Raw genomic sequence first — 56,706 nt, 5'->3', positions numbered from 1 at the left:
TTCCCAGCCCGCGGCTATCCGGCCGCGCGGTCCTTCGGCTTTCTCGTTTGCTTGATCCTTCCGCGTCTGTTGTTCGCCGTCTGACTCGCTGCTCGTTCACCCAGGCCTTGCACACCAGGAACCTGTAGCCGGCCGGCGAGTCCACCGGAGACATGGATGCCAGGAGACAAGGGATGAGCCAGACGATTCTGATGGTAGTAACCAGTCACGGCGAGATCGCTCCAGGCCAGGCGACGGGCGTATGGTTCGACGAGTTCGCCGAGCCTTATGATCGCTTCCGCAAGGCGGGATTCGAGGTCAAGGTGGCCAGTCCGAAGGGCGGCCCCGTGCCGCTTGATCCGAAAAGCCTGGAGGCCAGTCATGCGGGCTCCGCGGCGGTGGCCGCTCAGGAGGCCCTGGATGACACCATCGCGCTGAATGAGCACACGAACCACGGCGCCTATGCCGCGATCTTTTTCCCCGGCGGCCACGGCACCATGTTCGACCTGCCGGACAATCCGCATGTCCAGCGCCTGGTCGCGGAATTCATGGACAACGACAAGGTGGTTGGCGCCGTCTGTCACGGGCCGGCCTGTCTGGTCGGTGCGATGCTGGCGGATGGCAGTTCCGCGGTGAAGGGGCGCAAGGTGGCGGCCTTCACCAACAGCGAGGAGAAGGCGGTCCAGCTGGACACCGCGATGCCGTTCCTGCTGCAGGACAAGCTGCAGGAGCTCGGCGGCGAGGTGGATACCGCCGACGACTGGGCCGATCACGTGGTGGTGGACGGCAAGCTGGTGACCGGGCAAAACCCGCAGTCCAGCAAGAGTGTCGCCGACGCGATCGTGCGGCTGTTGCGCGAGACGGACTGAATACGCGAACCGGGGGCCGGGGCATGCTGCCCCGGCCTTTTTTGGAATCTGTTTTGAACCGGGTTCAAAAATCGTCGTGGGTTCGATATGCTGAGCGCCATGACTACCGGGGATCGCAAACGCCGCGAGCGCGAGACGCGCGAGGCGCTGTTCATCGAGCGGGCGCACGAGCGCATCCGCGAGGACGGCCTGCTGGCTCTGCAAATGTCGAAGCTGGCGGCGGACTGCGAGTACGCGACCGGTACGCTGTACCAGCACTTCGAGTCGAAAGAGGACCTGCTGGCGGCGGTGGCGGCACGCACGACGCTGCAACGGGCGGCGCTTTTCCGGGCCATCCCCGAGCTCTCCCTGGGTACGCGCTCGCGCATGCTGGCGATCGTGCTGACCGACATCGATTTCGCCGCGCAGAACCCCGACTACTACCGCCTGACCCAGTACCTGGTGACCGAGGTGGTCTGGGCGAATGTGTCGGTTCCGCGCCGCATGGCATTGCTGGAGGCCGGGAAGCCGATCAGCGAGGCGGTGCATGCGGTGGTGGCCGAGGCGCGCGAACGCAGTGATCTGCCCCCGGCGCGCGAGATCTCCGAAGACGAGATGGGACTGGGGCCGTGGGCGCTGAACGTGGGGATGCAGAGCCTTGCCAGTGCGCGGGGCCTGCTGGATGCCTACGACATCCACCGCCCTTATGATCATCTGATTCGGCATTTCCACGCTCTGATGACCGGCTGGCGCTGGGAACCGCGTCTGGACCCGGACGAGCCCACGGTGGTGCGCGCGGAGACCGAGCGCGTGCGTGCGGCGCTGCACGATGCGGGCATCGGTGCGGGCGACGCACCACCCGCCGGCTAGCACTTCGACTACAACTCAAGATGCAGGCGGCATTGAATCCGCCGGATCCGGGAGATCCTGAATGAAGCGTTTCATCCTTATGCTGGTGGCGGTGGCCATCGTGCTCGGCGGTATTTTCGGCTTCAAGGCCTTCGTCGATCAGGAGATTGCGGAGTACTTCGAAGATATGCCGGAGCCGGTGGTGACCATCAACGCCGCCGAGGTCACGACGGACTCCTGGACTCCGCAGGTGCGTGCGATCGGTAGCCTGGAGGCCGTGCAGGGCGCGACCCTGAGCTTCGAGGCGCAGGGAATCGTCAAGACCATCCACTTCGAGAACGGTGCACGGGTCGAGGCCGGCGATCCGCTGGTCGACCTGGATACCACCCTGGACGAGGCCGAGCTCGACAACCTGCGGGCCGGCGAGCGCCTGGCGCGCCGCGAGCTGGAGCGTGCCAGGGGCCTGATCGAGCGCAACGACATCTCGGATTCGGAATTTCAGCGCCGGGTCGCCGAGGCCGAGCAGGCCCAGGCCTCGGTGAAGGCGCAGGAGGCGCGCATCCAGCAGAAGAGCCTGCGCGCGCCGTTTGCGGGCGAACTGGGTATCCGCGAGGTGAGCGTCGGGCAGTTCGTCGGGCCCGGGGATCCGATCGTGGTGCTGGAGGCGTTGCAGCCGCTGTATGTGAATTTCACCCTGCCGGAGCGCCGCCTGGGCGAGATCGCCCTGGGTCAGGACATCCGTGTCGAGGTGGATGCCTTTGGTGAAGAGTTCACCGGCGAGGTCACGGCCATCGAGCCGCGCGTCCGCGCGGCCTCGCGCATGTTCCGCGTGCAGGCCCTGCTGGAAAACGAACAGGGCCGCCTGCGTGCGGGGCAGTTCGCCCGGGTGACGCTGGATCGCGGGGAGTCCGAGGAGGCGGTGGTCGCGCCGCAGACCGCGATCCGGTTTGCGCCCTGGGGGCAATCGGTATTCGTGATCGCGGAGGACGACGAAGGCCAGCTGCGGGTGGAACAGCGCCTGATCGAGACCGGCGCGCGCCGCGGTGATCTGGTGCAGGTCCTTGACGGGCTGGAGCCGGGTGAGCGTATCGCGGCCAGTGGCCTGCTCAAGCTGCAAAACGACTCCCCGGTCGAGATCACCGAGGATGCCCAGCCCGATGCCGAGCGCGACCCGCGCCCGGCGAACCGCTAGAGCGGGGTCGCCGGCATGCGCTTTACCGATATCTTCATCCAGAAGCCGGTGCTCGCCACGGTGGTGAGTCTGTTCATCCTGTTGTTCGGGGTGCGCGCGGTATTTGACCTGAACGTGCGCCAGTTCCCCGAGGTGCAGAACGCGGTGGTGACCGTCAGCACCGCGTATATCGGCGCGGATGCCGATCTGGTGCAGGGCTTCATCACCACGCCGATGGAGCGCGAGGTGGCCGAGGCCGAGGGGATCGATTACCTCGTCTCCACCAGCCGCGCGGGGATCAGCATCGTCGAGGCCCATCTGGAGCTGGACTACGATCCCAACGTGGCCCTGACGCAGATCGCGGCCCAGGTGGACAAGATTCGCAGCGACCTGCCGGCGGAGGCCGAGGACTCGGTCGTGGATCTGTCCGTGGGGCAGGACGTGGCCGCAATGTACATGTCGTTCTACTCCGAACGGCTGTCCAACAACCAGACCACCGATTACCTGATCCGCGAGGTGCAGCCGGAACTGGCGACCATCAATGGCGTGCAGCGAGCCGAGATCCTGGGTGCCCAGAGCTTTGCGATGCGCGCCTGGCTGGATGCCGATCGCATGGCCGCCTTCGGTGTGACCGGGCGCGACGTACGCGAGGCCCTGGAGCGCAACAATGTGCTGTCCGCCGTGGGCCAGACGCGGGGTTCCATGGTTGGGCTGGACCTGACGGCGGATACCGATCTGAGTCGTCCGGAGGAATTCGAGCAGTTGATCCTGTTCGAGACCGACGGCGACCTGGTGCGCCTGGGCGACGTGGCCGAGGTGGAGCTGGGCTCGGAGAATTACGACACCTCGGTGCGCTTCAATGGCGAGGCGGCCACCTTCGTCGGTATCGAGATGGCGCCGGATGCCAATGCCCTGGACGTGATCGCCGAGGTCCGCGACGTATTCGACGAGCGCATCCTGCCGCGCCTGCCCTCGGGGCTGGAAGGCGAGATCGTCTACGACTCCACGGACTACATCCAGAGTGCGATCGACGAGGTGCTGGTGACCATCGGCCTGGCGCTGGGGATCGTGCTGGTGGTGATCTACCTGTTCCTCGGCTCGTTGCGCAGCGTGATCATCCCGGCCGTGGCGGTGCCGCTGTCGCTGGTGGGCACCTTCATGCTGATGCTGCTGATGGGGTTCTCGCTGAACCTGCTGACCCTGCTGGCGATGGTGCTAGCGATCGGCATCGTGGTGGATGACGCCATCATCATGCTGGAGAACATCTCCCGTCACATTGAGGAGGGGATGTCGCGCATGGACGCGGCGATCCAGGGGGCGCGCGAACTCGCCTGGCCGATCGTGGCGATGTCGACCACGCTGGTGGCGGTGTTCCTGCCGCTGGGCTTCATCGGCGGGCTGACCGGGACGCTGTTCATCGAATTCGCGTTCACCCTGGCGGCGACCGTCGTGATCTCGGGGATTGTAGCGATCACGTTGTCGCCGATGATGTGCTCGAAGATCCTGCGCGATGGCGCCACCGAGAAGCGCGGACGGATCGAAGGCTGGCTGGATGCACGCTTCGACTCCCTCCAGCAACGCTATCGTCGGCGCCTGCATGGGGCGCTGAATGACCGCTTCACCATCGCGGTGTTCGGTGCCATCGTGCTGGTGTCCTGCTACTTCCTGTTCGTCACCTCGCAGAGCGAGCTGGAGCCGCCGGAGGACCAGGGCTTCGCGTTCTCCATCATGGAGGGCGATGCCTACATGGGCCTGGACTGGCTGGAACGCAACACCGAGTTGACCGACCGCTTCTTCGACGAAATCCCGGAGCTCGATAACATCTTTATCGTGAACGGTTTTGGCGGCGGCCCGGGCATCGCCGGTGCCGGCAACCAGGCCCTGGGCGGTTTCGTCCTCGCACCCTGGGATCAGCGTGATCGGGATACCGAGACCATCCTGCAGGAGGAGCTGCAGCCACGCCTGGACCGCATCCCGGCGCTGGAGGTGTTCGCGATCCAGCCGCCCCAGCTGCCCACCCCGGGCGACGGTGCACCGGTGAGTGTGGTCCTTGGCTCCACCGGTTCGTTCGAGGAGCTGGAGCAGTTCGCCAGCGAGATCATGCAGCGGGCGATGGCGACCGGGCGCTTCATCTTCATGGACTCCGATCTCGACTTCGATCAGCCGCAGGTGGATCTCAAGATCGACCGCGAACGCGCCGCCCAGCTCGGGATCGACATGGCCACGCTCAATGCCGATCTGGCGACCATGCTGTCTGGCGGGTTTGCCGGGCGCTTCGCGATGGAGAACCGCAGCTATCGCGTGATTCCTCAGGTGCAGCGCAGCGAGCGCCTGAATCCGGAGCAGCTGGAAGAGTTGTTCACGCGTACCCGTGACGGCGAGCCGATCCCGTTATCCAGCATCGTGACACTGGAAGAAACGGTGACCCCGCGCTCGCTCAAGCGCTTCCAGCAGCTCAATGCCGTGACCCTGTCGGGCGTGCCGCGGCCGGGGGTGACCCTGGGCGAGGCGCTGGACATCGTCGACGAGATTGCCGCCGACGTGCTCCCCCCGGATGTCAGTGTCGACTATGCCGGACAGTCGCGTCAGCTGAAGGCCGAGGGCAGTGAGCTGGTGGTCACCTTCTTCTTTGCCCTGTTGGTGATCTTCCTGGTCCTGGCTGCTCAGTTCGAGTCCTTCCGCGACCCGTTGATCATTCTGACCACGGTGCCGATGTCGATCGCCGGGGCACTGATCTTCATCAGCCTTGGGCTGACTTCGCTGAATATCTATACCCAGGTGGGGCTGCTGACCCTGATCGGCCTGATCGCCAAGCACGGCATCCTGATCGTGGAGTTCGCCAACCAGCTGCAGCGCCAGGGGCGGACGCTGCGCGAGGCGATCGAGGAGGCGTCGGCCCTGCGCCTGCGGCCGATCCTGATGACCACCACCGCGACCGTGGTGGCGATGGTGCCCTTGCTGATGGCCGCCGGGGCCGGCGCCGGCTCGCGTTTCGCGATGGGCCTGGTGATCGCGAGCGGCATGGCGATCGGGACCCTGTTCACCCTGTTCGTGGTGCCCGCCATCTACCTCTACCTAGCGCGGGATCACCATGCCGCCGGTGACGGAGCGCCCGCCACTGCCGCCACGTCCTGATACCCGGGGTCGTGGGCTGTGTGACGGGGCGTTCCCAGCGGCCCGTCACAGGCCCTGTGCGGCGGGTCGCGCCAAAGGCATGCACAGGCTACGGTCTTCGACTACAATCGACCTCCGCAATCCGTCGCGGTCGGTGTTTCGATGCCTGGCTGCACCATTGCGAACCCGAACCCCTGCCGGTCAGTGGCCCTCCCGCTGTCCGGCTTTTATATAAACGATTGTCTATCGGTCGCATCTAGATTATTTATTTGTTATTAGTGATTGCCCTCCCTAATCTAGGCGACCATCACGATTAACCAACGCGTAGGAGAAGGCCACATGTCTGCCGCCAAGAAGTACTCCGCGGGCGTCAAGGATTACCGCGAAACATACTGGATGCCCGAATACACGCCGCTGGATACTGACCTGCTGGCGTGTTTCAAGATTACCCCGCAGCCCGGTATCGACCGCGAAGAAGCTGCCGCCGCTGTGGCAGCCGAGTCCTCCACCGGTACCTGGACCACGGTGTGGACCGACCTCCTGACCGACATGGATTACTACAAGGGTCGGGCGTACATGATCGAGGACGTCCCGGGTGACGACGAGTCCTTCTACGCGTTCATCGCCTACCCGATCGACCTGTTCGAAGAAGGCTCCATGGTGAACGTGTTCACCTCCCTGGTCGGTAACGTGTTCGGCTTCAAGGCCATACGCATGCTGCGCCTGGAAGACGTGCGCTTCCCGATCGCCTACGTGAAGACCTGTGGTGGTCCGCCCATGGGTATCCAGGTCGAGCGTGATCGCCTGAACAAGTACGGCCGCCCGATGCTGGGTTGCACCATCAAGCCGAAGCTGGGTCTGTCCGCGAAGAACTACGGCCGTGCCGTGTACGAGTGCCTGCGTGGCGGTCTCGACTTCACCAAGGACGACGAGAACATCAACTCCCAGCCGTTCATGCGCTGGCGTGACCGCTTCGATTTCGTCCAGGAAGCGACCGAAAAGGCCGAAGCAGAAACCGGCGAGCGCAAGGGTCACTACCTGAACGTCACCGCGCCGACCCCGGAAGAGATGTACAAGCGTGCCGAGTACGCCAAGGAAATTGGCGCGCCGATCATCATGCACGACTACATCACCGGCGGTTTCTGTGCCAACACGGGCCTGGCCAACTGGTGCCGCGACAACGGCATGCTGCTGCACATCCACCGTGCCATGCATGCGGTCATCGACCGTCATCCGAAGCACGGTATCCACTTCCGTGTGCTCGCCAAGATCCTGCGCCTGTCCGGTGGCGACCACCTCCACACCGGCACCGTGGTCGGCAAGCTGGAAGGCGACCGCGCGGCGACGCTCGGCTGGATTGACCTGCTGCGTGAATCCTTCATCCCGGAAGACCGCTCGCGCGGCATCTTCTTCGATCAGGACTGGGGTTCCATGCCGGGTGTGTTCGCCGTGGCCTCCGGTGGTATCCACGTCTGGCACATGCCGGCCCTGGTCGCGATCTTCGGTGACGACTCCGTGCTGCAGTTCGGTGGCGGCACCCTGGGCCACCCGTGGGGCAATGCTCCGGGCGCGACCGCCAACCGCGTGGCCGTCGAGGCCTGCGTCCAGGCGCGCAACGAGGGTCGCGAGATCGAGAAGGAAGGCAAGGAGATCCTGACCCAGGCCGCCCAGCACAGTCCCGAACTGAAGATCGCCATGGAAACGTGGAAGGAAATCAAGTTCGAGTTCGACACCACCGACAAGCTGGACGTCCAACACAAGTGATCGTCCGTGTGCGGGCGGCCTGAGTGGCTGCCCGCACCTTCAGAGAACAAGCGCATAGGATTAACGACATGTCCGATATTCAGAACTTCAAGCCGGTGCAGAAGTACGAGACCTTCTCTTACCTGCCCGAGATGAACGCCGATCAGGTTCGCCGTCAGATCGAGTACACGATTGCCCAGGGCTGGAACCCGGCGGTCGAGTACAGCGAAAAAGAACACGCCATGTCCAACTACTGGTACATGTGGAAGCTCCCGATGTTCGGCGAGCAGTCTGTCGAGGCCGTGCTGAGCGAGATCGAGCAGTGCCGCCGTGCCAACCCCGGCATGATGGTTCGCTTCCTCGCCTACGATAACTATGCCCAGAGCCAGGGCACGGCCTTCGTGGTCGATCGCGGTCGCTAATTAGGGCCCGTACCTGCCGGGTCCGCCTTCGGGCCCGGCAGTTCAGTAAAGCGTTATTTACCGTTGCTGCCGCCAACTGTAAGGAAGTGCCATGAGTAATCCGACATCTGCGTCTGAAGGTCTCTCGGGGCGTGAACGTGCCCTGGAACGGCGCAAAGCCATGTCTCGCAATGGCAAGGCTGCCGTGAAGTCGACCGACCAAACCAAAGGGAGCAGCCGCTCCGCTGGGGCTGCGCGAGATGCGCGCCAGGCGAAGGCGGACCCTGCCCCGGCACCCCAGGCGCGGGAGCCGGAGATGCACTCCAGTGAATCCTCGTCGCCGGTCTCCGTCGAGACCCGCGACACCACGCCCGAGCGCCGCCCGGAACCGGGCGCGCACACGGGTGTCTCGAAAGGGCGCCAGGCCGCCCTTGAGCGGCGCCAGAAGATGGCGCGCCAGGGCAAGAAGGCTGTGGGCCGAACCAATACGCGTGCCCAGGCCGCGGGTGGCATGGCCCCCGCCGGCGCCGAGCGTTCGCGCCAGCTGGAAGCCCTGGCCCAGTCGCAGAACGTCGAGGTCGATTGCTCGAACATGAGCGGTCGCGAGATCTGCCGCCTGCGGCGTCAGGCGCTCTCCACGGAAGGCAAGAAGGCCGTTGCGCCGGAACCGCGCCGTGGGGATCGCATCAAGGGATCGGAGCCGGTGGCTGCGCCCGCCCAGGAATCCAAGAAGGACTGTGGTTGCGGCTGCAAGGGCGAGAAGGCAGAGCGCGATGCGTCGGTCAACACCGCCCCGAGCCGCGACGCCGCGATGGTCGAAAGCGGCCTGGACCAGCTGTGCGACAAGGTCGAATCCGGGGGTGAGGCCGCTGGCCCGCATCCGATGATCTCGGAGGTTCGCGCGATCTGCATGGCGCGCCGGGATGCCATGGCGCAGACCGGCAAGAAGGCCCAGCGTCGGCGTTTTAACGGCGGTCAGGCTCGCGGCACCATGCCGCAGGAAGGCGCCTGGAAGGCCGCCAAGCGCCAAGGGATGTCCGCCCGCGAAGTCGCTCGGCAGCGCCGTGAAGAACTGTGCAAGCTGGGCCGTGGCTCGGCCGAGCCGGGGCGTCCCTGTGGCCGGCCGCGGCCCGTCGAGGGCGATGCGCCGCCGAAGGTTGAAGAGGGCACTACGCTGGCTGGCAGCCATGTAAGTGGCACGCAGGTCGAGCGTACCTCGGGCGTCACCGGCACGGAGGCAGGCAGCTGCTCTTCGATCACCGGCACCGAGTACCTCGGGGTGGAGCACTACGAGCGTTACTGTGGTGCGCGCCCGGCCGGCAATCCGCCGAAGGTTGGCACGTCGCACACCGCGCACGGTCAGTCGGTCAGTGGCACCGAAGTTGGGCGGTCGAACCGTGTGACCGGCGACGAGCGTGGGTCCTGCGAGACGATCACCGGCACCGAATATCTCAGTACCGAACAATACGAAGGCTTCTGCGGCACGCGTCCGCAGGCCGGTCCGGCCCGTACGAGCGTTATGGTCACCCGTCACGGTGAAGGCGTGTCGGGCACTTCGGTCGGGCGCAGCCCGAGCGTGACCGGCGACGAAGCCGGCGCCTGCCGCGATGTGACCGGTACCGAATACCTGAACACCGCGAACAGCGAGGTTCCCTGCAACACGGGAAAGTCGAACGGGGCGCCGGCCAAGGTTGGCGTAATGCACACGCTTCGCGGTCGTGAACTGACCGGGTCCGAAGTCGGACGCTCCGTGAACGTAACCGGCAACGAATATGGCAGCTGCAAACCGGTGACCGGAACCGAATATCTCGGCACCGAGCAGTTCCAGGGCTTTTGCGGCACCCGCCCGGAACCCGCTGCGGCCAAGGTTCAGGAGTCGCACACCATGGAAGACCAGAGCGTGACCGGTGTGGCCGTGGGGCGTAGCCGGCATGTAACCGGTGACGAGCGCGGGTCCTGTGCCTCCCTGACCGGTACGCCGTATTACAACAAGTCCGACTTCGGCGATCTGTGCGAGCGGCCGGATGCCGGGGGCGTCCCCAAGGTGGGCGTAATGCACACGCTGCGGGGCCGCGAGGTTTCCGGTACCCAGGTGGATCATTCGATCCACGTTACGGGTGACGAATATGGTGGTTGCAAGCCGATCACCGGCACGGAATATGCCGGCTCCGAGCACTATGACGCCTTTTGTGGCGGTCATCGCCCGGAAGCCAGCCCGGAGAAAGTGACTGTGGGCCGTACCTGGAATCAGCAAATTGTGTCCGGCTCGGCGATCGGGCGTTCCTCGCGCGTCACCGGTGACGAATATGGTGCCTGCAAGCCGGTTAGCGGCACGGCCTATATCGGTCCGGATCAGTACGACCAGTTCTGCGACACGCAGGATTCGAGCGCGGCCGGTACGCGGGTGGCCGAACGTCATTCCACGCCGGGGCATTCGGTGTCCGGCAGCCAGCCGGGTTACGACAAGCGCGTCACCGGTACCGAACGGGGCGCCTGTCAGGACGTGTCCGGTTCCCCGTATGTGGGCGGTAACGAATTTGCCAAGAGCTGCGCCAGTGCCGCGAGCAGTCTCCATCCGCGTCTGCGCCCGGAAGGGATGGGCATGCAGGCCGCGCCGGCCCAGCCAGTGGCGCAAGCCGCTTCTCGGCCGATGCCCAACGCCGGCTTCAGCGTGGAGACCCCGGCGCGGGTCGCCGCAGAGCGTCGGGAGCGCGTGACGGGGACCGCCTACGGTAGTAGCGGGAGCGTGACCGGTTCCATCAACAAGGCGATGGGTCTGGTGTCCGGCACCGAAGAGTTCCGGTATGGCGCCAGCAAGCAAGCAGCGGCCGTCGAGCCGGTGGAAGAAGGCGAGAAGGTCGGCGCCAACCGGGTGACCGTGAATGGCAGCAGCAATGGCGTCTCCATTACCGGCGACGACTGGGGGCGCGGTGACCACGTGACCGGGACCGAGGGCCTCTCGACGCGCCGCAACCAGACGCAGAAGGGCAATCCGCGTGGTGAAGGCCGCAGCGCGTATATCAATCGGGAACTCGAGCGCAAGGAAGTGCCCCCGAGCAGGATCACGGGTTCCTCCGGGAACAGCGACGCCGGTTCTCTGGTGACGCTGTCCGGCGGGGCGCGCGGTTAAGGACAGGCGAGGACTCTGAAGAACGTCATGGTGCGTGGTCGCCGCAAAAATAGCTCCATGGGCTCGCGCTTCGCGAAGTCCCGGATTGCGGCTGCGCGCGCAGCGGCGCCGAGCACTGCGGGCCCGGTGTCCGCGGTGCCGGCCTGCGGCTCGTCGTCTCCGGACATGACGCGTGAACTGACCGCGGGGCATGCGTTGGCGGATGTCCCGATGAACGAACGGCTGCACGCCTTCGAGCAGGGGTTCCGCGAGCGCTTTGCGCAGCTGGTTCCGGTGCTCAAGGAAGTGCATGCGCTGCAGCACGAGCGCGACTTCGAGGCGCGGGCGCAGGCGATCGTCGAGGAGCGCCTGGGGTACCAGCTGCCGCAGAAGGCGCTGGAGGATGCCTGGATCAACGATCTGGATACGCGCGAACTGTATCTGCACGGGACGTTCGAGCTGTTCGATCAGGTGGTCAACGAATACTGGGCGGGACGGGATGACCTGGTGGCCGAAGCGGATAGCGCGATTGCGTATTTCCTCGACTGCGACTTCCACGAAGTGGACATCTCGCCCTGCTCGGACGGGCGCCTGCTGGGCCTGCGGCGCTTCATCCTGCGCCTGCCCGATCTCGCGGTACGGGTGAAGAGCTACGCCGGGGCGCAGTTCGACATCGAGGAAGATGTGCGTCACTGGACCAAGCGCGAACTGCTGCGCTTTCGTGAGGGCCGGCCGACCACGGCCGATGTCCCCAGTCGCTATCTGAAGATTGCGGCTTACCACTACAGTGGCGCGGATCCGTTGCACCAGGGCTGCGCGGCGCACGGCAACAGCGAGCGCGATGCGGCGGACGGTGCCTTGCACCAGCTGCGCGCGTTTCGTCAGGCCATCGAGAACACCTACTGCTGTGGGGCCTCGGTCGACACGCTGCTGATCGGGGTGGATACCGATACGGATGCGATCAAGATTCACATCCCGGACGCGGACACACGGATGAGCCTGTATCGCTTCGTGGAAAGCGCGGAGTTGTACCGGGCGACGCAGGGGCTGGACGAACAGACCGCATCGCTGCGGGTGTATCAGGCGATCCAGGATGCGATTCACCAGCAGGGCTGGGGACGCGGTAACGGCGCGCCGCATGAAGGGATGCTGCGACTGATCTCGCGGCTGCTGTTGAGCAACATTTCGCAGCTGGATTATGTGGCGCGCTATCACGGCGGCCACTACGCCGATGTCGGCCACCGCGAGCGCGTGATCATCGTGGGCCAGGAGATCGAGGAGATGCAGGTTCGCAACTTCGCGTACTTCGCCCACCTGGAGACGATGGAAGAGGGCGCCGAGGGGATGGATGTCGGCGTGAACAAGATTTTTCGGAAGCTGAATGTCGAGCGCGGCCTGCCGGTTCCGGTCGTGGTGCATTATCGCTACGACCGCAAGGTGCCGGGATCGCGGGAGCGGGTCGAGGCGCGTTGTCGCCGGATTCGCAACACGATCATGGATCGCTATCGCGACCTGGCTGAAAAGGGCCTGATCGGCTGCCACATGGTGATCCGCGACAAACGCAGCGGTAGCCGTCTGGAACCACTGGCCGCCTGACGCACACGGGAACGGGAATGAAGATCTGCAAGGTTGAGAAGACGCTGGTTTCGACCAACCGCATCCGCGATCTGGGGCACCGGCCGTTGCTGGTGGTTCAGGAAAAGGCGGGCGGGCCGCGCACCGTGGCGGTCGATGCGGTCGGCTGCGTGCCCGGGGACTGGGTCATCGTGGTGGGCAGCTCGGCGGCGCGTGAAGCGGCCGGTGACAAGTCCTACCCCAGTGACGCGACGATCGTCGGGATCATCGATTACTGGGAGGAGCAGTAGCTCCATGGAAATCATGCAGGTGCAGGATGAACTGGTGGTGACCCGTCGCGTCGACGGGCTGAGCACCATTTCGCTGCGCGTGCTGGTCGACCAGAAGGGCGCGCTGAGTGTGGCCGTGGATCCGGTCGGGGCGCATCCGGGCAACTGGGTGTTCACTATCAGCGGGTCAGCCGCGCGGCTTGCGCTGGACGACAACACTATCCAGACCGATCTCACGATCGGCGGCATCATCGACCACTGGGACGATGGTGGTAAGAAGACGGAAGGGTCGAAGGACGAGGCAGGACAAGACCAGACCGATGCACAGCGCTCTGCTGGTTCCCGCAAGGCGGCGTGAGCGTCATTTTTGTTTTAAAAAACCGTAAATCCAGGAGAGAAGACAATGGCAACTGAACGTTTTGGTGTGGCGCTGGGCATGATCGAGACCCGTGGTCTGGTACCGGCGATTGAAGCGGCCGATGCAATGACCAAGGCCTCCGAAGTGCGTCTGATCGGTCGCCAGTTCGTTGGTGGCGGCTACGTGACCGTGCTGGTCCGTGGCGAAACCGGTGCCGTGAACGCCGCTGTGCGTGCCGGTGCGGATTCCTGCGAGCGTGTGGGTGACGGCCTGGTGGCCGCGCACATCATCGCCCGTGTGCATTCCGAAGTGGAAAGCATCCTGCCCGAGCAGGTTGAAAAGTAAATCATCAGTAACGCTTGATAGGAGTTGAGTAATGGCTAGCGAAAACTTTGGTGTGGCCCTCGGCATGATCGAGACCCGCGGTCTGGTCCCGGCGATCGAAGCCGCGGACGCAATGACCAAGGCTTCCGAGGTGCGTCTGATCGGGCGTCAGTTCGTGGGTGGTGGCTACGTGACCGTGCTGGTCCGTGGCGAAACCGGTGCCGTGAACGCCGCTGTGCGTGCCGGTGCGGATTCCTGCGAGCGTGTCGGTGACGGCCTCGTGGCTGCCCACATCATTGCTCGCGTCCATTCCGAGGTGGAGAACATCCTCCCGGAAAAGCCGTAACTCACGGTAGTCGAACGCCGTCGGGTCCGTAACGGGCCCGACGGCTTTTTCAAGAAGAGGTAGATGATGGCTAACGAAATTTCTGGTGTGGCCCTTGGCATGATCGAGACCCGCGGTCTGGTCCCGGCGATCGAAGCCGCGGATGCGATGACCAAGGCCTCCGAAGTGCGTCTGATCGGTCGCCAGTTCGTCGGTGGCGGCTATGTCACCGTGCTGGTCCGTGGCGAAACCGGTGCCGTGAACGCGGCGGTGCGTGCGGGCGCGGATTCTTGCGAGCGTGTGGGTGACGGCCTGGTGGCCGCGCACATCATTGCGCGCGTGCATTCGGAAGTGGAAGGCATCCTGCCGACGGCCCCGACCGCCAGCGGTTCGGCCAGCTGAGGCAACATCCATGTCCGATCCACGGATCGTGGGGTACCTGAACCGGGCGGTGGCACATGAGCTGTCGGCGGTCCAGCAGTACCTGGCCCAGGCGCGCTTGACCGCGATGTGGGGAATGACCGACGTAAGCGACTGCCTGCGTCGGGACGCCCAGGAAGAGCTGGATCATGCGGATCGCTTCATGACTCGCATGTTTCACTATGGGGTGGCGCCGAACGGCAGCCAGCTGGCGCCGGTGCGGCTTGGCCGCTCCATGGCCGAACTTTTGGCGCGCTCGCGCGAGCTGGAGATGGAGGCGATTCGTCTGTACGACGAAGCAGCCGTCTATTGCCGGCGCGTCGGTGCGGTGGATGATGCGGCGCTGTTCGAGAGCATCCTCGAGGATGAACTGGAACACGTGCGCGAGATCGATGCCCAGGGCAGCACCGCGTGACAAGCGTGGACGCGGCAACACAAGCGGAGTAGGCAATGGCGGATACCGATCTCGTGGTTCCGGCCGGGTGGGAACCCGGCAAGGGGACCTCGGCGTCCATGAGCAAACAGTTCACGTTCGACCGCTACGGCATCACGCGGAAGTTTCTAGACCACGTGGCCGAGCTGTCGGAGCAGGATGGTTATCATCCGAACATCAGCTTCGGCACGACCTACGTGAACATCACGATCGACGCCCGTGATGGCGAACAGCTTGGGGAAGGCGACAAGGCCTTTGCCCTTGAAGTCGACCGCCTGGCCGATGCCACCACCGGCTGAGCCGGGGGATTCTTGATGGGCCGGGTTGAGCCCGGTCCCCTTCCGCAGGAGGCTGTTGCGTGGGTTCGAGGGTAATCGCGGTAGTCAATCAGAAGGGCGGCACTGGCAAGACCACCCTGACCATGAACCTGGCCGCTGGGCTGGCCCGGCGGGGCCGCACGCTGGTGGTCGACGCTGACCCTCAGGGTTCGGCCGGTCAATGGGCCCGCATGGCCTCCGAGGATCGTCCGTTCGCGGCGTCGGTTTTCGCGGTTGCCGGCCCCCTCGATCGCGAGTTGAAGGCCCTGCGCAAGGACTATGACCACATCGTGGTGGATTGCCCGCCGACGCTCGAGGGCGGGGCCGTCACCGGTGCCCTGGCGGCCGCGGACGAGGTGCTGATCCCGGTGCTTCCGTCGCCGGTGGATCTGTGGGGTAGCGTCCGTATGGGGCGCGGGCTCGAAGAGGCCAAGCTCAAGAATCCCGCCCTGCGCCCCTACATCGTGATTAATCAGCTCGAAGTCCGCAGTGCGCTGTCGCGTGCGATGAAGCATGCACTGATGGAGATCGACATCCCCGCCCTGGAGCAGTCACTGCGCCGGCGGGCCATATATCGGCGTTCTGCGCTGGAAGGCTGTTCCGTCTTTGATCTGGGCAAGCCGGGCGAGGCGGCGGCGGCGGAGATCGAAGCTATCATCGAGGAGGTGTCGCAATGAGCAATCTGCAAGACAAGCTGGCAGCCGGCGTGCGCAGCGCGCGCGAGGACCAGGACAAGACCCCGGACAGCACGGCCAAGGCCGACGCGCCGGTCGCGGCACAGAAGGACACGAGCCAGGAGCCGGCGAGCAGTAGCCCCCGGGCTGCCGCGAGTACCAAGGCGGCCGCCACCAAGAAGGCGGCGACCACGACCCGCAAGGCTCCGGCCCGCAAGGCGGCCACGGCGCGCAAGAAGCCGGCAACGACGAGGAAGACGGGGACGACCGCCCAGTCGACCCAGGCCAAGGCAACTCCGGCCCGGAAAAAGCCGGCTGCAAAGAAGGAGCCGAAGGCGAACAAGGGCGGCAGCGCGTTGCATCCGGATCGGGTCTGGCCTGACTGAGGCCGATGCGTGCCGGTGGCCGGGGCCTGGGCCCCGGCCTTTCTGATTGAGGAGTCGAAACATGCAGGACGAACTACGCGATCACCTGATCACCGAGGAGCCTTACTATCAGTCCACGGCGGATGAGGTGGAGCTGTACGAGGCTGCCTATTCGGTGCGCATGCCGATGATGCTCAAGGGCCCCACGGGTTGCGGCAAGACGCGCTTTGTCGAGCACATGGCCTGGAAGCTGCGCAAGCCGCTGATTACCGTCTCGTGTAACGAGGACATGACCGCCTCGGATCTGGTGGGGCGCTATCTGCTGGATGCCAACGGCACGCGCTGGCAGGACGGCCCGCTGACCCAGGCGGCACGCCACGGGGCGATCTGCTACCTCGACGAGATCGTCGAGGCGCGCCAGGATACGACCGTCGTGATCCACCCGCTGACCGACAATCGTCGCATGCTGCCGCTGGAGAAGAAGGGCGAGATGGTCGAGGCGCATCCGGATTTTCAGGTGGTGATCTCGTACAACCCGGGCTACCAGAGCCTGATGAAGGACCTGAAAGAGTCGACCAAGCAGCGCTTCGGCGCGCTGGACTTCAACTACCCGGATCACGCAACCGAAACGCGGATTGTGGTCCACGAAGGCGGGGTCAACGAGGATATGGCCAGCAAGCTGGTCAGCGTCGCGGAGCGCGCGCGCAATCTGAAGGGCCACGGGCTGGACGAGGGGATCTCGACCCGCATGCTGGTGTACGCCGCGTCGCTGATTGCCAAGGGCGTCGCGCCGCTCGCCGCGTGCCGTATGGCCCTGGTGCGTCCGATCACGGACGACCCCGATATGCGCGACGCGCTCGACTCTGCCGTCACGACGTTCTTCTAGGCGCGTGCGCCGGACACGATGAGCATCCATCTGGAGGAATACCAGGACCTCCTCGAGGACCTCGGGGGGCAGGCCGCCGAGGTCCTCGAGGCCTCGTGGCAGGAAGCGACGAGGGCCTTCAGTACAGGTGGTCTGAAGCGCTACTACCTGGAAGGCGCACGCAGCCTGCACTCTCTGGGGCGAGGTTCGGAGATGGTCGTGGCCTTCGTCCAGGAGGCGCCGGATCTGGCGCAGGAACTGGGCGAGGATGCGGTCGGCGAGCTGGTGAGCTCGGCGATCAAGATGTACTCCAAGACGAGTGGGGCGGTCATTACCCTGCTGATCTCCACCAGCCCGATTGCGGCACGACGCCTGGGTGACCTGCGCCTGTTCGGTGGATATCTGCGCCTGGTCGACAACTTGCTGGGGCAGGCGCCACGCGGCGTTCGGCCGATGCTTGAACACCTCGACGAGTTGCTATCGCAACTGACGCTGGGTGGGTTGCGCCGTTGGGCGACCTGGGGCGCGCAGGCCCACCGTACCGACCTCGAGGAACAGATCGCCTATTTTGGTCTGGAATCGCCCGAGTCCCGTTCGGTATTCCAGAAGGAGCGACGCGGCACGCTGTTCGTGGATGTGCAGCGGCGCATCAACCTCTACCTGCGTTCGCTCTGGGCGCGCGATTTCTTCATGCGGCCGACGAGTGGCGACTTTGAGTCCCGCGAGGGTTACAAGCCCTACATCGAGGGCTTCACGATCTTCCTGCCGGATGCCTTCGACGACTGGGAAGGCCTGACCGGGCTCGATCTCTACCGTGCGGCGGCGGCCCATGCCGCGGCCCATGTGGTCTACACGCGGGAGATGCAGCCAGAGGAGGCGCCGCGCGGCGTGACCGGCGTGTTGACCGAGTTGTTCGAGGATGCCCGCGTGGAGGCCCTGGCAAGCCAGGGTTTCCCGGGTTTGCGCAACCTCTGGACACCCCTGCATACCGCGACCCCGGACGACGGTGAAGCGCCGCAGGCCCTGCTGGCCCGCACCGCACGGGCCCTGCTGGACCCGGACTACCGCGACGACCATCCGTTCGTGACCAGGGCCCGTGCGGCGCTGGCCGAACGGACCGAGGATCTCGAGGCCCCCGGCCTGGCGCGCGCCCTGGCCGAGGCCCTGGCGCCGGAATTTCCGGAGCAGGGCTACATGAACCCGCGGCAGGTCGCGCCGGATGTGCTCTACCGTGACGACAATCGCTACATGTGGGCGTTCGGGCGCGAGGAAGACGACTTCGAGACGCTGATGGCCAGCGGTTCGAACCAGGAACGCGTCTACGTGACCCCCATGGAGATGATCAACACCCTCGATGTCCCTGGCGCTGGGGACGATGCCCAGATGATCATGGTGCTGGCGACCGAATGGTTCCGGGACGGCGAAGAGGAAAGCATCAACCAGCAGGAGGGCAAGGAGCCGATCTCGCTGCCGTATCACTACCATGAGTGGGATTACCAGATGCAGCTGGAACGGCCGCACTGGGTCACCCTGCTGGAGCGGCGTCCGCAGAAGGGCGACGTGGCCGAGATCGACGCGATTAACGAAAAGCACAAGCCGCTGATCTCGCGCCTGAAGTTCCTGATCGAGGCGATGCAACCGCAGGGCGTCCAGCGTCTGCGCAAGCAGGCCGAGGGCGACGAGCTGGACTTGAACGCGCTGGTCGATGCGCAGATCGATCTGCGCATGCGGCGGCAGCCGGACGAGCGCATCTACGTGCGCAATATCCGCCAGGTGCGCGATCTGTCGGTGCTGGTGCTGCTGGATCTGTCCGAGTCCACCAACGAGATGGTCCAGGGTACGGACACCAGTGTGGTACAGCTGGCGCGCGAGGCTACCGCTCTGCTGGGCGGGGCAATCTCCAAGATTGGCGACCCCTTCGCCATCCACGGCTTTGCCTCGGATGGTCGCCACGATGTCGAGTACTACCGCTTCAAGGACTTCGGCGCCCCCTACGACGATCACGCCCGGGCACGACTGGCCGGGATGAAGGGACAGCTCTCCACTCGCATGGGCGCGGCCGTTCGGCATGCCGGGCATCTGCTGCAGCAACAGGGGACGCAGAAGAAGCTGTTGCTGATCGTGACCGACGGCGAGCCGGCGGATACCGATGTGCGCGACCCGCAGTACCTGCGTCAGGACGCGAAGCGTGCGGTGGAAGAGGTGGGCAAGAACGGCGTCTACAGCTTCTGTATCAGCCTGGACCCGAACGCCGACGAGTACGTCGAACGGATCTTCGGGGCACAGCACTTCATGGTGCTGGATCGTATCGAACGGCTCCCGGAAAAGCTGCCGATGCTGTACGCCGGTCTCACCCGGTAGGGGGCACGGGCACTAACATGGCCAGGAAAGGGACCGGCACGACACCGCAGAAGGAGTCCGGCCTTCCGCAGGTGATGCTGAAATCCGAACTGCCGGCGCACCTGATCCGGCACGCCACCCTGCGCCAGCTGCAGGTGTTCGAAGCGATCGTGCGCCTGGGTAGCTTTACCCGTGCGGCGGAAGAGCTTTACCTGACCCAGCCCACCGTCTCCATCCAGATCAAGAAGCTCTCCGGCGCCCTCGGCCTGCCGCTGTTCGAGTACGTTGGGCGCAAGGCCTTCCCCACCGAGGTCGGGCTGTTGCTGTACGACACCTGCCGCGAGATGCTCGGCGCGCTGACCAACCTGGAGATGAAGCTCGCGGAAATGCACGGGCTCAAGAGGGGGAGGCTGCGCCTGGCGGTGATTACCACCGCGCAGTACTTCGCGCCGACGATCCTCGGGCAGTTCGCCAAGCGCTATCCGGACATTGAACTGTCGCTGGAGGTCAGCAACTTCGACCGTGTGCTGCAGCGCCTGGCCAACAACGATGACGATCTGTACATCATTGGACACGTGCCCGAGCGGCTGACCGACATCGCGGTGTATCCGTTCGCGCCGAACCCGCTGGTGGTGATGGCCAGCCGCGATCACCCGCTCGTCGGACAGCGCAACATCCCGATCGAACGCCTGGAACAGGAGACGTTCCTGATGCGCGAGCCGGGTTCCGGGATCCGCGAGGCAACGCTCAAGCTGTTCCAGGAGCACGGGATCAGCCCGACGGTGCGCATGGAGCTCGGCTCCAACGAGGCGATCAAGCAGGCGGTAATCGGCGGCTTGGGGATTGCGGTGTTGTCGTTGCACACCCTCAGCGCGGAGGGGGCGGGCGGGCCGGTAGCACTGCTGGATGTGGAGCACTTCCCGATTCACCGCCAGTGGCACATCGTTCACCCCAGGCAGAAGGTCCTGTCGGTGGTCGCGCAGACCTTTCTCGACTTCGCGATCCAGGACGAGGCGCGCGTGCGCGGCCAGGTCGAGGATCTCCTTGCGGCCTTCAAGGCCCAGGCGAGCTGACCACAAACGGCCATTGCAAGCGCAGCGGCCCAATCTGCAGGGGGGCGCTGACAGCGGAGTCATTCGGGGCGGGCCCGGAATGACAGGCCCGGGAGCGTACCTTACAATTCACGGATTACCCGGCCGCTAACGGCCGAACTCGGAGATCAGTCAGTGACCACGAGCAGCCGACCGCGTATCAGCGGCACCCAGTTCATCAACGCCGACCAGGCGCCGCGCGCGCGCCTGAGCCTGAGTGCCTCGCACCGCGATCAACACCATCCGGTGACCGGGACCGGCGGTGACCCCCGGTTCGGCGCGATCGATACCCCGGCCAACGAGAGCTGCGTGGTCTGTGCGCCGGCGACCCGCCGACTGGCCGAGGAACTGTTCGAGGGCTGGAACGCGGCCCTTCAGACGGGTGACGCGCGCAAGGTCGCCGAGCGCTATGCCGAGGACGCTGTTCTGCTCCCGACCGTCTCCAACGTCCCGCGCACCACGCACGCGGAGATCCAGGACTACTTCGAGCACTTCCTGGAGAAGAAGCCCTTTGGGACGATCAACACCCGCAACGTGAAGCTTGGCTGCAACAAGCTTACCGATGCCGGCACCTACACCTTTCGCGTGACGGATGGCGGTGAGACCAAGGAAGTCCCCGCGCGCTACACCTTCGTCTACGAGAACCGTGACGGGGGATGGAAGATCGTCCATCACCACTCCTCGATGATGCCGACCAGCTAGGTGTGATCTCTCAATAGATTGTCCACGGGACGCATCCGAAGGATGCTGAAGAACCGGGCGGGGGAGACCCCGCCCGGTTTTTTTTGGCGGCACACAAGCGGACCCGTGCGTCAGACTTCCTGCTCGCAAGGGAAGACGACCATCTGCACCCACCAGCGCATTCTGCGAGGAGGCCGGCTGTAGTCCTGCACCCACAGTGTGTGATAATCGTCACGTTTCTGCGCAAACACCGCGCGATCGGGTGGCCCCGTTTTCGTCGTGGCGCTTGGGCGTACGGCAGGGGGCGGCGCTCAATCAGGGCATGACTGGCGGGACGTATGACAAACGGGTCGGCACAACGCGAAAGTACTTCACCCCATTTGGTGGTTTTTACTCGGCAGCCGGGACTGGCCGAACGGCTTACAGCGGGGCTTGCGTGTACAGCCGTAGGAACCGTGGCGGATTACGAAGCCAGCGGGATCGACGGGGCCGGCATGACGGCCTTCTTGATCGATGCAGATTCGTTGCCCGACGCCGCTGTCGTTGCGCGAGCTGTGCGGCATCATCCACAGCACCGAATGCGGCTGCTCTGGCTGCATGGCGACGCCGATGCCGAGACGCGGGCGCTGTCCGACGGGCCCTTTAACTCCGTAGATGAACCCTGGCAGCGAATCGCGGATTGTGCGGCACGTCTGGAAACCGCCAATGGCGGGCGCGCGCCCCGAAGTCAGGATGAAGTGCTTCTGGCGTTGCTGTGGAGTCATCCGGGGCTGCACCTGGGGCCGGTGCGGGACTGGCATGCCCAGCAGCTGTATCGCTATCCGCTGCTGGATGCGTTGATAGAAGAGGATACGCCAGAGTTCTGGCTGCGGGGCATGCGCCAGCGCCGTTTTCTCGAAGGTGTGGAACTGGTCGACCGCGTGCGTCTTTGCCCTGGATGTCGGCAAGGGCATCTGAGTTTTGTTGATGTGTGCCCTGAATGCGACTCGCTCGACATACGCACCGAGCCTGGTTTGCATTGTTTCGCCTGTGGGCATGTGGGGCCGCAGCGTTTGTTCCAGGATGGCGGCATGCTGCGGTGCCCGAACTGTTCGGCGATCCTGCGTCATATTGGCGAGGACTATGATCGGCCACTGGAGAATCACGTTTGCGGCAGTTGCCAGCACATGTTCATGGAGGGCCGCGTACTGGCCCGCTGTATGGGGTGCGGCCAGGCCCATGATCCCGACGAGCTGGAGCCCATGGGGATTTACCGCTACCGATTGTCGGAGGCCGGCCGGTTGCTGGCCCGCACGGGGGAACTTCGGGATCTCTATGGAGCCTTTGACGAGATCAACCATGTCGCGCCAGAACACTTCGAGTTCTTCGTGGACTGGTCGCTGAAGCTGCGACAGCGTCACGAAGAGATCGGATTCGGCCTGATTCTGCTGCATCTGAACGGCATGGCACGGGTCATTGATGCACTGGGTCACGGGCACGGGGTGGCGTTGGTGGATACCTTTGCCGAACGGGTCAAGGCCCTGGTGCGGTCCACGGACCTGATGACCCGCACCGGTGATGACCGCATCTGGCTGTTCCTGCCGCAAACGACCGCGAGCGGCGTCGACGTGCTGGCCAGGAGGCTCGACGAGTTACTGGAGGATGTCGTGTCGCAGGCGGATGTGGCGCGCCTCGGCAGCGTGTATCACGAATCCTCCCTGGGCATGGCGGAAGCCGAGGACGCATCCGCGGTCATGGCGCGGCTGGTGTCGCGCTCGCAATGAACGAGGTGCTTGCGTTTCCGACCGAGGCTGGAGCCATTCTGGCCAGTTTGTTTCTGGAGTCGGATGCGCTGAAGTTGGCGTACATGTTCATCCCGTTCGTGGTGTTTCTGGAATTGCCGTTGAACCTGATGATCTGGATGGGCGTGCTTCGTTACTACACTCGGCGCATCTATGCCATTCCCACCCAGTACCCGTACACGCCGCGGATCACCTGCATCGTGACGTGCTACGCCGAGGGCCAGTCAGTGCAGGGCACCATTCGAACGCTGCTGGAGCAGGTGTATCCCGGGCAGATCGAGATCGTCGCGGTCGTGGATGGAGCCGATCAGAATGCGGACACCCTGCAGGCCCTGCGCGATATCCAGCCCGAGGTAGAGCTTTACGCCAGCCGGCGACTGATGATCCTGCCCAAAGTGCCCCGGGGCGGCCGGGTTTCGTCGCTGAACGCGGGGCTGCAGCTGGCGCGCGGGGAAATCGTGATGGCAGTGGATGGCGATACTTCGTTCGACAACAGCATGGCTCTGCATGCAGCCGGACATTTCCGCGACCCCAATGTGATCGCCGTGGCCGGTTCATTGCGCGTGCGCAATTGGCATCAAAACCTGATGACCCGCCTGCAAGCGCTGGAGTACATGATCACCATCCACTTGGCCAAGGTTGGTCTGGGTGAGTTCCGCGGCATCAACAATATTTCAGGTGCCTTCGGGGTGTTCCGGACCAACCTTGTCCGCAAGGTGGGTGGGTGGACGACCGGCTCGGCCGAGGATCTCGACCTGACCCTGAGGCTGAAGCAGTATTTCGGCCGTCACCCGGGGTTCTACATTCCATTCGAACCCCGTGCCATGGGCCACACCGATGTCCCGTACACCCTTTTGGGGTTTCTGAAACAGCGTCTGCGCTGGGACGGAGACCTGTTCTTCATGTATGTGCGAAAGCATCGCAATGCCTTCTCGCCGCGCCAGATGGGATGGTGGAACGTGATCATGGGTGTCTGGTACGGGATGTTGTTCCAGATGGTGATGCCGGTGCTGATCGTGTTGTACACCCTGTGGCTGGTGGTGGTGGCCGATCCGGGGATCGTGCTGGCCACGTTCATCCTGATTATGGTGCTCTACGCGATCCTGACGGCCCTGATGTACATCACCGCGCTGGTGTTCATTTCGGAACGCCGCGGGCGTGATCTCCGCCTGGCCTGGCTGATTCCCGTGTTTCCTTTTTTCGCAATGGGCATGCGGGTGTGGTCATTGGTTGCCATCATTAACGAGTGGTGGCGTCACTCGAGCCAGGAGTCGTCAATGGCCCCCTGGTGGGTACTGCGCAAGAGCAAGCGGTAATGGCGATGCGAGGACGGATACTGCTCGGTTGTATGCTGATGGCGTGGGTGCCGGCCGTCACCGGGGCGGAGAGCCTGCCCCGACTGCTCGACGCGGTCGAAGAGGCACCCTCCCTGCTGGCCGAGCAAGCGGCGTTCGAGCAAGCGGACGCCTCGCGGGCACGTCGGTACCAGGAGGGTGGCTGGGAACTCTTCGGGAGCGCCGGCGCCGGGGTTTACCGCGAGCCGGTGGTCGAGGGGCTCAATCGGCGGTATCGCGGCACAAGCGGGTCGATCGGGATACAGCATCCGCTGCTAGGCACCGATGAACAGCAGCGGAGGGCGGAATGGCAGGCCCGTGGCGAGGCCGGTGCCGCGTGGTACCGGTATCAGGAAGCATTGCAGACCCTGAGCCGTGATGTGGCCGAGTCCTACGCTCGGGTCTGGCATGCTCGTCAGCTCCAGTCCTTGAGCCAGGCGATGCTGAGGGTCGAGCCGGATCTCGAGCGGATCCTTGCAGAACGTCGGGACGAACGGCTGATTCGCGAGGACGAGGCGGCCAGTCTTCGGCGCAGCTTAGATGGAGCGCGCCTGGACGCGGACGAGGCGCGGGTGGACGAGCACGAGGCCCGGATGGAACTGGAAAACCTGCTGGGGCGACCGGTGCGTCTGGAGTCAACCTCCGCATGGTTTGACCCGCACCTAGCGACCTGCGGTACTCCCGGGATGGACCCCACCCCGGAGGTTCTGGCCGTGGAGGAGGAGTTGCGCGCAGTAAAGGAGCGCGAGGCCCTGACCCGGTTCCACGCGGTGCGGTCGAACCTGCAACTGCGTTACAGCTCGAGTTACGAAGACGATGTAAGTCGCCTGGGGAGTGGCCTGGAGGTTGTCTGGTCCGTCTCCGTTCCCTTACGGGCGCTGGGCGGGGACAATGCCCTGCAGCGAGAGCTGAGGGCCGAACAGCGGCAACTTCGGCACCAGCGTGCATCGGCTACCCAAGCCGTGGAACAGCGCAGGGATCTGGCGCGGCAGCGCCTGGAAGTTCATTCGCGTCGGCTGGACTCCCGATTGCGGGAGATGGAATCGGCGGCGCATGCGCTGGCGGTGGTACAGGAACGTGCGGAGAATCGTGTGAGCGTTCCCTGGGAAGAGGAGATGCCCGCTCGGCAGGCATATTATCAGGCCGCGCGAGGCTGGCTCGACAGCGCGCTGGAGGTCTGGCGCGCACAGATCGGCTGCGACCGATTGGCCAGCGACCGTCCCCAGCCAATGGAACCTATCCGGCACGCTCGAGCTACCCTGGGCGACGATCCGGCAACGGACGCCAGCTTGCCCTATGCAGGGCGGATTTACCTGTGGGACAGCGAACCCGTCATCCGGGGCGAGGATCCGGAGTTCTGGACATTGCTGCGCCGCGCCGGCGTGGAGCATGTATGGCTGTCTCTGGATGGCGAACAGATCGATCGACATAGCGAGCATCCCGGCGTGCTTCGGGAGTTCTTGCATCAGGCGCGGCAGCGGCAGGTGGATGTGGGCCTGCTGCTCGGCGAACCCACCTGGGCGTTGCCCGAAGCGCGGGATGACCTGGTCCGGATCATCCAGCGCCTGGAAGGGATCGACTTCGCCGACCTGCACCTGGACATCGAGATCGACCAGCTCGACGTTCTTCGCTACGAGCGTGAAGAGCTCCTTGATCAATGGCTGGAGACGGTCGCTGCCGCAGTAGCGGTGTCCCCGTGGCCGGTGGGGTTGAGCGCCCATCCGCGCGACTTTGGTGGCCCGGATCGTTGCCTGGCTTGCGAGTTTGCCGAGGTAGGGGTGACGGAGCTTGCCCTGATGACCTACGTGACGCATGCCGATGGGATGGTCCACCGGCTGGAGCCCGTGCTGGCGCAGGAGCCCGGGCTCACGATCACCCTGGCGCAGAGTGTGGAGTCAATCCTCTCGCCGCAAAACAGCTGGTTCCATCAGGGCTGGGGCGCGATGCTGCGCACTCTCGACACTGCGACGGAGCAGCTGGATCACCCCCGTCTTCCGGTGGCCATCCAGAGTTACTCGTACTTGAGGAAAATGTGGGCCCATGAAGATTCGCTTTGATGCCAACGGCCGGCGGCGGTCTGATCAGGATGGAGGCATGAAGGTGCGCTACGGGCCCGCGCGCCGGGTCGCGTTCCGGCTGCGCTGGTACCTGATCCTTTTGCTGGTGGCCAGTCCGGTGTTGTATTTCCTGTACGCGCTGGTCAACGACGCCATATCGACCGAAGTCCCGGCTCTGGTCTGGTACCCCCAGCATCAATTGTTGGCCGAGGTTCCGGGTTTCGTGGAATCGATCGCCGTCGAGCCCTGGGACCGTGTATCCCGGGGAGATGAGGTTGTGCGGCAGCACAGTCCGCAGTTGGAGCGGCGCGGTCGGCAGATCGAACAGGACCTCGAGCGGCTGCGCCAACGGGCGGAGCTTTCCGGGCAGGAACAGGGAGCGGATCTCGAGCGCCGCATCGAATTGTTACGGCAAAGCCTGGACGAATTCCGGGTGCAGGAACGCCGTCTGGAGCGCCTGATCGACAGGGGGGCTGCGGGTCGTGGCGAACTCCTTCCGGTCCGCGCGGAGCGGGCACGCGTGGAGGAACGCCTCGCCGAGCTAGAAGGCAACCTGGCGCGTGTCCCGCGGGGCGATGCGGTGGAGTCGTGGCCAGACAGTCTCCAGTTGCGACATGACGACCTCCTTGGCGAGCGAGCGGAGGTGCGGCAGGAAAGCCGCCAGCTGGTCAAGGCGGCCGATCTGGATGGCGTGGTGACGGAGATCCTGGTAGAGCCGGGGCAGTTCGTGGCCGTCGGTACGCCCCTGCTGCGGTATAGCGGGACACGCCTCCGGGTGGTGGCGTATGTGGAGCCCCGTCATCTGGAGCGGCGGCTGGAACCCGGGCGCGAGGTCAGCCTGATTCTTCCGGACGGCGAGCAGCGAAGGGCTACGGTGACCGCTACCGTTGGGGCGGCCGATCGGCTGCCGGCGGCCTTTCGGTCGGGGCTGGGTGGCGGCGAGAGCGCAGTCCCGGTGATTGTCGAGCCGGCATCAGCATTGCCGGAGATATGGCGGGTGGATAGCCTGCCTCTGCGGGCCAAATTCTAGGCATACGGGGCTCACTCTGCGCGCTCGCGCCCATTTTGCGTGCGAACAAGGTGCGGTGGTCGCCGTACAGTCATGCTGCCATCGATGAGCCGCAACGCCGTTCTCGCACCATTTTGGTTGTGTGCGTCGAGTTGTGCATCGGTGTCGCTGCAGTTTGGGGACTTTCGTGCGGGGGGCGAGGTGCTGGAGGCCAATCGGACCCGTATGGGCCAGCAGTGGATTAGTGCCGCCGGAGGTGCTGCCGAGCCGCTGGTCCAGATCGACGGAAGCGAACTGCAGGCCGACGGCCGATTCGTGGATATGGAGATGACGGCGGAGCCGGTGGACGGGCGCCTGACCGCGACCTGCGATCGCCGGTAGGGTTGGCGGGCCCATCGCTGCCGTTGCATTATTTTCGGTCTGTTGGGCGCGCACTCGCCTGACCACCTGACGTGTCGAGTTTCAGGAGGCGGCCGGAATGATCAAGGAGTCGGACTGGAAGCGGTTCAGCCGGCTGAAGGAGACCGCGCTGGATCGTTACTGCGAGCGAGCGCTGGCCGATTGCCGGGCGACAATGGAACAGGAAGACCGGTCGAATCACGAACGCTTTCTGGATCTCTATCAGCAGTTGAACGAAGCGAACGAGCGCCTTGCGTTCATCTTCGATCGCCATGCCCGCTCGAAGGCCCTGGATCAGTTCAGGTGTATGCGTCATGACGGGCTGATCGAAGATGCAGAGCTGGAAGGGTTTACCACGGAATTCGTGGAGAAGACCCGGCCGCGGGGCCCGTAGTCTCCAGCCGCGCAGGGCGCCAGATGAAACGGGTATTGCCTGTGAACGGATCGTGGCGTGTCGGGGCGCGGAAAGGCGAAGGCCCGGCGGGTGCCGGGCCTTCGGGGTGGATCAGGAGGCGAGTCGCTTGTACTTGACCCGGTGCGGCTGGTCGGCCGCGGCGCCCAGGCGCTTGTGGCGGTCCTCCTCGTACTCCTGGTAGTTGCCGTCGAAGAACACCACGTTGCCGTCTTCCTCGAACGCGAGGATATGCGTGGCGATGCGGTCGAGGAACCAGCGATCATGCGAGATCACGATCACGGAGCCGGGGAAGTCCAGCAGTGCCTCTTCCAGCGCGCGCAGGGTCTCCACGTCCAGGTCGTTGGTCGGTTCGTCGAGCAGCAGGAAGTTGCCGCCGCTTTGCAGCAGCTTGGCCAGGTGCACGCGGTTGCGCTCCCCACCGGAGAGGTCCTTCATGCGCTTTTGCTGGTCGGTGCCCTTGAAGTTGAAGCGGCCGACGTAGGCACGTGACGGCATCTGGAAGTTGCCGACCTGGATGATGTCCTGGCCGTTGGAGATCTCCTCCCAGACGGTCTTCTCGTCCTGCAGGGCATCGCGGCTCTGGTCGACATACGCCAGCTGCACGGTTTCGCCCAGCTCGATGGTCCCTTCGTCCGGTTGTTCCTGGCCGGCGATCATGCGGAACAGGGTGGTCTTGCCCACGCCGTTCGGGCCGATCACGCCGATCAGCGCACCGCGCGGAACGGAGAGAGACAGGCCCTGGTAGAGCACGCGATCGCCGAAGTGCTTGGACAGGTTGTCCACCTCCAGCACCTTGTCGCCCAGACGCGGGCCCGGCGGGATGTAGATCTCCTTGGTCTCGGAGCGCTTCTGGTAGTCGGTGGAGGCGATCTCCTCGAAGCGCTTCAGGCGGGCCTTGCTCTTGGCGCCACGGCCCTTCGGGTTGGAGCGCACCCACTCCAGTTCGGACTCCATCGCCTTCACGCGGGCCGCCTCGGACTTTTCTTCCTGCTTCAGGCGCTTTTCCTTCTGTTCCAGCCACTGCGAGTAGTTGCCCTGGAACGGGATGCCCTGGCCACGGTCCAGCTCGAGGATCCAGCCGGCCACATTGTCGAGGAAGTAGCGGTCATGGGTCACCGCAACCACGGTGCCCTGGAACTCCTGCAGGAAGCGCTCCAGCCAGGCCACGGACTCCGCGTCCAGGTGGTTGGTCGGCTCATCGAGGATCAGCATGTCCGGGTTGGACAGCAACAGCCGGCACAGCGCCACACGGCGGCGTTCCCCCCCGGAGAGGTTCTTCACGTCGGCATCCCATGGCGGCAGGCGCAGGGCGTCGGCGGCCACTTCCAGCTTGCGTTCCAGGTTGTGGCCGTCGGCGGCCTCGATCTTCGCCTCCAGCTCGCCCTGCTTGGCGGCCAGGGCGTCGAAGTCGGCCTCCGGCTCGGCATAGGCGGCATACACCTGATCCAGCTCGGCCAGGGCCTCCTTGACCGGGGCCACGGCCTCTTCCACGTTGCCGCGGACATCCTTGTTCTCGTCGAGCTGCGGCTCCTGCGACAGATAGCCGATGTTGATGCCCGGCTGCGGGCGCGCCTCGCCGACAATGTCGGTATCCACGCCTGCCATGATGCGCAGCAGGGTGGATTTGCCCGCGCCGTTGTAGCCCAGCACGCCAATCTTGGCGCCCGGGAAGAAATTCAGGTTGATGTCCTTGAGGATGTACTTCTTCGGCGGGACGATCTTGCCCACGCCGTTCATGGTGAAGATGTACTGCGCCATGGTGCTCCTGCGACGAATTCGGTTTGGATGAGGGGGCCGGCCACTCGTGGCCCGCGCTGGGTCGGCACTTTACCATCCCAAGGGGGTCAGGGGCGTGTCTCGTGGACTGCCAGGGTTCCACCGCGGGCGGTCCCCGCAACTCCGCGATCCGGGTAGGTGTGTGTCGAATGAAGCGATCAAGCCGTTCAACGAGCGGGTGGGGGTCTGGCACGCCCTGGAAACTCGGGTCGTCCCATGAATCGGGGAGCGCAGCGGCCCTGCGACGGTGCCCCATGCGACTGCGTCTCCTTTCTGCCATCCGGGACTGGACCCGGAGGCATCAAGCCGGGGCTCGAGGAATATCGGCGCGAAAGCCCCAGTACTCGGAATGCTGGACCGCACAGGCTCGGCGCAAGCTGCTACCATTCATGCAATGAGAAGGTGTCAACGGGGGCGCGCGCACCAGGCCTTGCGCAGGGGCACGGCGCCCGCGCACAAGGCGCTGGATCAGCACCGGTTGATGCAGCAGCTGACCGGTCGCGAGCTTACCCGCGAGCAGTACGCGGAATCGCTTGCGGCCATGCACCGACCGCATGCCCGACTGGAGTGGCGGGTTCATGCAAGCCGCCATCATGCGGAGTCGGGATTCGAGCTGTCACCACGTCTCGCGCGACTGGAAGCGGACCTGGTCGAGTTGGGCCAGCCCGTCCCTCCGGTCTCGCAGACGCCGCCGGACCTTTCGGATGGACGTGCAGCCTGGTGGGGCCGGGTTTACGTGCTGGAGGGATCGCGTCAGGGCAGTGCGGTGATTGCCCGGTGCATCCATTCCAGCCTGGGCGATACGGTGCCTTGCCGTTTTTTCGGCGAGACCATCGTGCCCGACGACTTTGGTCGCTTGCTGGCGACGCTCGAGCGCGAGCTGGAAGTCGATGATGCTCTCGAGCAGGCTGTAGCGGGCGCCCGAGAGGCGTTCGCCGACTACCAGGCCGAGCTGGATGCTTTCGACAGCAGGGAACGCGCTGTCGAAATGCGATAAATTCATTGCCCGCTGTCACTCCGCGAAGGAGATGAAGGATATGGACGAGCCGGAACTGGATGCCGCGCTCGAGGCTTGCGAGCGCGAGCCGGTGCATATCCCGGGAGCGATTCAGCCGCATGGTGCGCTGATTGCCATGGACGAGCAGCTCCAGGAGGTTCGCCAGGTTAGCGCCAACCTCGAATCCATCCTCGGTGTGCGGGTGGCGGATGCGTTGGCCATGACACCCGAGCGGCTGTTCACGCGCCGCTGGCTCGATCAGATCCGCACCCAGCTTGAGTCGCCGAACCGTTACGGTGCGATGATCGTGTCGCTGCGGATCCGCGGCCGGTCACAGCGGTTTCGTCTGCTCTCGTATCGCAGCGGTGCGCGAGTGGTGGCCGAACTCGAACCGATTTCCGGCAATCCCGAGCGCTGGCTGTTTGGCGCCATGGCCGACTGGCAGACGGAGCTGTCCGGTCATACGACCCGCGACGGGCTGCTGCGGGCGCTCACCGCCCTGGTGCGCGAACTGGCCGGCTACGATCGGGTGATGATCTATCGGTTCGACGAGGACTGGAACGGCAGCGTTGTCGCCGAAAGTCTGTCCGCCGGGGCCGACAGCTACCTCGGCCACCACTTTCCCGCCAGCGACATACCGGCCCAGGTGCGTCAGCTCTACAGCATCAAGCACGTGCGCGACATCCCGGATGCATCGGCCGCCGCCGTGCCGCTCGTCCCCGAAAGCGACCCGGCCGATGATTCCGCCCTGGACCTGTCGCGCGGCATCCTGCGCGCGGTCGCGCCGATCCATGTCACCTATCTGGCCAACATGGGCGTGGTCGCCTCGATGTCGATTGCACTGCATCTGGATGGTCGGCTGTGGGGACTGCTGGCCTGCCACGCGGCTTCGCCCAACATCCTGTCGCCGGCGCTACGTGATGCCCTGCGCGCCATGGTGCAGACGGCCTGTTTCCAGCTGGAACTGATACAGGCCCGCGACGACGCCGTGCTGATTCAGCGCGCCAATGAAAGCCGCGACGTCCTGGTCGACGAGCGGGGCGAGTTTCCCGAGCCGGAAGAACTGCTGGAGCGGCACGGCAAGGACTGGCTCCAGGTGTTCCGGGCGAGTGGTGCGGTGCTGGCCGCCGGCGATCAGAGCGCCGGCGTGGGCACTGTGCCGGATGCCGAGTCGATCAATGGCATTGTTGCCTGGTTGAACAAGCATCGCACCGGCGAGCTGGCCTGGTCGTCAAGCGAACTCGGCCGGACCGGGCTGGGGGCGTTCTGTCAGCCCGCCCGGGCCGCGGGCTTGCTGGCGGTACCGTTGCCGATTCGGAATGCACGTCACGCCTGGCTGCTGTTCTTCCGGTCGGAGAAGGCCGAAACCCGTATCTGGGCCGGCAACCCGGAAAAGACCATCGACCGGCAAACCGGCCGATTGTCACCGCGCGAGAGTTTCGCTTCCTGGAAGGAAACCGTGCGCGGACAAAGTGCCCGCTGGCTTTCGGTCGAACTGCGTGCGGCGACCGACCTGGCCAGCGATCTGGCCGTGCTGATCGCAGCCGGCGAGATCAGTCAGCTCAATCAGCGTCTCGAGCGTCTGGCTACCCGTGACCATCTGACCGGCCTGTGGAACCGCTACCGCATGGAGGAAGCGATTGACCAGGAGGTTGCCGTGGCGGAACGCTACGGCCGGCCTTGCGCACTGGTCATGTTCGATATCGACCATTTCAAGCGCTTCAACGATACCTGGGGTCACGATGCCGGTGACGAAGTGCTGGTGACGGTGGCGCGGACCGTCTCGACCTTCATGCGCGATGCCGATCTTGCGGGTCGCTGGGGGGGTGAAGAGTTCATCGTACTGGCCGCCAACACCGGTCTCGAGGGTGCAACCCGCCTGGCAGAACGGCTGCGCGCGGCGATCGCGGGCCTGGAGGTCCGTGACTACGGCAGTGTGACCGCCAGTTTCGGCGTGGCGGTATACCGGGAGGGAGATCAGCGCCGCGACATCGTCAAGCGCGCTGATCTGGGTCTGTATGCCGCCAAGGAGGGCGGGCGCAACCGGGTCGAAGTCAGCGTCGACTGAATCTCACGTATTGAATCTCAGGGCAGCATGATCATCCGCCGGAGGGAGGTGGTGGTTAGCGCGAAATGTGTGCCTGGCATGTGGCGGGTGGTATGGCGGCTTATGCCACACCACTCGGCGCATCGAGCTGAACCCGGAATGTGCGTGAAAGGTACCTGGCAGGGGTGATTGCGTATGGTCCATTTGCCGCTGGCGTCTCGGTGGCGGGATCCGTTGAATTGACGTCGAGCCGCCTTACCTTCGACCTGGCCGGTTACGGGGCAGAACGAGCGGCCGTCATCCGCCAAACTTGATACGCAGGCCTTCTCGTATAGAAAACCCGCACTGACGCAATGCGCGCGACGCTGTTTCCGGCCCAGCATTGGCCCAATTCGGAGATGGATCGGGCGAATGCAGGGCTGTCCGATCGAGCCACTACCGGTTTGGCGGGCCGTTTTTTCATCGCAAATAGAAAATCGATTGGACCCGTTTTTGCCCGCAGGTCGGGAGTGGCGATCTCGATCAGCCAGCATATACGGTGAAACTTAGTGTTACGTATATGCCGTAAAACAGTAACAGTACTCCGCCTTCTATCCGGCTCAGGCGACGCCCCGTGTACAAGAAAATCATGAGGAGAAGAGCCGAACCGAGCATGACCCACTGATCGAATTGAAGGATTCGATCGTGAATCGGGAGCGGTTGCAGAAACGCGGATACTCCCAGTATCCCCAATAGATTAAATATGTTGCTTCCAAGTATATTTCCGACCGCGACATCGGCATGCCGACGAATTGCAGCGATAATCGATATTGACAGTTCTGGAAGTGATGTACCGACAGCGACCAGGGTTAAACCAATCACCGCTTCGGAGACCCCAAAATGAGTCGCAATCCCCACGGCCCCCTTCAGCAATACTTGCGATCCGACAATTAGAAGAACCAGCCCCGTCAGAACAGCGGCTACAATCCACAGTCCTTTTCGAGGTATTGCGGAAAGCTCTTCTGCTTCGGCCTTGTGAAGTTCGACTGACGGTGCGGAGTTCGAACGTTCCGTATAGTAAGCCCATGCTAAATAGGAGAGTAACGCAAACAAGAAAATGTACGCGTCGGTCTGGTCAAGCGCACTCCCACCGACCAAGGCCAGAAAAAGTATGCTTGCACCGACCACGGTGACCGCATCCCTGCGTAATGCCAGGGGGCGGACTGCGAGGGGGGTGATCAAGGCACATATGCCAAGAATCAAAAGAACGTTCCCAATGTTGCTGCCAACGACGTTGCCAATGGCGATATCGGGCTGTCCGTTGACGGCCGCATCAATAGAAACGACGAGCTCGGGTGCGGATGTGCCGAAACCGACGATCACAAGGCCACTGAGTAACGGCGATACGCTGAGCCGTTTGGCTGCGGCCAGTGATCCCCGAATCAATGCTTCGCCACCAGCGGTGAGCAAGGCTATGCCGAGAACTAGAAACAATACATTCAGCATGATGAGGCTCTTGTAGGGTTCGCCTTTCCGAGGGGGTGGAGGCTAGCATGAAGGTCTTGTGCCGAGATTGGGGCGCAGATGGCCAGCTTGAGGAGGTCTGTTGCCGTTAGTTCCGTGGCGGTCCTGCGAAGAGGGACCTACCGGTGCGGGTTGAAGCCGCGGCGGCGCAGGAAGGCCTTTTCCAGCTCGACGAAGGTGAACAGGACGATCCCGAACACGAGGATGCGGCCCCATTCCTCCAGACCGATGGCGGTGGTGCCGAACAGGAACTGCAGCGGTGGGGCGTAGGTAAACAGGCCCTGTAGCAGGATCAGGGCGCCGACGGCGATCAGCACGGGGCGGCTGCCGAACAGGCCCTCGCGATTGCAGGACGGTTCCAGGATGTAGCGGCTGTTGAACAGGAAGAACAACTGGCCCATGACCAGGGTGTTGATGGCCACGGTGCGGGCGAATTCGTCGGTCACGCCCTGCTGTTCCAGCCACAGGAAGTGGCCGAAGGTGCCGGCGACCAATAGCGCCGAGACGAACCCCACGCGCCAGATCAGGAACCCGGACAGCAGGGGGGTGCGCGGCGGGCGTGGAGGGCGCTGCATCACGCCGGGTTCGGTCGGTTCGAAGGCCAGCGCCAGCGCCAGGGTTACGGCGGTGACCATGTTCACCCACAGCACCTGCACCGGGGTCAGCGGCAGCGTCAGGCCGAGCAGGATGGCGGCGACGATGGTGAAGGCCTGGCCGCCGTTGGTGGGCAGCAGAAACAGGATGGCCTTCTTCAGGTTGTCGTAGACCGTGCGGCCTTCTTCCACCGCGTTGGCGATGGAGGCGAAGTTGTCGTCGGCCAGCACCATCTCGGAGGCCTCGCGCGCGGCCTCGGTCCCCTTGATGCCCATGGCGATCCCGACATCCGCGCGCTTGAGCGCCGGGGCGTCGTTGACGCCGTCGCCGGTCATCGCCACCACCTCGTGATGGCTCTGGATGGCGCGCACCAGGCGCAGCTTGTGCTCGGGCGTGGCGCGGGCGAACACGTCCACGTGGCGGACCTGCTCCTTCAGCTCTTCGTCGGTGGCGTTCTCCAGCTCGTGGCCCACCACCACGCCGCCCTCGGTGCGGATGCCCAGCTCGTCGGCGATGGCGCGCGCAGTGACGCCGTGATCGCCGGTGATCATCTTTACGCGGATGCCGGCTTCTTGGCAGTGGGCCACTGCCTTGATGGCCTCTTCGCGGGGCGGGTCGATGATGCCGCAGACGGCGACCAGGGTGAGACCGCCGTCCTCGATGTCGGCAAACTCCAGCTCCCGGCGATGATCCTCCATGCGCCGCGTGGCCAGGGCGAGCAGACGCTGGCCGCGCGCGGCGACGCCGTCCATCCACTGCTGCCAGTGTTCGGCGTCCAGGGGTTCTTCGCCGTCGGCGGTGCGCTGGTGGCTGCAGACGGCCAGCACGCGTTCCGGCGCGCCCTTCAGGAAGACGAATGCCCCGCCTTCGTGATCGTGATGCAGGGTCGCCATGAACTTGTAGGACGACTCGAAGGGGATCACGTCATCGCGAGCATAGCGTTCGTTGACCTCCTTCGGGTCCAGTCCGCCCTTCATCGCCGCAGTGATCAGCGCCCCCTCGGTGGGGTCCCCCTCCATGGTCCAGGCGTCGTCCTTCGGGTAGACCTCGGCATCGTTGCACAGCAGGATGCCGCGCAGGATCTCCGCGAGCAGCGGGTCGGATTCCGGGTCGGCCTCCTGGCCGTCGCGGGTAATCCCACCGTGCGGCTCGTAGCCCACCCCGGTCAGCTCGTACTCCGCGCCCGTGGTGACGATGCTCTTCACCGTCATCTCGTTGCGGGTCAGGGTGCCGGTCTTGTCCGAGCAGATGGTGGTGACCGAGCCGAGGGTCTCCACCGCCGGCAGGCGGCGGATGATCGCGTGGCGGGCGGCCATGCGCTGTACCCCGATCGCCAGGGTGATGGTCATGATCGCCGGCAGGCCCTCGGGGATGGCCGCGACCGCGAGGCTGACCGCCGCGAGGAAGGTCTCCACCAGGTCGTAGTCGCGCACCCAGAAGCCAAAGGCGAAGGTGGCCGCGGCCAGTATGCCGATCGCCACCGACAGCCAGCGGCCGAACTGCGCGATCTGGCGCAGCAGCGGCGTCGTCAGGGTCTCCACCTCGCCGATCATGGTGGAGATGCGCCCGATCTCGGTATCGGCCCCGGTGCCGATCACCACGCCGCGCCCCTGGCCGAAGGCGATGAGTGTGCCGGAATACGCCATCGAGACGCGGTCGCCGAGGTCGGCCTCTGGCTCCACCGGGGCGGTCTGCTTCTCGCTGGCGACCGATTCGCCGGTCAGCGCGGCCTCGTCGATGCGCATGTTGTGCGCCCCGGTCAGGCGCAGGTCCGCCGGGACGCGGTCTCCCGCCTGCAGGTAGACGATGTCGCCGGGGACCAGCTCTTCCGCAGGGATACTCCGGCGCTGGCCGTCGCGCAGCACCTGCGCCTTCGGCGAGAGCATCTGGCGGATCGCATCCAGCGCCTTTTCCGCCTTGCCCTCCTGGATGTGGCCGATGATCGCGTTGATCAGTACCACCCCCAGGATCACGCCGGTATCCAGCCAGTGCCCGAGGAAAGCGGTGCCGATGGCCGCGGCGATCAGAACGTAGATCAGCACGTTGTGAAACTGCAGCAGGAAACGCCGGATGGGTCCGGTGCGTGCGGTTTCCGGCAGGCGATTGGGGCCGACGTCCTGCAGCCTTTGTTCGGCATCCGGAGACTTGAGCCCGTGCTCGTCCACCTCCAGGCGCTTGAGGACCTCGTCGGTCTTCAGGGCGTGCCAGTCGAGGGAAGGGTCACGATTGCTCATGCGTCTACCATCAATGGGGGCGGCGGCGCCGTGCCGGATTTGCCTATCATGCGCTGCGCAGGCCGCGCTGTCAGGACTACGCCCACGCGTTCGGGCGGAATTTTCCCACCGCTACTGAGTCTATTGGATCACGCTAACCACCCAGGAGGTTCCCCATGACCCGTTGGATCGCCACGGCCGCCCTTGCGGCCGCAGCATTGTTTGTGGCCCCGGCCGCGCTGGCCGCGGAGAAGGTCACGCTGGAACACGATGATTTGACCCTGGTCGGGCATATGAAGGAAGGCATGGGGGCGAGCCCCTCTGACGGTGTGGTGCTGATGCTGCACGGTACCCTGGCGCATGGGCGCATGGAGGTGATGGCGGGGGTCCAGGACCTGCTGGCCGAGCACGGACTGAACTCCCTGTCGATCAACCTGAGCTACGGGATCGATGCACGTGAAGGGATGTTCGAGTGTGACGCCCCGGTGCGTCACGGGGTCGACGATCACCTGCAGGAGGTCAGCCTGTGGCACGAATGGCTGCAGGACGAAGGCTACGGTCCAGTCACCCTGTTCGGACACTCCCGTGGCGCCAATCAGGTCGCCCGCTACCTGACCGAGCACGACCCGGACGGCATCCGCGCCCTGGTGCTGGTGGCGGCTTCCACCTTTGACGAGGATGAGGCTGCGGCGGAGTTCGAGGAGCAAAGCGGCCTGCCGCTGCAGGTGATGCTGGATCGTGCCCGCGAACTGCAGCGCATGAACCAGGAAGAGACCCTGATGGAGGACGTTCGCTTCCTCTATTGCGAGGAGCTGGACGTGACCCCGCGCGCCTTCCTTGGCTACTACGAACCGACCCGCCAGAACGATACCCCTTCGGTGATCCGCGGCATGCAGATTCCGACGCTGGTGATCGTCGGCTCCGAGGACGACGTGGTGCCGGACCTGCCGCAGAAGGTCGAGGCGGTGAAGGACAGCGGCGACATCACCCTGATGACCGTGGACGGTGCCGATCACTTCTTCCGCGACTTCTTCGCGGATGACGTGGCCGATTTCACCGCGGACTTCATCGATCAGAACTGATCGGTAAGCCCTCAAGAACAAGTCGGCGCTAGTGCAAGGCCGGCCCGGGAATTCCCCGGGCCGGCCTTTTTCGTGCCCGTGTTAGGGGCTATCCGACCAGCAGCGTCAGGTAGAGCCCGAGCATCGCGGCGGAGAACAGCAACCCGATGGTCTCCCATCGGGTCAGGACGCGTTCGGCGTCTTCCAGGCGCTGGCGCAGTTTCAGGCGCAGTAGCCGCAGGCGTGCCGGCATCCGGCGCGGCCGGGGTGGTGGCAGGGCCAGGTTTCGGTGGGTACGCCGGGCGCCGCTCCAGGCGGCCTCGGCCAGGGCGGCCAGATCGCCCTCCGGCACGCGCGGGGTCTCGCGGTCACGGATCAGCCGGTAGGCGATGCCGGCGAGGACGAGCCCGAGGGCGATCGGCCACAGCAGGGCCAGGCCATAGAGGTCCCGCGGCTCGACGGGCAGGCCGCCGGGCCCGACGACCAGGACCCCGAGCGGGAGCAGCAACCCAATCAGTGCAAGCGCGCCCCAGGCCCACCATCGTTGCCGGTCAAGTCCGTTGGCGGGTGCCTGCAGCCCGGTCTGCCAGCACCACAGGAAACGCAGCAGCAGCACGGTGGTGCCTGCCGCGGCGAGGGTCAGCAGCAACTCCGTATGGGCCAGCCAGCCGGGCAGGGCGTCGGGGGCCAGCGGGCCCTTTAGTGTGTTCTTGGCCAGCGCGCCGCTGGTGAACGGCAGGCCGGCCAGGGCCAGGGCCGGCAACAGGGTGAACAGGGCAAACGCGGCCCGGGCCAGGGGCGTACCCGGCCACTGGTTCTGCATCCCGGCAGTCAGGAACAGCGCGCCCTTCGCCAGGCCGTGGTGAACGGCGTACAGCGTGACGGCGGCCAGCAGCCAGCCGCGCGCCTCCGGCAGCAACAGGGCCAGGCCAATGCCGACCGTCATCAGCCCCATCTGCGAGATGCTGGAGTAGGCGAGGATGGTCTTCGGTCGTACCTGCAGGACGCCCACCAGGACCCCGAGGAAGGCCGCTGCCAGGCCCAGCAGGACCAGGGTCTCGCCCAGCACTGCATGCCCGGTGGCGTCTAGCGGCAGCAACCGCATCCAGCCCAGCAGCCCGGCCTTGATCATCGCCCCGGACAACACGGCGCTGGCCGGTACGGGGGCCGCCGGGTGGGCCAGAGGCAGCCAGAAGTGCAGCGGCAGCATGCCGGCCTTGATCCCCAGGCCTACGACCAGCAGTGCGAGCGCCCAGCCCTCGGGGCGGGCGGCTGCCACCGCCGCCAGGCTGGATTGCCCTGCGGCGTGGACGGCCAGGAGCAGGCCCGCGAGTAGCAGGACCTCGCCCAGTACCGCGAGGATCAGGTACACCCGCCCGGCGCGCCACGCCTCCGGCTTTCCGGAGTGGACCACCAGCCCGTAGGCGGAGAGGCTCATCAGGGAGAAAAACAGGTAGAACGATGCCGCGTCCTGCGCGAGGACCAGGCCCAGATTCCCGGCCAGGGCCAGCAGCCAGAACACGTAAAAGCGCTCGCGCCGGGCGTCGTCACGCCGCTCGCCCAGGGCGAATAGTCCGGCTGCCAGCCAAAGGCCTGCAGTCAGGGCCAGAAACGCCCGCCCGGTTGGGTCGACGGCCAGGTGGGTCCCCATCAGCAGGCTATCGAAGGTCGCCTCCAGCCCGGTCGGGGCCAGGGCGGCGAGCAGCAGCCCGGGGAGCGCGGCCCAGGGGACCAGGCGGTTCAGCCCCGCCTGCCCCGGGCGCAGGCCGATAAATACCGCCAGCAGTAACGGCAGCAGTGGGACGGCGAGCAGGAGGATGCTGCTCACAGCCCGAACTCCGGCAGCGAATAGTCGCGCCGCACGATCAGGCTGACCCAGCCCAGCGGGCTCAGCCCCAGCCCGGCGAAGAGTCCCACCAGGAGGCCCAGGGCAGCGGTGAAGACCACCGGAAACAGCAGCATCCAGTGGGTCTCGAAGCGGGTCGGCCCGGCATGCGCCTGCAGCGGTTCGTGCCACGGCTCGCGGCGCTCACCGAGCCAGCCACGGATCACCGGCGGCAGGAAATAGGCGGCGTTCAGCAGGCTGCTGAGGACCAGCACGCCCAGCACCCAGGGCGTGCCGGCCTCCAGCGCCCCCAGCCCGAGGTGCCACTTGGTCACGAATCCCGCCAGCGGTGGCAGGCCGATCATGCCCAGCGCCCCGAGGGTGAAGGCAAGCATGGTCAGCGGCATGCGCCGGCCGACCCCGTCGAGCTCGCTGATGCGGTGGATGCCGAGGGTCTCGGCGAAGTTGCCGGCGCAGAAGAACAGGGTGATCTTGGTGATGCCCTGGTGCACCAGGTGCACCAGTCCGCCGATGATCCCCAGCGGCCCGGCCAGCGCCACGCCGAGGATGATGTAGGAGACCTGGCTGATGGTGGAGAAGGCCAGGCGCTGCTTCAGGTCGTCCGTGCGCAGGGCCTGGATGGAACCGTAGACAATGGTGATCGCCGCCACCACCAAAAGCCCGGCGGTCAGGCCCAGTTCGATGGCCAGCTCGGTTCCATAGACGTCGTTGACGACGCGGATGATGCCGAAGGCGCCGGCCTTGACCACGGCCACGGCGTGCAGCAGCGCGCTCACCGGCGCCGGCGCGACCATCGCGATGGGCAGCCACGAATGCAGCGGCACCAGCGCCGCCTTTACCCCGAAGCCGATCATCAGCAGCACGAACAGGATCTGGAGGGTGGTCGCGTGCGTCTCCGCGAGACCGTCCAGGTACCCGCCCGGGGTGAAGCCCTCGGCTCCGGCCAGGAGCGTGAGCCAGACAATCGCCGTGAACAGCACCAGTCCGCTGGTCAGCGTGTAGGCGAGATAGAGCCGTCCGGCCCGCAGCGCCGCCGACGTACCGCGATGGACCACCAGCGGCCAGGTCGCCAGCGTCAGGATCTCGTAGAAAATCAGGAAGGTGATCAGGTTGCCGGACAGGGCAATGCCGACCGTCGCACTGACGCACAAGGAGAAAAACCCGAAGAAGCGGCTGCGCCGGGGCGAACCCTCCAGGTAGCCGATCGCGTAGACGGTGGTCACGAACCACAGCACGGCCGAAAGACTGGCGAACAGCAGAGACAACGCGTCCGCGGCCAGGACCAGGTCGATGCCCGGCATCAGCGGCAGGCTGAAGCGGTATTCGTCGCCGCGCAGCACCCCGGCCAGCAGGACTCCGACCAGTGCCAGCTTGGTGCCGGCGCCACCCAGGTTCAGCGCGGTACGCAGGCCCTGGCGATGCTCGGGCAGGAAAAAGATCGCGATCCCCGGCCCGAGGGAGCTGAACAGGATCGCGAGCAGCAGCCAGCCGCCGTCCATCAGGGGGCCCCCGGCGTCAGCGCGAGCGTATTGAGGGTCAGCGTCCCGGACAGCCCGGCGAGCGCCGCGACGGTCGCCAGGCCCAGTGGCACCCAGTCCATCCACGGCGAGACCGCCTCGCCGGCATCTTCGTGCCCGCGGTGAAAGGCCGGGGCCACCATCCGCAATATGTAGGCCGCCGCGAGCAGGCCGCCGCCGGCGATCGCCAGCACCCACAGCACGCCGATCACGCTGCCGGCCAGTACTGTGCCCAGACCGGCCTCCAGCAGCAGGTACTTGGCGATGAAGCCGCCAGTGAACGGCAGCCCCATCAGGCTGACGCCGGCCAGCCCCAGGGCGAAGACCGTGCGCGGCCGCGCCCGCAGTACATCGCCCAGGTCGGCTAGCCGATCATGCCCGGCGGCGTGCTGCAGCGTGCCCGCCGCGAGGAAGACCGAGGCCTTGGCCAGCGCGTGGACGACCGCGAAGAACACCACCACCCGCCAGGCGCCCGGGTCCACCAGCATCAGCGGGAAGGCGATCAGCAGATAACCGAACTGGGCGACGGTGGAATAGGCCACGATCGATTTGAGGCGCCCGGCGCGCAGGGCCTGCAGCGAGCCCCAGACCAGCGCCGCCACGCCCAGCATCCCGACGAGGATGCCGAAGGCCGGGGTGGCCAGCGGGGCGAACACGCCCATCCACAGACGCAGGATCAGATAGAACGACCCGGTGACCACCAGCCCTGAGAGCACCGCGCTGACCGGCGCCGGGGCCGAACCGTGGGCCGGCGCCAGCCAGACATGCAGTGGGAACAGCGCAGCCTTGAGCATGAGCCCGGCGGTCATCAGTACGGCCGCCATGCGTTCTGTGGGGCCCGCCTCGGTGCGCGTCTCCAGCAGCAGCAGGTCGAGGACCCCGTGCTCTCCGAACAGCAGCACCACCCCCATCAGGAAGCTGAGCGAGCCGAGGATGTTGACCAGCAGATAGCGCACTGCGCCGGAGACCGCGGCGGCCGTTCCGGTGAAGGCGACCAGCGCCACCGCGGACAGCGAGACCACCTCCAGCGTGATGTACAGGTTGAAGGCATCGCCGGAGAGAAACAGCATGTTCAGGCCGGCCCACAGCCAGAGCCACAAGGGCCAGAACTGGCGCCGCTCGATGCGATCATGCACATAGCCCAGGCTGTAGAGGCTGGTCGCAAGCCCCACGACGGCCGTCAGCACCAGCAGGGTCATGGACAGCCCGTCCAGATGCAGCATCAGGCCCAGTGGCGCCTCCCAGCCCCCCAGTGCCACCCGTGTGGCCGCGGCCTCCGGATCCGGTCCGGCGTTCAGGAACAGCGCACTCAGACCGAGCACCCAGGCTGTGATGGCGAGCGCCCCCAGCAGGCCGACGCGATGGGCCTGGCGCGGCCAGGCCGTCGCCAATACGGCCACTACCAGCGACAGCGCGACCAGCCCGGCGATCGCCGCCGGGAGCCACTCGGCATTTGCCGGGGTCACGAGGGCCGATCCTCGTCCGAGGCGGCGGGGCCGCCGTCGGCGTGATGTTCGCCGCGCGAGATGTCTTCCACCGGGGCGTCGTCGTCCGGTGGCCCGGGGAGTATCACTGCATGGCCCGTCAGCCGCGTCAGGTGCACCACCAAAGCCAGGGCGAAGGCGGTCGCGCTGACCGCGACCACGATGCCGGTCAGGGTCAGGGCCTGTGCCACCGGGTCCGGCGGGCCCTCGCCGCGGGCGGCCACACCCAGCAGCACCATGAACACGCCCGAGCCCATGATGTTCAGGGCCAGGATGCGCAGGACCAGATGGTGCCGGCGGATCAGCCCGTACAGCCCCAGGGCGAACAGGATCGCCCCAGCGGTGGGGTACAACAGGCCCGGTGCCAGCGTGTGGGCCAGTGTTTCGGCCAGGCCGTTCATGCGTCGTCCCCGGCCGGGCGCCCGGCCACGAACAGGGCCACCAGGGCCAGTGCGATGGACAGCGTCGCCGCGATCTCGATCAGGAGGATTAGCGGGTAGGCCCAGGCGTCCGCATAGCCGAGAAAGCCGTGTCCGGCCACGAGGCCGTACAGCCCCACCAGCAGGAACAGGGCGACGCCGGCGGTCAGGCCCAGGCGCAGTGGCACCCCCGGCGCCATTGGCAGCTGGTGCGGTCGCGCCAGGACCAGCAGGATCCCGGCCGCGCCGAGGATGGCCCCGGCCTGGAAGGCCCCGCCGGGGGCGTGGCTCCCGGCCCACAGCACGTACACCCCGGTGACGATCGCGACCGGGACCAGCAGGCGCAGGGTGCCGGGCAGGATCGGGCCCGGGGCCGGACGCGCCGGGATCAGGTCATGTCGCCCCAGCGACCACGCGCCCAGCAGTGCGATCAGGACAATCGCCAGCTCGAGGAAGGTGTCGTAGGCGCGGAAGTTCAGCAGCACCGCGGTGATCGGGTGATCGACGCCCGAGACGTCCATGTGCGCATCCACTACCGGCTCCAGCCCGGTGGACTGCGGCTGGTGCCACAGCGCGGTGACCAGCAGGCCGCCGACCACCAGGGCAAAGGTCAAAGCGGGCAGGAAGGTCCGGCGTTCGGGCGGCGGGTCGTGCAGCGCCCGCAGCAGGGCATGCGGCCCGGTGGGGTCGGGCGGGGGCGTATGCGGGCGGCCACTGCGACGTTCCGCCATGATGCTGCGCAGGCGTTCCAGCGTGACCAGAAGCAGGGCACCGGTGATGCCCGCGCCGATCGCGGCCTCGGCGAGCGCGATGTCCGGGGCCTCCAGCCGCACCCAGGCCAGCGCCAGCAGCAATCCGAATGTAATGAACAGCACCACGGCCCGGAACAGGTCGGTACTCGCCAGGCAGCGCCAGGCCACCCCGACGATGCCGGCCAGCAGGATCAGATCGAAGAGGACCAGCAGCCCGTTCATCGATCCGACTCGAACTCCCCGTGGGTCCAGGTTCGTTGCGCCACCATGTGCGCGGCGGTGGTCCCCGCGGCCAGGACCAGAAGCCAGATCAGCAGCAGCTTGAGGATGTCCGCCGGACCGCTGGCCTGGAACATCAGTCCGAGTACCACCAGCCCGAGCCCGACGTTGTCGGCCTTGGTCAACGCATGCAGGCGCGAGTAGACGTCGGGAAAGCGCAGCAGCCCGGCGGTGCCGGCGGCGAAGAACACGAGCCCCGCCAGGATTAGGACCACGGTCAGGGTATTAGCGATCATCGTTCGGCTCCTCCGGCTCGGCGGATTCCGCGTGCTGGCGGTGGATTGGGGTATCCGGTGGTTCCGGCAGGCCGTGCTGGCGGACGAAGGCCACGGCGGCGACCACCGCCAGCAGCGCAAAGACCAGCGCCACATCCACCAGGGCGGATTCCTCCAGTACCAGCGACAGCAGCAGCAGGATCGTCACCCCGGTGGTGCCGAATAGTTGCGCGGCCAGCATCCGGTCCCCGGAACCCGGCCCGCGCAGTACCCGAACGAGACCCAGCAGGATGGTGCCCAGCAGGAACAGCGCCGTGGCCAGGTAGAAGACGCTCACGAGGTTTTCCCGTTGCGTTTGTCGCGGTGGTCACGCGGGTCGCGGAAGGCGGCCCGGATGCGTCGTTCCAGAGCGATCAGCGCCGCCCGGGTGTCGGCGTCGCGATCCAGCACATGCAGGGTCAACAACCGGCCCTCCAGCCGAATGCTGAGCGTGCCGGGCAACAGGCTAATGACCGCCATGAACAGGGTCAGCGGCGGCCCATGGGCCAGTTCGGTTCGGTAGGTCACGAACGCCGGCTGGATTGGCAGGCGCGGATCCAGGGCGCGGCGCGCGACATCCAGGCCGCCCAGAAACGAGTTGCGAAGAAAAAAGCCCAGCAGGTCGGGCAGGGCGCGCAGGCGTAACGGGAGCGGCCGGCCGGTCGGCAGCAGCAGGCTGGCGCTACCGGCCAGAACGATCGCCAGCAGGGCCAGCGGTTCCAGCAGGGCCTCGTGGCCCGCGAGCACCCACCACAGCAGCGCGGCCGCGGCCGCAGTCCCGATCGCCCGCCTGCCACGTGACCGCGCGCGGCCGGGGAAGCCGGGGTTCGGTTGCGAGGAGCGAGACGCGGGCGTCATCGAGTCGCTAACTGGCGGAGGTGCCGAGGTGATCCTGGCGCTCTTATCTCAGCTCGTTGCTGGCGTCGGTGAACCCCATCAAGGACACGTCAAAGACGAACGGTTGCTCCTGGTGCAGGGCGCGGAAGGCCACGGTCAGGGCCTGCCCGCCTCGGAGCGCGCTCATCTGCTGGCTGTTCAGTTCGCGTCCGGCGACACAGCCCTGCTGCACGCAGGTCACGTAGCCGGCGTCCATTTCCTCGCCCGCGTCATCGACCTGCATGCGGATACCGGGTCGCAGATCCACGCCCAGCGGCACCAGCACCTCGATCACATGCTGGTCACCCTCGCGGCGGATGGTGGCCTGCAGAAACAGTCCCTGCGCCTGTTCGTCCTGAATCTGCAGGGTCTGCTGCATCTGGCAGCGCTCGCCGTTCGGGGTGTCGATGCAGGCGACCTCCCAGTCCTGGTAGACGGTGGTTTCCGGCTCCTGCTGCACGGGCTGCTGCGGTTGGCCGGGTTGTCCCATGTCCTGCGCCGCCCCCGGGGCGGCGAGGCCCGTGACCAGCAAGGCAAGCAGGGCGATGGAGGGACCGCGGCGGACGCGGCGAACACACTGGATGGCCGTATGCATGAGTCGAGGTATCTCCGGTATTGAAATGACGCCCCTACTCTAGCGCGCCGCACAAGTCGGTGCCTCGAACCGGCTTCGGTTTCGGGGACGCGGTAGGCGCATTTCCCTCCCGTCCGTGGGTCAGCGGGTGTAGCGCTCGACGAAGTCGCAGCGGCCCTCGGGCAGCCAGTCCGGGAGGTCGTAGTAGCGATCGAGGACTGGCTGCAGGACCTGGTCGTGGTAGGCGGCGTAGTCGAAGCCGCGGCCCTCGGCGAGGGTCCAGGCGACGCCGCGGATGGTGACTTCGCGTATGCGCACCTCGTCGAAGAAGGGCTCCACATGCGCCGGATCCAGCTCGCCGCGGGTGGGGACGTAGAGCAGGTTGGCGCCGTCAAGGGCGCGGAAGTCGGTAAGCAGGTCGTCCTGGCGGCCATAGTGCGAGCCGGCGCCGAACACCCCGACCTCGCGGCCGGCGTAGTAGCCCAGTACCGCCGAGCGCGAGTAGCTGCGGGTGAAGACGTGCCAGTCCGCGTCGTATTCGCCCACCACCTCGGCCACCGATTCCGGGGCCAGGTAGAACACGGCGTCGGCGTAGCGGTCCTGGCCCTTCAGCCATTCCACTGGCATCAGCGCGAGGGTCAGGATCGCGACGGCGTGCAGCACCGCGAGGGCCCCGGAGAGCCAGACGCCGAGCGTCAGAGAGCGTCGGGCCAGGAACAGCGCGGGCAGCAGCAGGAAGGGCGCGAAGGCGGCGAGCCAGTGCAGCCCGATGCTCTTGAACGGGGCGAGCAGGGCAAACAGGATCAGCGGGATCAGCCCGGCGGAGAGGAACACGCCCAGCTGGTGGTCGCGGATGCCGGCGGCCAGGGCGCGCCACTGGCGGGCGTAGAGCCACAGCAGCCAGGGCGTGAACAGATAGACGAGCAGGATCGCGTAGGTGAGCCAGTTGCCCGGGTCGAAGCCGCCGTCGCCATGCCGGTTCACGACGTTGAACATCACGTTGTACCAGCAGTTGTCCCAGTTCCAGTACAGATTGAGGGCGACCGCCGGCACCACGCCGAGGATGATCAGCAAGAGGCCGCGCCAGTGCTGCCGCGCGAACAGCAGGATGTGCAGCCCCAGCGCGATGCCCAGGAGCACCGCGAAGTACTTGGACAGGAACGCCAGCCCCAGGGCCAGCCCGGCGAGCAGGAAATAGGCCGCGCGCCCGGTGCGCAGCGCCAGCCAGGCGAGGCCGGTGGCGAGCAGGGCGAACAGGATCAGCGGGGTGTCCGTCGCGGTGATGACCGCGATGAAGAACAGCGGCATGAACAGCGCCAGCAGCGAGACCAGGCGCGCCCGGACCGGATCGGTATGTCGCCACCAGAGAAAGACCGCAAGCGCCGGGGCCATGGAGGCGAAGATGCCCAGGGCGCGGATCGCCAGCGGATGGTCCGACAGGGGCAGGATGGCGCCGAGCCACCAGCCGATCATCGGCGGGTGGTCGTAATAGCCCAGATCCGGGTTATGGCCCCAGATGAGGAAATAGGCCTCGTCGCCGGTGATCGGCAGCGCCCATGCCATGCCGATCTTGACCAGCAGGACGGCCAGCAGGATCGCGCCGTAGTGGCGCGCGAGCCACGGCCACGAGGTGGGTGTCGGTCTCACTCGGGGGCACCCTCCAGGGCGGGTCCGTGGACGCGCCGGAAGCGGCCCCGACGCAGCCGGTAGCCGCTGCGGGCCAGCTCCAGCATTGGCTGGTCGGCGTCGCTGTCGCCGTAGGCCGCGACCAGGTCCACCGGCTCCTCCGGGGGCAGGGTCGCCAGCCAGGCGGCGATGGCGGCCGGCTTGGCCGCGCCCCGGCAGTTGGTACCGTCGAGGCGCCCGGTCACGCGTTCGCTGTCATCGACCGCCAGGCGCGAGCTGACTACGCCGGCAAGGCCGTGGCGCTCGGCCCAGGGCTGCAGCCAGAGATCCAGCGAGGCGGACACCAGCACGCAGTCATGGCCCGTGGCCTGGTGGGCCTGGAGCGCGCGCATGCCCGCCGGGCGCAGCAGACGGTCCAGGCGGCCCTCGGCGAACTCGCGGCCCTTTGCCTGCAGGTGGGCGAGGGTCTCGCCGGCCAGCATGCGGGTTAGCACGGCCTCCTTCGCGTCCTGGTTGGAGAGGCGCTTCAGCGCCAGGCCGGTCAGGGCGGGGAGGCAGTCCGGCAGGCGTCGCAGGAATTCCACTGTCCCCAGTGCGTGGCGCAGGAAGGGGAACAGGCTGTCGCGCCGGGTCAGGGTGCCATCAAAATCGAACAGCACGATCTGCCGCGCGGGGCCGGGCCGGGTGGGGGCGGACATGGCTAGGGAAACACTGATCCATGTACACGCTCGCGCTCGAGTCGCTTTTGCGTGCGAACAAGGCGCGGTGACTGCCGTGCAGTCATTCTGCACAAGGGAACCGCAACGCCGTTCCCACGCAAAAGCGGCCGAGCCCCTGCATTCAATCGCTTGTGGGGTTGGCACCCCAGGTTCCCCGATCCTGCGTTGCGGCCCTTGCCGGTAGAACCACTACCGGCTGCGCACCGCGCCTGGTCTCGGCAAACCTGGGGTTCCAACGCGAGTGTGTACATGGATCAGTGTTTCCCTAGAGCTTGAGGCGCTTGAACAGGTATTCGGGGATCAGGCGGATGATGGTCATGATGACCCACCACTTGCCGGGCAGGTAGGCCACGTCGCGGCCACGGTGCATGGCGCGGACGATGCCCCGGGCGACCGTTTCCGGTTCGGCCCACAGGGCGCCGGCGCGGTTGAAGCCCTCGGTCATCGGGGTGCGCACGAAGCCGGGCTTGAGCGTGACCACGTCCACACCGCTGAAGAACAGCCGGTTGCGCAGGCCCTGCAGGTAGATCGCGAGCATGCCCTTCGCCGTGCCATAGGCGTAGTTGCTCTGGCGCCCGCGGTCGCCGGCGACCGAGCCGATGGCGGCGATCACGCCCCGGCCGCGGGCCTCGAAGTCCGGCGCGATGCGGGCGAGCAGGGCGATGGCGCTGGTGCCGTTGACGTGGATCGCCTCGAGGGTCTCGTCCACCGAGGCGTTGCAGGTGGCCTGGTCGGGCAGGGTGCCCCAGGCCAGCAGCACGCTGTCCACCTCGCCCAGGGCCTCCTGCGCCTGTTGCCAGATGGCCGCGTGGCCGTCGATGTCGGCGAGATCCGCCGTGGCGCCGAGGATGCGGGTGCCGTCCGGGTCGTCGCCACGCACCCGCAGGTCGGCCAGCAGGGCCTCCAGCGCCTCGCCGTCGCGGGCCACACAGAACAACCGTGCGCCGGTGTCCACCCACTCCCGCGCCGCCGCGGAGGCAATGGCCGAGGTGGCACCAAAGAGGACAACGTTCTTCATTGGGTTCATGCAGTCACCCTGCGCCAGAAGCCGGAGGAGAATTCGGGGTCCACATACTCGGCGAAGGCCTCCCAGCGGGGGAACCCCTGGCGGAAGACGTCGGCCGGCATGCGTGCGTCCTTCGCAGGGTACAGGGCACCGCCGGCCTCCTGCACGATCGCGTCCAGGCGCGCGAACAGGCGTTCGGTGTCGCGGCCCTTTTCCGGGAAGTCCAGCGCGAGCGTGGCACCCGGGCGCGGGAAGGACAGCAGGCCCGGGGCGGCGCGGTCGCCGAAGGTCTTGAGCACCGCGAGGAACGAGCCCTGGCCACTGGCGGCGATGGCATCCAGCAGGGCCTGCACGCCGTCCTTTGAAGCCGCCGGCGGCAGCACGCACTGGTACTGGTAGAACCCGTTGTGACCGTAGATCCGGTTCCAGTGCCGGATCGCGTCCAGCGGGAACAGCCAGGGCAGGTGATGGACCGCGCGCGGGGTCGCGTGCACCGGCTGGCGGTAGTAGAGGTGGTTGAACGCGCGCAGGGTCAGGCGGTTGACCAGCGACACCGGCGGGTCCAGCGGGATGCTGCGGCGGTGTTCGTGCCAGGCGTCCTTGCGCGGCGCGGTGGTGGCATGGCGCCCGCCGCTGTAGATGCCGCGACCGACCCGGCCGCCGGCTCCCGGGTTCAGGCAGTCGATCCAGGCCACGGTGTAGGGCCACTCGCGCTCGGACTGGGCGTTCAGCTCCCAGAATGCGTCCAGCGAGTCGAAGCGCTGCGACCAGGCGCGCATCCAGGCCCTGCGGATCGGGGCCAGTTGCAGGGTCACGGTCTCGATCAGGCCGGTCAGGCCCAGGCCGCCGACGGTCGCGGCGAACCAGTCGGGTGTGTTCTCGGGGGTGACCTCCAGCACCTGGCCATCGGAACGACGCAGGGTCAGGGCGCGTACATGGTCGCCGAAGCTGCCGGCCTGGTGGTGGTTCTTGCCGTGCACGTCATTGGCGACCGCACCCCCCAGGGTAACGAAGCGCGTGCCGGGCACCACCGGCGGAAACCAGCCGCGTGGCACGGCAAAGCGCAGCAGCGCATCCAGCGATACCCCGGCCTCGGCCGTGAGCTCTCCAGTGGCGGCGTCGAAGGCCACGAAGCGATCCAGCCCCGGCGTGTGCAGCAGCGAGGCCAGGGGATTCAGGCAGACGTCCCCATAGCTGCGCCCCAGCCCGTGGGCGAGCAGGGGGCGTGGCACGTCGGGCAATGCCCGCCCGCGGCGACCGAGCGCGACCTCGGCCGCGTGTTCCACCCGAGGGATGCGGTTCCAGCTGGCGGTCATGCCATGGCCTCCGCGCGCCCAATGTCCCCGTCATTGCGAGGCCGCTGCGCGGCCGCGGCACAAAGGCGCGTAGCGCGTTGAACGACCGCAGGCCGGCCCGACGGGCGAGCGCAGCGAGTTATCGCCGTCTCCTGCCCCCAACGCCCGGAACAGCTTCGGGAGATTGCCGCGGCCCCTGCGGGGCCTCGCAATGACGGGATTGGCGCGGCGAGCCTAGCCATGGTGCGGGTCCGGGAATTCGCGGCCGCGGGCCTCGGGGTTGGTGCCCAGCGCGATCAGGCCGAGGATCACCGCGAACCACAGCGTGGTGAAGCGGATCAGCATGGTCGCCGCGACCGCATCGGCCGGTGGCATGTCGGCCCATAGCAGCAGGGCGATCATCACCGCCTCGGTGCCGCCGAGCCCCCCCGGCAGGAAGCTCAATGCGCCCGCCAGCATGGCCAGGGCGAACACGAACGCGGCAAAGGCGAACGTGGCCTCGAAGCCCATGGCGTTGAGGATCCACCAGAAGGCCAGGGCCTCCGCGCTCCAGGCGATCACGCTGAGCACGGTGGCGCCGGCCACCAGGGCGGGCCGGTGGCAGCGCCGCGCCTGCAGCAGGACGGTAACCAGATGGTGCAGGGTGCGCCACAGGCGCTGCCCCGGGCGGTCGCTCACGGTTTGCAGCCACGCCAGCGGCCGGCGCCAGGCGAGCACCACCAGCGCGGCCAGGATGCAGGCGGCACCGATCAGGATCAGCCAGGTGCCCTGGGCGACCAGGGTCAGTCCCAGCATGGACAGCAGCACCACCGCGATCAGGTCGGACAGGCGTTCGGAGACGAATGCCGCGAAGCTGTCGGGGTAGGGTACGTGGCGGCGTTTCAGCAGCACCCCGCGCAGGGCTTCCCCGGCCTTTCCGGGGGTGGTGGTCAGGGCAAAGCCGGCCACGTAGATGTGCAGGCTGGCGCGGGTCGGGACGGCATGGCCCAGGGTGCGCAGGTACAGCTGCCAGCGGGTGAAACGCAGGCTGTAGTTCACCAGTGACAGCGCCAGGGCCAGCAGCAGTCCGCCGAAGCCCACCAGCTTGAGGGCGCGCCAGACCTCGTCCGCACCGGCCCACAGGGCGACCCCGAGATACAGGGCGACGGCCACGATGACCGAGAACATCACCGCGCGCAGGCGCCAGCCGGAGAGCCGTACCGTGCTCATGCGAGCACGGCGATGGTGACCCCCAGCCACACCGCAACAGTGGCCAGCAGGTGGGGGTCGGTGACCAGGTCGCGCGAGGTGTCGTTGCCGCCGCCGCGGGCGTGCAGCAGGAACAGGTAGCGGAAGATGCCGTAGATCACGAACGGCAGGGTGTAGATCAGCCCGTCGGTGCCGTGCAGGGCCATGGTCTCCGCGCTGACGGTGTACAGGCCATAGGCGAGTACCGTGCAGGCGGCGCTGATGGAGGTGAACTGATCGAGCAGGCTGAGGCTGTAGTCGTCGAGTACGCGCCGCGGCCGATCGGCGTTGCCGCGGCGTTCGATGGTGTCGTCGGCCAGCTCCGCGCGGCGCTTGGCGAAGCCAAGAAACAGCGTCAGCATCAGGCCGCACAGCAGCAGCCACTGCGAGGGCTCGATGCCCAGGCCCAGGGTGCCGGCGAGGATGCGCAGCATGAAGCCGGCCGCGATGCTGAATACATCAAGGATCACGATGTGCTTCAGCGACCAGGAATAGGCCACGTTCAGCACCAGGTAGGTCAGGATCAGCGCGATGACCCAGGTACTGACCATCGCCGCGAGGACCAGCGCGAGGACCGCCGCCGTTGCGAAGATCGCCCAGGCGGTGGGGACGCTGATCGCACCGCTGGCGATGGGGCGGTCGCGCTTGGTCGGATGCTGGCGGTCGGCCTCGACATCGACGATGTCGTTCAGCACGTACACCGCGCTGGCGATCGCGCAGAAGGCGAGGAAGGCGAGACTGGCCGCCAGCACCGTGCCGGGTTCGCCCCACTCGTGCGCGAACACCACACCGAGGAACACGAACCCGTTCTTGATGTACTGGTGCGGGCGCAGCAGTTTGATCAGCGAATACAGCATGCAGGCGTCGGTCGTGAAGGTCGTTGCAGTCTACTGACGCACTCGATGCGTTACCATCGGCGGCGCTAAAGCGCGCCCGTGCTGCGCGCTCGATTCCATGTTTTGACTCGCAGGAGAACTTTCATGTCCCGTATCGCCCGATCCTTCCTGCCCGCCGTCCTGCTGGCCGCGGCCGGGCTTGTCGCCGGTTGCATGTCCGGCGGTGGCCCGGAGCCCGAGTTCGCCGAAGGCCAGCCCTTTCCCGAGCGCACCCTGAATGACCAGCACGGCGATGCGGTGGAGCTGCCGGGCAATGCCCGCGTGATCCTGAAGACCGTGGAGGCCGCGCCGGCCGGTATCGCCAATGCGGTTCTGAGTGGCATGACCGCCGAAGAACGCGAGGGCATCGTCTACATCGCCGATATCCACGAGATGCCGCCGCAACCGATGCAGAACGTGGTGCTGCCGCGCATGCAGGCGCGGGACTATTCCATCGTGGTGACCTCCAGCAAGGCCGATGCCGGTTTCCTCCCGCATCAGCGCGAGCAGGTGACCGTGATCCTGCTGGATGACGAGGGCGTGGTGACTGGCGTCAGTCACGCCGGTAGCGAAGAGGCCCTGCAGGAGATGCTCGACAATGCCCGCGACTAGGCGCTGCGCGTGACGGGCCCCCGTCGGGCACGGACCTGACATGGCCTTCTTCCTCGGGCTGCTGACAGCCCTTGGATTCGGCGCCGGGGACTTTTTCGGCGGCCTGGCCTCGCGCCGCATTCCGGCGCTGGTGGTCGCCTGCTATTCGCAGATCCTTGCGACCATCGCGCTGCTGGTGATTGCCCTCCCGCTGGCGGGGCTGCCCGGCACCCAGGCCCTGCTCTGGGGGGGTGCCTCGGGGCTCGCACTGGCCCTGGGGCTGCTGGCCTACTACCACGGCCTGGCCGAGGGCTCGATGGGCCTGGTGGCCGCCGTGACCGGTGTGATCTCGGCCCTGGTGCCGCTGCTGGTCGGGCTGGTGATGGGCGAGCAACCGGGACCGCTGGCGCTGGCCGGGATCGCGGCCATCGTGGTGGCGATCGGGATGATCTCGGGCGGGTCCCGCAAGGCCAGCCCGCGACGCCTGGACGAACCCGTGCGCGGCCTGATGGCGCTGGCCCGGGGCGAGCACCCGGTGCGCGGGCTGGTGGACGCAACCATCGCCGGGGTCTGCTTCGGCCTGGTCTTCGTGTTCCTCAACGAGGCCGAGGCCGGCTCGCCGCTGTGGCCGGTGGTCGCGACGTCCGCCGTGGGTGCGCTGGCACTGCTGGTGGTGATGCTGATCCGCCGCCCGCAGACGGGGATGAGCCGGTCCACGCTGGTGTTGCTGTCGCTGGCCGGGCTGTTCCAGGCGGCGGCGACGGTCGCTTTCGTGGTGGCCGTGCGCATGGGGCTTTTGTCGATCATTGCGGTGGCCGGCGCGCTGTCGCCGGCCCCGACCGCATTGATGGCGCGTTTCTTTCAGGCCGAGCGCATGTCTTGGGTGCAGCTGACCGGCTTCGTCTTTGCCCTGGGGGGCATCGTGCTCATCGTGCTGGGCGGGCCCGGGTAGTCAGCGGACAAGTCTGCTAAGTTGGCCGCGTGAGCCAATCCACAGGAGGTGCCAGGTGTCGGAAGATCCAAAACCGGAAGTCGTGCGCAGTGAGGTGAGCGAGCCCGCGGCCGGGCCGCGCAAGGACGTCACCATGGTGACCGTGGTCTACGTGCTGTATCTGGTGAGTTTCCTGACCGCGCTGACCGCCATCGCCGGTCTGATCATCGCCTATATCAAGCGCGGCGAGGCCGATACCGTCAGCGTCTCCCACTTCACCTACCAGATCCGCACGTTCTGGATCGGGCTGTTGTTTGCCGTGCTCGGGGTCATCACGACGCCGATCGGCATCGGCTTCGTGATCTTCCTCGCCCTGGTGATCTGGCTGCTGGTGCGCTGCATCAAGGGCCTGCTGGCCAACAACGACAACCGTGCTATCGAGCAACCTGAAACCTGGCTCTGGTAAACGCCTTGTGTCGTGCCCGAGCCGCGTTCGCGGATGCGTGAGCGGCTGGAGCAGTATCAGGTACTGATCTACCTGGTGACGATCGCCCTGGGGCTTTTCCTGGGGGTGGCCGCGCCAGGGGCCAGCGAGTGGCTGGAGGTGGTGCTCTGGCCCGTACTCGGGGTGCTGCTGTACGCCACCTTCACGCAGACGCCGCTGCTCCACCTGAGCGAGGCGTTCCGCGAGCCGCGTTTGCTGCTGGCAGCGGTGATCGGCAACTTCGTGGTGATCCCGCCGCTGGTCTGGGCGATCCTTCAGGTGGCGCCGGGCGATCCGGCGATCCTGCTGGGGATCGCCCTGGTGCTGCTGGTGCCCTGCACCGACTGGTTCATCACCTTTACCCATCTCGGCGGCGGCGATACCCGCCGGGCCATCGCGTTCTCACCCATTTCGCTCCTGCTGCAGCTGGCCCTGCTGCCGCTGTATCTGTGGCTGTTCTTTGGCGGTGAGTTCACCCTGGCGCTGGCTGGCGAGGACGTGCTGAAGGCCTTCGCGGGGTTGATCCTGGTCCCGCTGATCCTTGCCTATCTCACCGAACGCTGGGCCAACGACGACCCCGGCCGCGGACACCTGATCTCGGGTCTGGCCTGGCTGCCGGTCCCGTTGCTGGCCGTGGTGGTGTTCATTATTGCGGCCTCGCAGGTCAACACGGTGCTCGACGGAGTCGGTGTGCTGTTCCCGCTGCTGCTGATCTTTGCCGGTTTCCTGGTGGTCGCGGCCCTGCTGGCGCGGGCCCTGGCCCAGGTGTTCGGCCTGCCGATAGCCGAAGGGCGAGTGCTCGCCTTCAGCCTCGGGTCGCGCAACTCCTTCGTGGTCCTGCCCATCGCGCTCGCCCTGCCGCAGGGGCTGGAACTCGCCGTGGTCGTGGTGGTGTTCCAGTCCCTGGTCGAGCTGGTCGGCATGGCCGTGTACTTGTGGTGGATTCCAGGCCGCTTGTTCCCTGATCGCCCTGCTGCCTGAGGCGGCGCTTCCGAGCCCTGGATCGTCGTCGGGTCTTCCCGTACTGGGTCGATCATCAATGGCCTGCCGGGCAGCCTGCGGGAGGATGCTGCCGTCAGCGGAGGCGGCTGCGCATCGAGCACTTCCTGGCGCGGGTGCGTAGCAGGGCGGGTGGGCGTTGCGCGGGGCCAGCGGAGGAGCCGCTCCCCGGGTGGTGGCGCAGCTCCTGACTGTGAGCTGCGCCCAGGCTGGCGGCTGGCTGGGACCGGTCTTGCCGGGGTTAGCGTTCCAGGTACTGGAGTTTGCCTTCCACGCCGTCCCAATCTTCGGCGTCGGCCGGCGGGTCCTTGCGCGCGGTGATGACCGGCCAGGTGCGGGCGAGTTCGGCGTTCAGTTCGATGAACTGGAGCTGGTCTTCGGGGACGTCGTCCTCCGGCACGATGGCTTCGGCCGGGCATTCCGGCTCGCACAGGGTGCAGTCGATGCATTCGTCGGGGTCGATGGCCAGGAAGTTCGGTCCTTCATGGAAGCAGTCGACCGGGCAGACCTCGACG

General features: G+C 66.2%; 52 protein-coding genes and 1 pseudogene (1 of these 53 only partly in view). 34 read left to right on the top strand and 19 right to left on the bottom strand.

The features are described 5' to 3' along the window. Window positions 1-173 precede the first annotated feature (173 nt). The 27 genes and pseudogenes from TVD_RS09505 to TVD_RS09375 all read left to right on the top strand — a co-directional run bounded on the left by TVD_RS09505 (window position 174) and on the right by TVD_RS09375 (window position 28,225). Complete coding sequence (locus tag TVD_RS09505; protein ID WP_047251474.1) at window positions 174-848, top strand: type 1 glutamine amidotransferase domain-containing protein; 675 nt, start codon at window positions 174-176, stop codon at window positions 846-848. A gap of 87 nt (window positions 849-935) precedes the next feature. After that, window positions 936-1,697, top strand: coding sequence for a TetR/AcrR family transcriptional regulator (locus TVD_RS09500; protein WP_018937839.1), 762 nt, complete (start codon window positions 936-938; stop codon window positions 1,695-1,697). Window positions 1,698-1,758: 61 nt separating this feature from the next. Then, complete coding sequence (locus tag TVD_RS09495) at window positions 1,759-2,868, top strand: efflux RND transporter periplasmic adaptor subunit (RefSeq protein WP_047251473.1); 1,110 nt, start codon at window positions 1,759-1,761, stop codon at window positions 2,866-2,868. Window positions 2,869-2,883: 15 nt separating this feature from the next. Next, a complete protein-coding gene (locus tag TVD_RS09490) occupies window positions 2,884-5,982 on the top strand; it encodes an efflux RND transporter permease subunit (RefSeq protein WP_047251472.1) in 3,099 nt (1,032 codons plus the stop codon). 318 nt (window positions 5,983-6,300) lie between these two features. Then, window positions 6,301-7,725, top strand: a complete 1,425-nt coding sequence (locus TVD_RS09485; RefSeq protein WP_018144355.1) for a form I ribulose bisphosphate carboxylase large subunit — start codon at window positions 6,301-6,303, stop codon at window positions 7,723-7,725. 68 nt (window positions 7,726-7,793) lie between these two features. After that, complete coding sequence (locus TVD_RS09480) at window positions 7,794-8,126, top strand: ribulose bisphosphate carboxylase small subunit (RefSeq protein ID WP_018144354.1); 333 nt, start codon at window positions 7,794-7,796, stop codon at window positions 8,124-8,126. Window positions 8,127-8,286: 160 nt separating this feature from the next. Further along, window positions 8,287-11,235 (top strand): alpha-carboxysome scaffolding protein CsoS2, encoded by a 2,949-nt coding sequence (locus TVD_RS09475; RefSeq protein ID WP_205622073.1) that lies wholly within the window; start codon window positions 8,287-8,289, stop codon window positions 11,233-11,235. 165 nt (window positions 11,236-11,400) lie between these two features. After that, a complete protein-coding gene (locus TVD_RS09470; RefSeq protein WP_018937834.1) occupies window positions 11,401-12,810 on the top strand; it encodes a carboxysome shell carbonic anhydrase in 1,410 nt (469 codons plus the stop codon). Between the two features lie 17 nt (window positions 12,811-12,827). Beyond that, on the top strand, window positions 12,828-13,079 hold the full coding sequence (locus TVD_RS09465; protein ID WP_017940626.1) for an alpha-carboxysome shell vertex protein CsoS4: 252 nt from the start codon (window positions 12,828-12,830) through the stop codon (window positions 13,077-13,079). 4 nt (window positions 13,080-13,083) lie between these two features. Next, window positions 13,084-13,416 (top strand): carboxysome peptide B, encoded by a 333-nt coding sequence (locus TVD_RS09460; RefSeq protein ID WP_018144350.1) that lies wholly within the window; start codon window positions 13,084-13,086, stop codon window positions 13,414-13,416. A gap of 45 nt (window positions 13,417-13,461) precedes the next feature. Further along, entirely contained in the window at window positions 13,462-13,761 is a 300-nt protein-coding gene (locus TVD_RS09455) for an alpha-carboxysome major shell protein CsoS1 (protein WP_012982275.1), read from the top strand. Window positions 13,762-13,792: 31 nt separating this feature from the next. After that, window positions 13,793-14,086, top strand: coding sequence for an alpha-carboxysome major shell protein CsoS1 (locus tag TVD_RS09450; RefSeq protein ID WP_012982276.1), 294 nt, complete (start codon window positions 13,793-13,795; stop codon window positions 14,084-14,086). A gap of 66 nt (window positions 14,087-14,152) precedes the next feature. Continuing rightward, window positions 14,153-14,467 carry an alpha-carboxysome major shell protein CsoS1 gene (locus tag TVD_RS09445; RefSeq protein WP_026182021.1) on the top strand — a complete coding sequence of 105 codons (315 nt, stop codon included), beginning with the start codon at window positions 14,153-14,155 and terminating at the stop codon, window positions 14,465-14,467. 10 nt (window positions 14,468-14,477) lie between these two features. Then, entirely contained in the window at window positions 14,478-14,900 is a 423-nt protein-coding gene (locus TVD_RS09440; protein ID WP_018144348.1) for a ferritin-like domain-containing protein, read from the top strand. A 35-nt stretch (window positions 14,901-14,935) separates the two neighbouring features. After that, the gene (locus TVD_RS09435) at window positions 14,936-15,217 is read left to right on the top strand and encodes a 4a-hydroxytetrahydrobiopterin dehydratase (protein WP_018168599.1); all 282 of its coding nucleotides are present in this window, start codon (window positions 14,936-14,938) and stop codon (window positions 15,215-15,217) included. 59 nt (window positions 15,218-15,276) lie between these two features. Further along, a complete protein-coding gene (gene parA, locus TVD_RS09430) occupies window positions 15,277-15,912 on the top strand; it encodes a ParA family partition ATPase (protein ID WP_019594305.1) in 636 nt (211 codons plus the stop codon). Continuing rightward, window positions 15,909-16,295, top strand: a complete 387-nt coding sequence (locus TVD_RS09425) for a hypothetical protein (protein ID WP_047251470.1) — start codon at window positions 15,909-15,911, stop codon at window positions 16,293-16,295. Before parA ends, TVD_RS09425 begins: the two co-directional genes overlap by 4 nt. Before the next feature lie 61 nt (window positions 16,296-16,356). Beyond that, window positions 16,357-17,160 carry a CbbQ/NirQ/NorQ/GpvN family protein gene (locus TVD_RS09420; protein WP_018144344.1) on the top strand — a complete coding sequence of 268 codons (804 nt, stop codon included), beginning with the start codon at window positions 16,357-16,359 and terminating at the stop codon, window positions 17,158-17,160. Between the two features lie 18 nt (window positions 17,161-17,178). Then, the gene (locus tag TVD_RS09415) at window positions 17,179-19,500 is read left to right on the top strand and encodes a nitric oxide reductase activation protein NorD (protein WP_019567932.1); all 2,322 of its coding nucleotides are present in this window, start codon (window positions 17,179-17,181) and stop codon (window positions 19,498-19,500) included. Window positions 19,501-19,574: 74 nt separating this feature from the next. Further along, on the top strand, window positions 19,575-20,552 hold the full coding sequence (locus TVD_RS09410) for a LysR family transcriptional regulator (RefSeq protein ID WP_018168603.1): 978 nt from the start codon (window positions 19,575-19,577) through the stop codon (window positions 20,550-20,552). A 153-nt stretch (window positions 20,553-20,705) separates the two neighbouring features. Then, window positions 20,706-21,272 carry an SgcJ/EcaC family oxidoreductase gene (locus TVD_RS09405; protein WP_047251469.1) on the top strand — a complete coding sequence of 189 codons (567 nt, stop codon included), beginning with the start codon at window positions 20,706-20,708 and terminating at the stop codon, window positions 21,270-21,272. A 317-nt stretch (window positions 21,273-21,589) separates the two neighbouring features. Further along, window positions 21,590-23,014, top strand: a complete 1,425-nt coding sequence (locus TVD_RS14790) for a TackOD1 domain-containing metal-binding protein (protein ID WP_047251468.1) — start codon at window positions 21,590-21,592, stop codon at window positions 23,012-23,014. Then, a complete protein-coding gene (locus TVD_RS09395; protein ID WP_047251467.1) occupies window positions 23,011-24,348 on the top strand; it encodes a glycosyltransferase family 2 protein in 1,338 nt (445 codons plus the stop codon). The genes TVD_RS14790 and TVD_RS09395 overlap by 4 nt, the downstream gene beginning before the upstream one ends. After that, the gene (locus tag TVD_RS09390; RefSeq protein WP_047251466.1) at window positions 24,348-26,423 is read left to right on the top strand and encodes a TolC family protein; all 2,076 of its coding nucleotides are present in this window, start codon (window positions 24,348-24,350) and stop codon (window positions 26,421-26,423) included. The genes TVD_RS09395 and TVD_RS09390 overlap by 1 nt, the downstream gene beginning before the upstream one ends. Beyond that, window positions 26,407-27,453 (top strand): HlyD family secretion protein, encoded by a 1,047-nt coding sequence (locus TVD_RS09385; RefSeq protein WP_047251465.1) that lies wholly within the window; start codon window positions 26,407-26,409, stop codon window positions 27,451-27,453. The genes TVD_RS09390 and TVD_RS09385 overlap by 17 nt, the downstream gene beginning before the upstream one ends. 138 nt (window positions 27,454-27,591) lie before the next feature. Continuing rightward, window positions 27,592-27,813: pseudogene (locus TVD_RS09380) on the top strand (hypothetical protein); the annotation flags it as partial. A gap of 97 nt (window positions 27,814-27,910) precedes the next feature. Beyond that, the gene (locus tag TVD_RS09375; RefSeq protein ID WP_047251464.1) at window positions 27,911-28,225 is read left to right on the top strand and encodes a hypothetical protein; all 315 of its coding nucleotides are present in this window, start codon (window positions 27,911-27,913) and stop codon (window positions 28,223-28,225) included. A gap of 111 nt (window positions 28,226-28,336) precedes the next feature. Here TVD_RS09375 and ettA read toward each other — a convergent pair whose 3' ends face one another. Next, window positions 28,337-30,004, bottom strand: coding sequence for an energy-dependent translational throttle protein EttA (ettA, locus tag TVD_RS09370; RefSeq protein ID WP_019567927.1), 1,668 nt, complete (start codon window positions 30,002-30,004; stop codon window positions 28,337-28,339). A gap of 367 nt (window positions 30,005-30,371) precedes the next feature. Here ettA and TVD_RS09365 point away from each other — a divergent pair, with 367 nt between their 5' ends. Both TVD_RS09365 and TVD_RS09360 read left to right on the top strand, forming a co-directional pair. Next, window positions 30,372-31,019, top strand: coding sequence for a biliverdin-producing heme oxygenase (locus TVD_RS09365; protein ID WP_047251463.1), 648 nt, complete (start codon window positions 30,372-30,374; stop codon window positions 31,017-31,019). 40 nt (window positions 31,020-31,059) lie between these two features. Beyond that, on the top strand, window positions 31,060-33,087 hold the full coding sequence (locus TVD_RS09360; RefSeq protein ID WP_047251462.1) for a sensor domain-containing diguanylate cyclase: 2,028 nt from the start codon (window positions 31,060-31,062) through the stop codon (window positions 33,085-33,087). Window positions 33,088-33,588: 501 nt separating this feature from the next. Here TVD_RS09360 and TVD_RS09355 read toward each other — a convergent pair. Beyond that, complete coding sequence (locus tag TVD_RS09355) at window positions 33,589-34,551, bottom strand: calcium/sodium antiporter (RefSeq protein ID WP_047251461.1); 963 nt, start codon at window positions 34,549-34,551, stop codon at window positions 33,589-33,591. Window positions 34,552-34,688: 137 nt separating this feature from the next. Beyond that, entirely contained in the window at window positions 34,689-37,397 is a 2,709-nt protein-coding gene (locus tag TVD_RS09350; RefSeq protein WP_047251460.1) for a cation-transporting P-type ATPase, read from the bottom strand. A gap of 155 nt (window positions 37,398-37,552) precedes the next feature. On the opposite strand from TVD_RS09350, the gene TVD_RS09345 reads away from it, so the two are divergent. Continuing rightward, complete coding sequence (locus tag TVD_RS09345; protein ID WP_047251459.1) at window positions 37,553-38,458, top strand: alpha/beta hydrolase; 906 nt, start codon at window positions 37,553-37,555, stop codon at window positions 38,456-38,458. An 88-nt stretch (window positions 38,459-38,546) separates the two neighbouring features. Here the strand turns inward: TVD_RS09345 and TVD_RS09340 are convergent, their stop codons facing one another. The 15 genes from TVD_RS09340 to TVD_RS09270 form a co-directional block, all read right to left on the bottom strand. After that, the gene (locus tag TVD_RS09340; RefSeq protein WP_047251458.1) at window positions 38,547-40,265 is read right to left on the bottom strand and encodes a complex I subunit 5 family protein; all 1,719 of its coding nucleotides are present in this window, start codon (window positions 40,263-40,265) and stop codon (window positions 38,547-38,549) included. After that, window positions 40,262-41,782 (bottom strand): complex I subunit 5 family protein, encoded by a 1,521-nt coding sequence (locus TVD_RS09335; RefSeq protein ID WP_047251457.1) that lies wholly within the window; start codon window positions 41,780-41,782, stop codon window positions 40,262-40,264. The genes TVD_RS09340 and TVD_RS09335 overlap by 4 nt, the downstream gene beginning before the upstream one ends. Then, the gene (locus TVD_RS09330) at window positions 41,782-43,266 is read right to left on the bottom strand and encodes a complex I subunit 5 family protein (protein ID WP_047251456.1); all 1,485 of its coding nucleotides are present in this window, start codon (window positions 43,264-43,266) and stop codon (window positions 41,782-41,784) included. The genes TVD_RS09335 and TVD_RS09330 overlap by 1 nt, the downstream gene beginning before the upstream one ends. Then, a complete protein-coding gene (locus TVD_RS09325) occupies window positions 43,263-43,685 on the bottom strand; it encodes a cation:proton antiporter subunit C (RefSeq protein WP_047251455.1) in 423 nt (140 codons plus the stop codon). The genes TVD_RS09330 and TVD_RS09325 overlap by 4 nt, the downstream gene beginning before the upstream one ends. Next, a complete protein-coding gene (locus TVD_RS09320; RefSeq protein WP_047251454.1) occupies window positions 43,682-44,677 on the bottom strand; it encodes a hydrogenase subunit MbhD domain-containing protein in 996 nt (331 codons plus the stop codon). Before TVD_RS09320 ends, TVD_RS09325 begins: the two co-directional genes overlap by 4 nt. Next, window positions 44,674-44,970 (bottom strand): monovalent cation/H(+) antiporter subunit G, encoded by a 297-nt coding sequence (locus TVD_RS09315; RefSeq protein ID WP_018168620.1) that lies wholly within the window; start codon window positions 44,968-44,970, stop codon window positions 44,674-44,676. The genes TVD_RS09320 and TVD_RS09315 overlap by 4 nt, the downstream gene beginning before the upstream one ends. Next, window positions 44,960-45,286 (bottom strand): MrpF/PhaF family protein, encoded by a 327-nt coding sequence (locus tag TVD_RS09310; protein ID WP_047251453.1) that lies wholly within the window; start codon window positions 45,284-45,286, stop codon window positions 44,960-44,962. The genes TVD_RS09315 and TVD_RS09310 overlap by 11 nt, the downstream gene beginning before the upstream one ends. Next, complete coding sequence (locus TVD_RS09305; RefSeq protein ID WP_047251452.1) at window positions 45,283-45,846, bottom strand: Na+/H+ antiporter subunit E; 564 nt, start codon at window positions 45,844-45,846, stop codon at window positions 45,283-45,285. Before TVD_RS09305 ends, TVD_RS09310 begins: the two co-directional genes overlap by 4 nt. Window positions 45,847-45,889: 43 nt before the next feature. Then, on the bottom strand, window positions 45,890-46,459 hold the full coding sequence (locus tag TVD_RS09300) for an invasion associated locus B family protein (RefSeq protein ID WP_047251451.1): 570 nt from the start codon (window positions 46,457-46,459) through the stop codon (window positions 45,890-45,892). A 120-nt stretch (window positions 46,460-46,579) separates the two neighbouring features. After that, window positions 46,580-48,085 (bottom strand): ArnT family glycosyltransferase, encoded by a 1,506-nt coding sequence (locus TVD_RS09295; RefSeq protein ID WP_047251450.1) that lies wholly within the window; start codon window positions 48,083-48,085, stop codon window positions 46,580-46,582. Continuing rightward, window positions 48,082-48,762: an HAD-IB family hydrolase gene (locus TVD_RS09290; RefSeq protein WP_047251449.1), complete on the bottom strand. Its 681-nt coding sequence runs from the start codon at window positions 48,760-48,762 to the stop codon at window positions 48,082-48,084. The genes TVD_RS09295 and TVD_RS09290 overlap by 4 nt, the downstream gene beginning before the upstream one ends. Before the next feature lie 286 nt (window positions 48,763-49,048). Continuing rightward, complete coding sequence (locus TVD_RS09285) at window positions 49,049-49,801, bottom strand: SDR family oxidoreductase (RefSeq protein ID WP_420804904.1); 753 nt, start codon at window positions 49,799-49,801, stop codon at window positions 49,049-49,051. 5 nt (window positions 49,802-49,806) lie between these two features. Continuing rightward, window positions 49,807-51,105, bottom strand: a complete 1,299-nt coding sequence (locus TVD_RS09280; RefSeq protein ID WP_047251447.1) for an FAD-binding oxidoreductase — start codon at window positions 51,103-51,105, stop codon at window positions 49,807-49,809. A 213-nt stretch (window positions 51,106-51,318) separates the two neighbouring features. Then, window positions 51,319-52,293 carry a lysylphosphatidylglycerol synthase transmembrane domain-containing protein gene (locus TVD_RS09275; RefSeq protein ID WP_047251446.1) on the bottom strand — a complete coding sequence of 325 codons (975 nt, stop codon included), beginning with the start codon at window positions 52,291-52,293 and terminating at the stop codon, window positions 51,319-51,321. After that, on the bottom strand, window positions 52,290-53,168 hold the full coding sequence (locus TVD_RS09270) for a decaprenyl-phosphate phosphoribosyltransferase (protein WP_018950715.1): 879 nt from the start codon (window positions 53,166-53,168) through the stop codon (window positions 52,290-52,292). Before TVD_RS09270 ends, TVD_RS09275 begins: the two co-directional genes overlap by 4 nt. Window positions 53,169-53,291: 123 nt before the next feature. Between TVD_RS09270 and TVD_RS09265 the strand changes: the two genes are divergently transcribed. From TVD_RS09265 to TVD_RS09250, 4 genes are read left to right on the top strand one after another with little or no spacing between them, the layout of a single operon-like run. After that, the gene (locus TVD_RS09265) at window positions 53,292-53,798 is read left to right on the top strand and encodes a hypothetical protein (protein ID WP_047251445.1); all 507 of its coding nucleotides are present in this window, start codon (window positions 53,292-53,294) and stop codon (window positions 53,796-53,798) included. 40 nt (window positions 53,799-53,838) lie between these two features. Then, on the top strand, window positions 53,839-54,729 hold the full coding sequence (locus TVD_RS09260) for a DMT family transporter (RefSeq protein ID WP_019567907.1): 891 nt from the start codon (window positions 53,839-53,841) through the stop codon (window positions 54,727-54,729). Window positions 54,730-54,784: 55 nt separating this feature from the next. Further along, the gene (locus TVD_RS09255) at window positions 54,785-55,174 is read left to right on the top strand and encodes a DUF4870 family protein (RefSeq protein ID WP_047251444.1); all 390 of its coding nucleotides are present in this window, start codon (window positions 54,785-54,787) and stop codon (window positions 55,172-55,174) included. A 33-nt stretch (window positions 55,175-55,207) separates the two neighbouring features. Continuing rightward, on the top strand, window positions 55,208-56,173 hold the full coding sequence (locus TVD_RS09250) for an arsenic resistance protein (RefSeq protein WP_047251443.1): 966 nt from the start codon (window positions 55,208-55,210) through the stop codon (window positions 56,171-56,173). A gap of 259 nt (window positions 56,174-56,432) precedes the next feature. On the opposite strand, the gene fdxA is transcribed toward TVD_RS09250, so the two are convergent. Further along, window positions 56,433-56,706: the 3' portion of a ferredoxin FdxA gene (fdxA, locus tag TVD_RS09245; RefSeq protein WP_018168634.1), read on the bottom strand. 50 nt of this gene lie beyond the right edge of the window; 274 of the gene's 324 nt are visible here — the last part of the coding sequence; its start codon lies beyond the right edge, outside the window; it ends in the stop codon at window positions 56,433-56,435.

The organism is Thioalkalivibrio versutus, assembly GCF_001020955.1.
Lineage (GTDB): Bacteria > Pseudomonadota > Gammaproteobacteria > Ectothiorhodospirales > Ectothiorhodospiraceae > Thioalkalivibrio > Thioalkalivibrio versutus.
Note: the sequence above shows the minus strand (reverse complement) of the source record. Positions and strands in the feature narration are given on the sequence as shown.

Excerpts from the sequence above, each read along its gene's own strand:
- TVD_RS09505 (WP_047251474.1), top strand. The coding sequence starts at position 174 with ATGAGCCAGACGATTCTGATGGTAGTAACCAGTCACGGCGAGATCGCT.
- TVD_RS09500 (WP_018937839.1), top strand. The coding sequence starts at position 936 with ATGCTGAGCGCCATGACTACCGGGGATCGCAAACGCCGCGAGCGCGAG.
- TVD_RS09495 (WP_047251473.1), top strand. The coding sequence starts at position 1,759 with ATGAAGCGTTTCATCCTTATGCTGGTGGCGGTGGCCATCGTGCTCGGC.
- TVD_RS09490 (WP_047251472.1), top strand. The coding sequence starts at position 2,884 with ATGCGCTTTACCGATATCTTCATCCAGAAGCCGGTGCTCGCCACGGTG.
- TVD_RS09485 (WP_018144355.1), top strand. The coding sequence starts at position 6,301 with ATGTCTGCCGCCAAGAAGTACTCCGCGGGCGTCAAGGATTACCGCGAA.
- TVD_RS09480 (WP_018144354.1), top strand. The coding sequence starts at position 7,794 with ATGTCCGATATTCAGAACTTCAAGCCGGTGCAGAAGTACGAGACCTTC.
- TVD_RS09475 (WP_205622073.1), top strand. The coding sequence starts at position 8,287 with ATGTCTCGCAATGGCAAGGCTGCCGTGAAGTCGACCGACCAAACCAAA.
- TVD_RS09470 (WP_018937834.1), top strand. The coding sequence starts at position 11,401 with ATGACGCGTGAACTGACCGCGGGGCATGCGTTGGCGGATGTCCCGATG.
- TVD_RS09465 (WP_017940626.1), top strand. The coding sequence starts at position 12,828 with ATGAAGATCTGCAAGGTTGAGAAGACGCTGGTTTCGACCAACCGCATC.
- TVD_RS09460 (WP_018144350.1), top strand. The coding sequence starts at position 13,084 with ATGGAAATCATGCAGGTGCAGGATGAACTGGTGGTGACCCGTCGCGTC.
- TVD_RS09455 (WP_012982275.1), top strand. The coding sequence starts at position 13,462 with ATGGCAACTGAACGTTTTGGTGTGGCGCTGGGCATGATCGAGACCCGT.
- TVD_RS09450 (WP_012982276.1), top strand. The coding sequence starts at position 13,793 with ATGGCTAGCGAAAACTTTGGTGTGGCCCTCGGCATGATCGAGACCCGC.
- TVD_RS09445 (WP_026182021.1), top strand. The coding sequence starts at position 14,153 with ATGGCTAACGAAATTTCTGGTGTGGCCCTTGGCATGATCGAGACCCGC.
- TVD_RS09440 (WP_018144348.1), top strand. The coding sequence starts at position 14,478 with ATGTCCGATCCACGGATCGTGGGGTACCTGAACCGGGCGGTGGCACAT.
- TVD_RS09435 (WP_018168599.1), top strand. The coding sequence starts at position 14,936 with ATGGCGGATACCGATCTCGTGGTTCCGGCCGGGTGGGAACCCGGCAAG.
- TVD_RS09425 (WP_047251470.1), top strand. The coding sequence starts at position 15,909 with ATGAGCAATCTGCAAGACAAGCTGGCAGCCGGCGTGCGCAGCGCGCGC.
- TVD_RS09420 (WP_018144344.1), top strand. The coding sequence starts at position 16,357 with ATGCAGGACGAACTACGCGATCACCTGATCACCGAGGAGCCTTACTAT.
- TVD_RS09415 (WP_019567932.1), top strand. The coding sequence starts at position 17,179 with ATGAGCATCCATCTGGAGGAATACCAGGACCTCCTCGAGGACCTCGGG.
- TVD_RS09410 (WP_018168603.1), top strand. The coding sequence starts at position 19,575 with ATGCTGAAATCCGAACTGCCGGCGCACCTGATCCGGCACGCCACCCTG.
- TVD_RS14790 (WP_047251468.1), top strand. The coding sequence starts at position 21,590 with ATGACAAACGGGTCGGCACAACGCGAAAGTACTTCACCCCATTTGGTG.
- TVD_RS09395 (WP_047251467.1), top strand. The coding sequence starts at position 23,011 with ATGAACGAGGTGCTTGCGTTTCCGACCGAGGCTGGAGCCATTCTGGCC.
- TVD_RS09390 (WP_047251466.1), top strand. The coding sequence starts at position 24,348 with ATGGCGATGCGAGGACGGATACTGCTCGGTTGTATGCTGATGGCGTGG.
- TVD_RS09385 (WP_047251465.1), top strand. The coding sequence starts at position 26,407 with ATGAAGATTCGCTTTGATGCCAACGGCCGGCGGCGGTCTGATCAGGAT.
- TVD_RS09375 (WP_047251464.1), top strand. The coding sequence starts at position 27,911 with ATGATCAAGGAGTCGGACTGGAAGCGGTTCAGCCGGCTGAAGGAGACC.
- ettA (WP_019567927.1), bottom strand. The coding sequence starts at position 30,004 with ATGGCGCAGTACATCTTCACCATGAACGGCGTGGGCAAGATCGTCCCG.
- TVD_RS09365 (WP_047251463.1), top strand. The coding sequence starts at position 30,372 with ATGCTGGACCGCACAGGCTCGGCGCAAGCTGCTACCATTCATGCAATG.
- TVD_RS09360 (WP_047251462.1), top strand. The coding sequence starts at position 31,060 with ATGGACGAGCCGGAACTGGATGCCGCGCTCGAGGCTTGCGAGCGCGAG.
- TVD_RS09355 (WP_047251461.1), bottom strand. The coding sequence starts at position 34,551 with ATGCTGAATGTATTGTTTCTAGTTCTCGGCATAGCCTTGCTCACCGCT.
- TVD_RS09350 (WP_047251460.1), bottom strand. The coding sequence starts at position 37,397 with ATGAGCAATCGTGACCCTTCCCTCGACTGGCACGCCCTGAAGACCGAC.
- TVD_RS09345 (WP_047251459.1), top strand. The coding sequence starts at position 37,553 with ATGACCCGTTGGATCGCCACGGCCGCCCTTGCGGCCGCAGCATTGTTT.
- TVD_RS09335 (WP_047251457.1), bottom strand. The coding sequence starts at position 41,782 with ATGGACGGCGGCTGGCTGCTGCTCGCGATCCTGTTCAGCTCCCTCGGG.
- TVD_RS09325 (WP_047251455.1), bottom strand. The coding sequence starts at position 43,685 with ATGAACGGCCTGGCCGAAACACTGGCCCACACGCTGGCACCGGGCCTG.
- TVD_RS09320 (WP_047251454.1), bottom strand. The coding sequence starts at position 44,677 with ATGAACGGGCTGCTGGTCCTCTTCGATCTGATCCTGCTGGCCGGCATC.
- TVD_RS09315 (WP_018168620.1), bottom strand. The coding sequence starts at position 44,970 with ATGATCGCTAATACCCTGACCGTGGTCCTAATCCTGGCGGGGCTCGTG.
- TVD_RS09305 (WP_047251452.1), bottom strand. The coding sequence starts at position 45,846 with ATGACGCCCGCGTCTCGCTCCTCGCAACCGAACCCCGGCTTCCCCGGC.
- TVD_RS09300 (WP_047251451.1), bottom strand. The coding sequence starts at position 46,459 with ATGCATACGGCCATCCAGTGTGTTCGCCGCGTCCGCCGCGGTCCCTCC.
- TVD_RS09290 (WP_047251449.1), bottom strand. The coding sequence starts at position 48,762 with ATGTCCGCCCCCACCCGGCCCGGCCCCGCGCGGCAGATCGTGCTGTTC.
- TVD_RS09285 (WP_420804904.1), bottom strand. The coding sequence starts at position 49,801 with ATGAAGAACGTTGTCCTCTTTGGTGCCACCTCGGCCATTGCCTCCGCG.
- TVD_RS09280 (WP_047251447.1), bottom strand. The coding sequence starts at position 51,105 with ATGACCGCCAGCTGGAACCGCATCCCTCGGGTGGAACACGCGGCCGAG.
- TVD_RS09275 (WP_047251446.1), bottom strand. The coding sequence starts at position 52,293 with ATGAGCACGGTACGGCTCTCCGGCTGGCGCCTGCGCGCGGTGATGTTC.
- TVD_RS09270 (WP_018950715.1), bottom strand. The coding sequence starts at position 53,168 with ATGCTGTATTCGCTGATCAAACTGCTGCGCCCGCACCAGTACATCAAG.
- TVD_RS09265 (WP_047251445.1), top strand. The coding sequence starts at position 53,292 with ATGTCCCGTATCGCCCGATCCTTCCTGCCCGCCGTCCTGCTGGCCGCG.
- TVD_RS09260 (WP_019567907.1), top strand. The coding sequence starts at position 53,839 with ATGGCCTTCTTCCTCGGGCTGCTGACAGCCCTTGGATTCGGCGCCGGG.
- TVD_RS09250 (WP_047251443.1), top strand. The coding sequence starts at position 55,208 with ATGCGTGAGCGGCTGGAGCAGTATCAGGTACTGATCTACCTGGTGACG.